Raw genomic sequence first — 57,671 nt, 5'->3', positions numbered from 1 at the left:
TTCAAAGTTGTTGACGTCGAGCACCTTGTTCCCTTTCCCCTCGTTAAAGAGGGATGTCAGTGCGTAGAAGTTCTAAATATCTAGATCTATAAGTGGACTGTTTCCAGCCCGCGGCGGCCACAATTGTGCGGCCGCCACCAGTTATGACTGTGGGGACAGGTAGACCCTATGCGGTGTCAACGTCGGAACGTTCATCCCGCGACAGGTTGATGCCCAGCGCCGCAGTGGCGTTATCGAGCTCATCATCGTCGGAGGTGGACAGTTCCATCGGAGTGCCGTCAGCACCCAGAACTTCAACGTTGAGGCATAGCGACTGCAATTCCTTGAGCAACACCTTGAAGGACTCAGGGATACCTGGGTCTGGGATGTTTTCGCCCTTAACAATTGCTTCGTAGACCTTCACACGACCAACCACGTCGTCCGACTTGATGGTCAGCAGTTCCTGGAGGGTGTAAGCAGCGCCGTATGCCTGCATTGCCCACACTTCCATTTCACCGAAGCGCTGGCCACCGAACTGTGCCTTACCACCCAGTGGCTGCTGGGTAATCATGGAGTATGGACCAGTGGAACGTGCGTGAATCTTCTCATCGACCAGGTGGTGCAGTTTCAGCAGGTAAATAACGCCAACGGAAACTGGGTACGGGAATGGTTCACCCGAACGGCCATCAAAGAGTTGCGCTTTACCTTCACCGTCGACCATTACTTCGCCGTCACGGTTTGGGCGTGTTGACGCAAGCAAACCGTTCAGCTCAGCATTGGAAGCCGAGTCGAAGACCGGAGTGGAAACCAAAGAGTCCGCCGGAACGTCATAAAGCTCCTGTGGCAGTTTCTTGGCCCAATCTGGGCTGCCTTCAATGGTCCAGCCGGTCTTTGCCAACCAGCCGAGGTGCACTTCCAGCACCTGACCAATGTTCATACGACGAGGCACACCGTGGGTGTTCAAGATGACGTCGACTGGGGTGCCATCTGGGAGGAATGGCATGTCTTCCTGCGGCAGGATCTTACCGACAACACCCTTGTTGCCGTGGCGGCCAGCGAGCTTATCGCCGTCCTGGATCTTGCGCTTCTGAGCAACGTAGACACGAATCATTTCGTTGACACCAGCGGCCAAGTCATCTTCGTCGTCGCGAGAGAACACGCGCACGCCGATGACCTTGCCGGACTCACCGTGTGGCACCTTCATGGAGGTGTCACGGACTTCGCGAGCCTTCTCACCGAAGATAGCGCGCAGCAGACGCTCTTCTGGGGTCAGCTCAGTTTCACCCTTCGGGGTGACCTTACCGACCAAAATGTCGCCATCGCGGACATCAGCACCGATGCGGACAATGCCGCGCTCGTCGAGGTCCTTCAGGACTTCCTCAGACACGTTCGGGATGTCGCGGGTGATTTCCTCTGGACCCAGCTTGGTGTCGCGAGCATCGATCTCGTACTCCTCGATGTGGATCGAGGTCAGAGTATCTTCCTCAACCACACGCTGGTTCAGGATGATGGCGTCCTCATAGTTGTGGCCTTCCCATGGCATGTACGCCACGATCAGGTTACGACCAAGGGCCATTTCACCATTGTCAGTTGCCGGACCATCCGCAAGAGCCTGGTTAAACTCCACACGCTGACCTGCGTCAACAAGCGGAACCTGGTTGTAGCAGGTGCCCTGGTTGGTGCGCTCGAACTTACGCAGCATGTAGGTGTCGCGGGAACCATCGTCGGCCATCACGGTGACGTAATCGGCGCACACGGTCTCCACCACGCCAGCGCGGCGAGCCAAGATGACATCACCGGCGTCATGCGCAGCACGTAGCTCCATGCCGGTACCAACCAGCGGAGCTTCCGAACGCAGCAGTGGCACAGCCTGACGCTGCATGTTCGCACCCATCAAGGCACGGTTCGCGTCATTGTGCTCCAGGAATGGAATCATGGCCGTAGCCACAGAGACCATCTGACGTGGGGACACGTCCATGTAGTCAATGGAAGTAGCCGGGACAACTTCAACGTCGCCACCGCGCATACGCACAGCCAGGTTCTCCTCGACGAAGCGGCCGTTCTCATCCAGCTCAGCGTTCGCCTGAACAACGACGTAGCGGTCCTCTTCATCAGCGGTCAGGTACGCGATTTCATCGGTGACCTGGCCGTCGACAACCTTGCGGTATGGGGTCTCAATGAAACCGAATGGGTTCACGCGGGCGTAGGTCGCCAGGGAACCAATCAGACCAATGTTCGGGCCTTCTGGGGTCTCAATTGGGCACATACGGCCGTAGTGCGAAGGGTGGACGTCTCGGACTTCCAGGCCGGCACGCTCACGTGACAGACCACCTGGGCCCAGCGCGGACAGACGGCGCTTGTGGGTCAGACCGGACAGGGAGTTGTTCTGGTCCATGAACTGCGACAGCTGCGAGGTACCGAAGAACTCGCGGATGGCGGCAGAAACCGGACGCACGTTAATCAGAGTGGTCGGCTGGATGGACTCGGCATCATTGGTGGTCATGCGCTCACGCACGACACGTTCCATACGGGACAGGCCGACACGAACCTGGTTCTGAATCAGCTCGCCGACGGTACGCAGACGACGGTTACCGAAGTGGTCAATGTCGTCAACCTCAATAGGCACCTCAATGCCCAGTGGGGAGGTCATCTTACGTTCGCCGGTGTGCAGGCGCACCAAGTATTCGATGGTGGTAGCAATGTCCTCTTCGGACAGCACCATTTCGCCTTCAGCGTCGCCGCCGAGGCCCAGCTTACGGTTGACCTTGTAACGGCCGACCTTCGCCAAGTCGTAGCGCTTCGCCTTGAAGAAGCTGTTCTCCAGCAGCGCGGTCGCGGACTCACGGGTTGGCTGCTCGCCTGGACGCTGCTTGCGGTAGATCTCCAGCAGTGCGGCGTCGGTGTTTTCAACACCGTCGTTTTCCAGAGTGGACATCATGATTTCGGAGAAACCAAAACGTTCCACGATCTCTTCGGTGGTCCAACCAAGAGCCTTCAGCAGGACGGTAACCGGCTGACGGCGCTTACGGTCGATACGGACACCAACGGTGTCGCGCTTATCGACGTCGAACTCAAGCCATGCACCACGGGAAGGGATGATCTTCACCGAGTGCAGGGTACGTTCGGAAGACTTGTCCAGGGTTGCGTCAAAGTAGACACCTGGGGAACGGACCAACTGCGAAACAACGACACGCTCGGTGCCGTTAACAATGAAGGTGCCGCGGTCGGTCATCATTGGGAAGTCGCCAATGAAGACGGTCTGGGACTTAATTTCACCGGTTTCGCGGTTAATGAACTCAGCGGTCACGTACAGCGGCGCCGAGTAGTTGATGTCCTTGTCTTTGCACTCGTCGATGGAGTTCTTGACTTCATCGAAGCGTGGTTCGGACAGGGTCAGCGACATCTTCTCGGAGTAGTCCTCAATTGGGGACAGTTCCGCAAGAATGTCTTCGAGGCCACTTGTTACCTTGACCCCCTCTCCAAGTTCCTGCTGTCGTTTTGCGCGCCATTCTGGCGTGCCAATAAGCCACGAGAATGACTCGAGCTGCAGATCAAGAAGTCCGGGAACTGGGATCGGTTCGCTAATTTTTGCGAACGAGTACCGCTTTGAAGCCCCGGGGATACCTGCCACTGTCGTAGTTGGGCGGGAGACTGCCAAGATGCGTCCTTCCAGCACCTCATGCGGGGATCAGTGCCGATGCCTGGCACCAATCTACCGCGTGGGTATTTGTGAGCGTTTTACCTGCTCGGAATCGTGTTGGTGCACATATGCGACTAGCTGGCTAACAAACTTCGTCAGCCCGCTACCCTACAGCCCTTAGGTAGCCCTAAAGGACCTTGTCAAGTCGGTTATTTTCGCTTGTAGCCGAAGCTACTGCAAGAAATAATTCCCCCGATTGTCAAGGTCTGTAGATGCGTATATACACCAGATTCCAGCGCAACGATATAGCCTATACCCGATTAGCGCGGTTGTCTAGTCGGTGGGGCTACTGTTTTCAAGTTGGTCTGGCGTTGGCGTGACGTCCGGTCGGCGTGGCGCTCACATTCGCCCGCTCGGCACGCCAGCTGGTGCAGCCTTAGGCCGTTGTAGCCTGCTTACGTCCCGGCCGGAACGCACCAATGAGGCCGATGAGGGCCAGAATAGCACCCAACGTCAGCAAAACAATACTCGAAATGCGGACAATTTTAGGATCCTTCACTTTGGCGGCCGCATCGAGAATCTTTCGACTGTCTTCATCCGATACTTGACCATTGAAGCGCAACAGTATGCCGCGTTCGTCGCCCTGTTCATTACCCCAGTACTCATGCAGATCCTCGTGCACACTGGCAACCAAACCGGTACGCGGTTCGACATACCAATCGCGGGTGACTGTGTGGAAAAGGAACTGACGTTCATCCTTGCCGTTGTGCTTAGCCGTGCGCTTGAAGACTTGGTTCGGGTAAGCCTGCGCCACATTCACCTTGTCAATGACCTGCTGGAAGCGGTACACCTTCGTGCCAGCAATCTCAGTTTCTTCAACGAAACGCGCAGTTTCCGCCCGCCGAATCACATCGTCGAACACCTGGTAGTCCTGCTTTTCCGTGCCCACCGGGAACTTAATCCACTGGCCCTCCATGTCTACCTCGGCAGGGTCCCCCGCGAGCTGGTCCGTCACGCGCGCTGGCCCGGTAGCCTGCGCAGTCACTCGGTCGATGGGCACCAACCAGACGCGTGCGGTAATCAAGTCCTTAATCTCATCTTCGGCGGAGCCGTCACCGTTCTCGCTGGTGCGACCGGTGGTGGTACCGACTCGGAGCGTCACCATCTTGTCATCATGCGGCGGCACCACCTGAGCGTGGAACTGCTTTTTCACCGGCTGCTTAATAGTTTCCTTGTGCTCCCCAACCAATGGAGTCGACTCGGCGTTCTCGTCATAAAGCGAAAGTGTGGTGGTTGGAATGTTCAACGGCATCCGGCCATCGGTGGGGATAAACCGCGGCGCGAAAAATCCTGCGGCGAGGAGAACACAGCCCAGCATGATGAGCAACACGGACACGACACGAGAACGAGGTAGCATGCCTTAACCATACCCAGCAGCCAGCAAGATATTGCATTTTTATGTGGAAGTTGGGGCTGTTTACGGCGCTGCGATTCGGGCGTTGATACTGTCGGGAACATGGATAACAGTGGCGCAGAATATCGCGGGATTCGGCTCGGCAATTCGGACCGAAACCGTGCGATTGAGGTGCTCGGCATGCACTTCGCTGAGGGCCGGTTGGATATTGACGAGTTCGAAGAGCGCACCGCCCACGCCGCAACTGCAACCACTTTCGCGGACCTCGAGCCACTCTTTGCCGACCTGCCTGGCGGAACGCCGACGACGGAAGCGGCTGCTGGGCCTACCGACTCCCCTGGTTCCGGCTCCTACCTCGGCGGTGCGGGCGCTTCGCCATCGGAACTCGCCATGCAAGCCGACTTGGAACAGCTGCGCCGCAAAGGCAAAGTCGTCAAGACCGTCGACTCTGTCGTGTGGACCCTCGCATTCATTACCTTCTTCGTGCTCATGTTTGCCGACGCGACCAGCATGTTTTGGGTTGCGCTGCCCGTTGCCGGCGCCCTTTCCGTGGGCATTCGGTTGGTCACCGGGCTTGATGACGATGACGAAGAGGCTTTCGATGAACTGGAAAAGGCCGAGCAAAAGGAGCGGCGGAAGCGTCTCAAGTTGGCGGTGGAGCGTCGCAAAGAGCTTGAGGGGTAAGCGGGCTTCGGGGGTCTGCGGTTCCCGTGGAGTTCCCGGCAGGACGCTGCCCGTCTTGCAAAAAGCCTTACTGACGGCCGCGAACGCGGCCGGCCTTTTTAGGTGGGACGTCAGGAGCTGCATTGACGTTATGCCCCCGCTGCCCTGCTTCCCTTTAGCGGGCGTACGGCTTTCAGAACGCTAATTCGCCTGACCAACCACGCCCTACCGTGGCAAAGCCCTTCGAGTTCTCAGCCTAAGCAGTCTCGAACTTCCTGCTCGAGCATCCAAGATCACTTTCGCACTGCCAACAATCACAGCTTTTGCCGAAACCCATCCGGGTGGCAGTGCGAAAGTGACAACAAGACGAAAACCACTGCTTTCACAGGCCAAAACCGCTGATAAGAACGCCAAGCCCCCTCGAACACCCCGCCCAAAGGCCGCAGATCACTTTCGCACAGCCAACACGAGGCCACTCGGAGAAATTAAAGAGTCTTGGCAGCGCGAAAGTGACACCCACACATGAAAAAACCACCTGGGGTCAGTGGGAACTGACCAACCAGGTGGTTTTTCGAAAGCTGCGGATTCTCGATTCCAAACGGAACCTCGGCCAGCGACTGCGCCACAAGCGACGGGGAAATAACCGTCAACAAGCGGCGGGATACAGCCTCAAATTGTCGCCCAACGGCCACGGCCCTTCCGGACCGCAACCACGCGGGCGCGCAATTACTTGAGGGAGACCTTTGCGCCAGCAGCTTCCAGCTTTTCCTTAGCAGCTTCAGCGTCTTCCTTGGAAGCGCCTTCCAGCAGTGCCTTAGGAGCAGCTTCAACGAGCTCCTTAGCTTCCTTCAGGCCCAGGCCGGAAACGATTTCGCGGACAACCTTAATAACGCCGATCTTCTTAGCGCCTGCGTCTTCCAGAACGACGTCGAACTCGTCCTTCTCTTCAGCAGCAGCAGCTTCGCCGCCAGCAGCGCCTGCAGCAGCAACTGCAACTGGAGCAGCAGCGGTAACTTCGAAGGTCTCTTCAAAAGCCTTGGTGAATTCGGACAGCTCGATCAGGGTCATTTCCTTGAAAACTTCGAGCAGCTCTTCGGTGGAAAGCTTAGCCATGTTGGCATCCTCTCAATGTGGTGCGAGCCCGCGGGCCCGCGAAAGTTTTTGGTGTAAGTGGTGTTAAGCGAAAGGCGCCTTAAGCGTCTTTCTTCTCCTGCAGAGCAGCAGAGAGACGTGCGACCTGAGAGGCCGGAGCAGCGAACAGACCAGCAGCGCCAGACAGGGAACCCTTGAAGGCACCAGCCAGCTTTGCCAGAGTGGTTTCGCGGTTGTCCATTTCGGCCAAGGCCTTAACCTGGTCAGCGTCGATGAACGCGCCGTCCATGTAGCCGCCCTTGACGACAAGTGCCTTGTGCTCGTCAGCAAACTTCTTCAGAGCCTTAGCAGCGTCAACAGCTTCGCCACGGACGAAAGCCACAGCGGTTGGGCCGGTCAGCAGATCGTCAAGACCCTCGACGCCCGACTCAGCAGCAGCTCGCTTAATCAGGGTGTTCTTGGCGACGGAGTAGCTGGTGTCAGCTCCCAGAGAACGACGCAGCTCGGTGATTTCCGTAACGGTCAGGCCACGGTACTCGGTGAGCAGTGCAGTGCTGGACTCAGCGAACTTTTCCTTCAGCTCGGCAATGATTTCTACCTTTGCTTCGGTTGCCATACTCTCGCCTCCTTTCATTGATGTCTTTGACGGTGGTAGTCGGTTACGAACCCCCACACGCAAAAACGCCCCGTGCAGAAAACACGGGGCGCTCGAAGCTCAACGAACCACATGTGCGGTCGGAGCTGGTCGCGTCTCGTCTCTCCTGCGTGGGTCGCCTAGCGAGTAGGACTTTCATCTGGTCGAAACCAGAAACCGACGGTCTTCGGTGAAACTTGAGAATCAAACTTCGACTAAGGACGTTACACTCACCCCATCATCGAACCAAATCCGCAGGTCAATGTGGCCCTTGGCACGCCAGTGCCCACGCGCCCGCCCCGCACATGCGCCTCGCCTCGCCGCCCACATGCGCCTGCCCCGCCGCTCACTCCTCATCGAAGTCACTGAGCTTGCTCGGCTCGACCGCCACCCGAGCCGCATTGAGCACCGCCAATACGTCAATAATCTCCTGCGCGACAGCCCCCATCAACGGCGTGAGCAGCCCAAACACCGCCAGCACCATGCCAATAATGCTCAGCGCCATCCCGCCAATCACCGACTGCAACGCAATCCGACGCATCCGCGCACCAATGTGCAACAAATCATCCAGCCGCTCCAGCGACGAATCCAGAATCACCGCATCCGCCGCCTCCGACGTCACATCCGAATCGGCCCCCATCGCCACACCGACCGTCGCCACCGCCATCGCCGGCGCATCATTGATGCCATCCCCCAGGAACATGGTTGGGCCACGTTGATTGTGCTTTTTGACGATAGCAAGCTTACCTTCTGGACTGACCCCGGCGTGGACCTCCTCAATCCCGACTTTCTCGGCCAGGTACCGCACCTCAGATTCCCGGTCCCCCGAAATAATCATGAGCTTGTCGGCCTCATGCTGCTTCGGCAAATGCGCAATGAAATCCGCTGCCGAAGCACGAGGCTCATCGCGCAGCCGAATCATCGCCGCGTAGTGATCGTCAATAAGCACAATGGACTCCATCCCGGAAGGGGTGTCGGGGATGAGGTCGCGGCTGGCGGCGTCGACGTCGTAGGCCGTGGCGCGGTTCGTGATGCGGACATGTTTCCCGCCGACGACGCCGGTAAGGCCCTGGCCTGGCTTTTCGGACACCTCGGTGACGTCTGGGAGGGTCAGGCCACGCTGCTTCGCACCCCGGCGGATGGCCTCGGCGAGCGGGTGACGGGAATAACGTTCGACGGATGCCGCGTAGGCGAGGACCTCATCTTCGGTGAAGCGTGGCGCCGTGTGGATGTCCGAAATCACGGGGCGGCCATACGTGAGCGTGCCCGTTTTGTCGAACATGACTGTGCGGACTTTCGAGGCGTTCTCGAGCATCCCCGGGTTCTTCACAATGATGCCGCGGCGGGCAGCCAAGGAAATCGCACCGATGATGGCCACCGGCACGCCAATGAGCAGCGGACATGGCGTGGCCACCACCACGACTGCGAGGAAACGGATCGGGTCGCCGGAAATGATCCAGCCAGCCGCACCGAGAGTGAGCGCGATGACGGTGTACCAGGCGCCCATGCGGTCGGCCATGCGACGCATCCCCGGACGGTTTTCCTCCGCTTCGCGCAGAACGCCGACGATTTGGGCGTAACGGGAGTCCTGTGCGGGGCGGGTGGCGACGACGGTGAGTGGGGTGTCGCCGTTGACCGCGCCGGACATGACCGCCGAACCCTTCGACTTGGAGACAACATATGGCTCGCCGGTCAGATAAGACTCGTCCATATTGCCGTGACCAGCAACAACATCACCGTCGACCGGGCACAGTTCGTGCGGCAGGACCGCGAGCAAGTCGCCGGGCACAATGTCAGCGACTGGGATCTCGTCCGTGCCATCCTGAATCGACTTGCCGCGAAGACGATGCGCGGTGGTCGGCGCGCGGCGGGCGAGGGCATCGAGGGTGCCGGAAGCACGTTTGGATGCGGCTTCCTCGAGGGCTTCACCGCCAGAGAGCATGAGGACGATAATCGCGGCGACTAGCCACTCGCCGAGGAGGACGGAAGTGATAATTGAGACGGCCGCGAGGGTGTCTGCGCCGCCGCGCGTGCGAATCGCGGACTTAGCGACCTCCCACATAAGCGGTAAGCCACCAGCGATGACGATGGCGACGAGCGGCCAGTCACGTGCCCAACTGTCAAAACCGAAACCGAACCACAACATGAGGTGCAGGGCGATTGCGGCGATGGCCGCGACCGTGATGATGCCATCGCGCGAACGAATGAACAGCAACCACGGATTACGTGTGGTTGTCGTGGGGGTTGTGGTTGCGGTGGGGGCGGTGGGCGCGCCGGGTTCGCCGGGCGAGGTGTGTGGGGAGGGAGATATTGACGAGGCCATAATTCCATTATGGCCATAGAAATAGCCTCTGACCAGCAAGTACAGGCTATCCTCACCGAATGTAAGACAGCCTAACCAACATCAGAGACTCCCGTGGAGTGCCTGACGTCGTGAATACCGCCCTCCAAAAGGTTTACTGACGGCCGCATTCGCGGCCGGCCTTTCTTTTGGGTTTGCGTAGTGGCTACCCGGCGTCACTCCCCCGCTTTCCGACATCAATTTTCGAGTAGCGCCGGGGCCGAGCCGTTCACGTCGCTGGTGGAGTCCCGAGATAGCTTCCGTGATCACTTTCGCACTGCCAACACTGACGAAAAGCTTCCAACTTCGGTCCTTTGGCAGTGCGAAAGTGACGCACGCGCAGAAGATCGTTTTTTGGGGCTCTGTTTTGAGTGACAAGCATCGCGAAAAGCTCTGTATAAGCGCAAAAGACTTGTCTGAACGTTCAAACTGAGCGCCAAAGCCCTGCTTGACCCCCAGATCACTTTCGCACTGCCAACCCTCACGATTCCTGACAAAAGTCCCGCGCATGGCAGTGCGAAAGTGACGACCAGACAAAAAGCACCCGAAAATCGGCTTATAAACGTCAATAAGCAAAAAGACCCTGCCAAAAGGCAGGGTCAAAGCGCGAGGGCACTCATACGGAAGCGCCCACATGGAGGCACCCACACAGAAGCACTCACACGGGAGCCCTCACAGCAGCATTAAGGGCCGAGCTAAGACAGCCCTCACAGCCGCATTAGGAGCCGCCCTAAGGCAGCCCTCAAAGCAGGTGCAAGCAGAACCTTACGCGGTCCAGTTCTTTTCGACAGACTCGTCGACAGGGATGCCAGGGCCGGAGGTCGAAGACAGGGTGATCTTCTTCAGGTACTTGCCCTTCGCGGAAGATGGCTTCAGACGGTTGATTTCGTCAATCAGCGCGCCGTAGTTTTCAGCCAGCTGCTCAGCGGAGAAGGACGCCTTACCAACCATTGCGTGCAGGTTCGAAGCCTTGTCCACGCGGAAGGAAATCTTACCGCCCTTAATTTCGTTGACGGCCTTCGCAACATCGGTGGTCACGGTACCGGTCTTAGGGTTTGGCATCAGGCCACGTGGACCCAGCACACGTGCGATACGACCAACCTTGGCCATCTGGTCAGGGGTTGCAATCGCAGCGTCGAAGTCGAGCCAGCCGCCCTGAATCTTCTCGATCAGCTCTGCGGTGCCCACGGCATCCGCGCCAGCTTCTTCAGCCTCGGTCGCCTTCGGACCTTCCGCGAACACGATGACGCGGACGGTCTTACCGGTGCCGTGTGGCAGGGAGACGGTACCGCGAACCAGCTGGTCAGCCTTACGTGGGTCAACGCCCAGGCGGATAGCAACGTCGACGGAAGCGTCGTAGTTCTTGGAGGAGGTTTCCTTGACCAACTTGGCAGCCTCGAGTGGGCTGTAGATGCGACCTTCGTCGATCAGTTCTGCAGCGGCCTTGTATGCCTTGGAGTTCTTGCTCATTGGATGTCCAATCTGTGGGTTTGGAGTTGTGGTTGTGCGGGCCGAAGCGGGCCCTACCACGGTGAAAGGTGCAGCCGACCGCAACAAGCGACCAACCGCGCGCCGAGATTACTTCTCGACGACGATGCCCATGGAGCGGGCGGTACCAGCGATAATCGCAGCGCCAGCTTCGATGTCGTTGGCGTTCAGGTCAGACTTCTTGGTCTCAGCGATTTCCTTGCACTGTTCCCAAGTAACGGTGCCGACCTTATCGGTGTGTGGCACGCCGGAGCCCTTCTGCAGGCCAGCAGCCTTGAGCAGCAGCTTCGCAGCAGGTGGGGTCTTCAGCTTGAAGTCGAAAGAGCGGTCTTCGTAGACACTAATTTCAACTGGCACGACGTTGCCGCGCTGCGATTCGGTTGCAGCGTTGTACGCCTTGCAGAATTCCATGATGTTGACGCCGTGGGCACCCAGTGCCGGGCCAACTGGAGGAGCTGGGTTAGCAGCGCCTGCCTGGATCTGCAGCTTGATGATTGCTGAAAGCTTCTTCTTCTTTGGAGGCATCAGTCTCTACTTCCTTGTTACCGGGCCGCGCGCCGAGCCGAGGCGACGCTTCCCGTCCGGATGCCGCGGTTGCAGCCACCGGGGATGGTTTAGATGGTCACTGCGGGTGGCGCGTGCGTTACGCAAAGCAAAACACCCAGACAGCAGAGTACGACTCTACCGGCTGGGTGTTAAGAAAAACAAACCGCTTATTGACGTTTACCTGCCGAGCAACGCGTAGTGGCTTTGCCTAGCGGATTGTCTAGCGGACCGCGTCGCCCACGTGGCTGACCACGCGGTGGTCAACCAACGGAAACTAGTCCAGCGAGGTGACTTCGTCGGCGGACAGTTCCACTGGGGTGTCGCGACCGAAGATGGACACCAAGGCGCTGATGCGACCGGTGGTTGGATCGATTTCGGAGATGGTCGCGGTGACCGATGCGAATGGGCCCTTGAGGATGGTGACCGACTGACCGACTTCGTAGTCCACGGTGACCTGTGGCTCTTCGGCGGTCGGTGGCAGTGCGACACCTGCGGTGGAGACGTCTGCTGCGTCGGTGCCTTCGGCTGCTGCTTCTTCTGGCAGCACCTTTGGCATCAGGAACTTGGCAACTTCGCCGACGCGCACTGGGGTTGGCTGCGCCGATGGGCCGGTGAACGCAGTCACGCCTGGGGTGTCACGCACCACGGACCAAGAAGCGTCGTTGAGCTCCATGCGGACGAGGACGTAGCCCGGCAGCAGCTTGCGCTTAACAATCTTCTTCTTGCCGTCGCGGTTTTCGCGGACTTCCTCGATTGGGACGACCACTTCGTGGATGAATTCATCGACGCCCATGGTCTGGGCGCGCATCTCCAGGTTGGTCTTCACCTTGTTCTCGTAACCCGAGTAGCTCTGGATGATGTACCACTTGCCGTCGCGCTTACGCAGCTCGCGGGTGAATTCACGCAGGCGCTTGCGGTACTCGGCGTCTGGGTCAACCTCTTCCGCAGGTGCTTCTGCCGCTGCGTCAGCTGGAGCGGCTGCGTCAGTTGCAGCGCCGGCGTCGGCTGGAGCGGCAGCCTCAGCGTCCGCAGCGCCTTCTGCAGCTTCCTGCGCCTGTGCTTCTTCTTCGGTCACAACCTGTTCGGCAGCAACTTCTGCGGCCACATCGCCGTCTTCAGGAGCGTCGGTGATTTCCGCGGTCTGTGGCTGCGGATTGTCGCCCTGTGCCTCTGGAGCATCGGAGAACTGTGGGTCGTTCATTCGGGATCCCTTCGTCGAAAAGCTCTAAAACAAAATTTATCCCGCCTACCTGCTTGAGGTGGCGGGATACAGTACGCAACTTTTTAGTCTGGCGACTAGCTTACCTTAACCGATAAGGATTTGGTCAATGCCCCAGCTGGCGGCCCAGTCGACGCCGAAAACCAGTGCCGTCACGAGGATGAGGAACAGCAGGACAATGATGGTGTACTGCACCATTTGCTTGCCGGTTGGCCAAATAACTTTGCGGATTTCCTGCCACACCTGCGCGAAGAACGACAGTGGGTTAGTTTTCTTGTCCGCGGCAGCCTTTTTGCGCTTCTCGACGGTTTTGGTGCTGGTGGCGGTCGTTTCACCGGTGACCTGGCGCTTGCCGGATGGGCGTGCGGCGCCGGAGAGCTTCTCGCTCGAACCAGTGTCTTTTTCGTCGGCCACTTCTCTCCTCAAGTCCACGTACAGGCGCTAGATGAAATTGCAGGGGCGACAGGACTTGAACCTGCAACCTGCGGTTTTGGAGACCGCTGCTCTGCCAATTGAGCTACGCCCCTATGCGCTGCGTTACAGCGACTTCTCACACTACCAGCCGTTGGGCCGGAATGGTGAAATTGGGTGTTCCGTGGCCGGAGGGCACCCACGGGTGGAAAACAAAAACAGCCGCATCGGGTGAACCGAATACGGCTGCCGTTTCCAGTAGCGATGGAGAGATTCGAACTCTCGACCTCACGATTATGAGTCGTGCGCTCTCACCAACTGAGCTACATCGCCGCACGTTCTCTGCTCGGCCGACAACCGTCGACCGGCGGCCGTGCCTAACAAACAACAGAGCCCCCTGACAGAATCGAACTGTCGACCTTTTCCTTACCATGGAAACGCTCTGCCGACTGAGCTAAGGGGGCCAGTTTCACTTCGTACAGCTTTTGTCTCGCTGCTCTCTGTGAAGCCTTGGAAAGATTAACCCGATTCATACGAACAACACAAATCCGCTGGTAGGAAGGGCAATTGAGCCAGTTCTATGCGCCTTATGTGCACTGAGATGCGCCCTGGTGCTCATGGAGGTCGGCAAGGTGGTGCGCTTTGCTGGGCTGGGCAGTGCGGTGGACGGTGGGCGGTGCGGTGGGCGGTGCGGTGGGCGGTGCGGTGGCTTGGCCGTTACCGGGGCTGGGGTATTTCGGCCGCGAACGCGGCTTATTGACGTTTATGCAGCCGTCGGGCGCTAGGTTGACGCGACATCGCTTCCGTCGTGGTGAAACTTTCGCTGTGGTGGGGCTTTCGTCGGGCCGTCACTTTCGCACTGCCATACACCTGACTTTTGACAGCGATCGTGAGTGTTGGCAGTGCGAAAGTGATCTTTGGCGATCCAGCAAGGGCATTTGGCGTTATTTGGTGCTCACCCAAGACGCATATGCGCTTTTACAACACCTTTGCTTGCGAAACCGGCAGATGATGTCTGGTTGTCACTTTCGCACTGCCATACACCTGATTTTTGGCAGCGTTCGCGCTTATTGGCAGTGCGAAAGTGATCTTGAGCGTTCTGCCAGCTGCATTCGCGCACCAAAAGCCGAACTCCCGCCAAAGTGGGACCAGGCAACGGGGGCGCAACGTCAACCCAGCGTGCCTCTGTCCCGCAATTAAAGGCCGGCCGCGTTCGCGGCCGTCAGTAAAGCTTTTTGTAAGACGGTCAGAGCGCCGTCAAGCACTCCACGGGAACCTCAGGCCCTAGCTCTCGGTCCCACGAGGAGTAAATCTCCTGAAATCAGTCGATTCACGGGACTGTTTCGCTCACGGATCACTTTCGCACTGCCAATAACCCGCGATTCCGCATTGTTCACGACTGTTGGCAGTGCGAAAGTGATCTTGAGCGATCCGGCAACGCTAATCGGCGCCATTTGACGATCCGGCAGGGTAGTTAGCGCCCGCCGAAGGCATAAATGCGCTTTTACAACACCTTTTGCTTGCGAAACCGGCAAACGTTGTCTGGTTGTCACTTTCGCACTGCCATACACCTGACTTTTGACAGCGATCGTGAGCATTGGCAGTGCGAAAGTGATCCCTTGTGCACCCGCGCAATCACATACGAGTGTCAGCACGAGCGAACCAGGGCATCAGAGCTGGCAGGAACTAGGCAAGAGCCCCCAGAAAGAGCGCGTAGCTAATACCCGTAGCTAATAAACGTCAACAAGCAAAAAGGGAAACAAAAAACCCGACACCATAATGGTGCCGGGTGATTTGTGCCAGATATTGGATTTGAACCAATGAAGGCTGAGCCGGCGGATTTACAGTCCGCTCCCTTTGGCCGCTCGGGCAATCTGGCTTACGCTTTGCAGCGCGGTTTAATACATTACCAACAACCGTGTAGCTATTGGCAAATCAGCAGGTCACGGTAGGAAATCAGGGGCAGGCCCTTAACCGACGCGGCGGGTGGTGTACTCCGTCAAGTTACGCAGCGCGTTCTTCGCCGCACCATCCGGCAGCACCGCCAACTCACTCTTCGCATCCTCCAGCAACTGACGCACCATACCCAGGCACAGCTCACGTCCCTCAGAACGAGCCAGCAGCTCCAAGGCCTCCTCAACCTCAGCGTCAGTCTCCAGCGGCCCCGTGAGCATCTCCCGCAGCCGCGCACCGACCTCATCCTGCTGGCGCATCGCCAACAGCACCGGCAAAGTGAACACACCTTCGCGCAAATCCGTGCCCGGCGTCTTCCCCGACTCATCCATGTCGGAGTAAATATCGATCATGTCGTCGACAATCTGGAACACCAACCCGACGCACATGCCGTAATTCGACAGCGCCTCCACGTACTCCGCTGGCGCGCCCGCATGGTACGCACCCAAACGGCCAGCAGTGGAAATCAGCACACCAGTTTTCTCACGAATGACCTGCATGTAATGGTCAACCGGGTCCGTGCCCTCCGGCGCGCCCAACGTCTCGCGCATCTGGCCGGTCACCAAATCACCAAAGGTCGTCGCGAAATGGTCCAGCGTGTAACTGCCCAGGCCAGACAGCATCGCTGAGCACACCGAGAAAATGTAGTCACCCGCCAAAATAGCGACCGAGTTATCCCACCGAGCGTTCGCCGACTCCACGCCGCGGCGCATGTCCGCCTCATCCATGACGTCATCGTGGTACAGCGTCGCTAGGTGCGTCAGCTCCACCACCACCGCCGACCGAATCACATCCTTGCTCTGCGGATTGTCGCCGAACTGCGCCGCGATCAAGGAGTACATCGGGCGGAAGCGCTTCCCGCCGGCCTTCGCCAGATGGCTGATTTTGTCGACCAGAAAGTCGGCGCCCTTGCTCAGCTCGGCCATCAGTTGGACTTCACTGGCCTGCATGCCAGCCAAAATTTCTGCTTCTAGAGCTTCGTCGCCAAGCTCAAAAGCCAACAATTGTCCGGCTTCCGGCGTTTTGTTGGCGGGCGAACCGTCACCAGATGGCATGCGTTTAACCTCGATCGTTCGTGTCGGTGGGCGAATTCCCGCGCACGTCGCACCGACCGCGACATACGCGCCACAAGCAATTCCTTTGACAAAGATACCGCAAATAACCGCCAACACCCCCACGCGGATCCCCACCGCCGCAGCCTGGGACAATATAGAGCCATGAGTGCACGACCTGTGTCCCCTAATCACGGCCCCGATTTTGACGTCATCGTTGTCGGTGCGGGCCCCGCTGGTAGCGCCGCCGCATTCCACGCCGCTACCGTCGGGTTCGCCACGCTGCTCGTCGATAAGCAGGACTTTCCGCGGGATAAAACGTGCGGAGACGGCCTGACACCGCGCGCTATCCGCGAACTGGCCGCCATGGGACTGCGCCGCACCGACTTGCCAGGCCACCCGCCGCAGTCGCAGGGCCTCAAACTGTCCGGCTTCGGCGGCGCCATCACCGCCCCATGGCCGCGGGGCCGCTTCCCCTCTGAGGGCACTGCTAGCCCCCGCACCGCTTTCGATGACACGGTGCGTCAAACTGCCATCACCGCCGGGGCCACATTCCGCGTCGCCGACATCGCCGAGGTCACCGCGGACGATGAGGGCGTCACCGTGCATTTCCGCAGCGCTGCGCCTATCCGTTGCCGCTGGTTGCTGGTCGCCGACGGGGTGCGCTCCCCCATCGGCAAAACCCTCGGCCGCACCTGGCACCGCGACCACGTCTATGGCACCGCCGCGCGCAGCTACTGCACTTCCCCGCACGCCGATGCCCCATGGATTTACTCCCGCCTTGAACTCCACGACGACACGGGGACTCCGCTGCCTGGCTACGGCTGGATTTTCCCGCTTGGCGACGGTCTGGTGAATCTCGGTGCCGGCACGCTGTCGACCGCGGATGCCCCCGCGAAGGTGAACACGAAGCAGCTGCTGCACCACTATTGGGCGCAGGTCAAGGACGAGTGGGAGCTTGGTGAGCCGCAGCAGGTGGCTTCGGCGCTGCTGCCGATGGGCGGGGCGGTGTCGAATGTTGCCGGCCGCCGGTGGGCCCTCATTGGCGATGCTGCGGCGCTGGTCAACCCGTTAAATGGCGAGGGCATTGACTACGGGATGGCCAGTGGCCGGCTGGTGGTTGAGCTGATTTCCGCCGGCAGCAATGACCTCACGCACGCGTGGCCTGCCCTGCTGCGCCGCGAGTATGGTGCCGCATTTTCATTGGCGCGGCGTTTTGGGGGCTTATTGACGAAACCAAGCCGCGTCCAACGCTTGGGCCCCATTGGTCTGGCGATGCCTTTCTCGCAAACCTTGATGGGCAATGCTGCTCGCCTGATGGGCAACTTGGTGTCGACGGGCGACCGGGATGCGCTCAGTGTGCTGTGGCGGCTCGCGGGGCGGTTGTCGCTCGCGCTGGATAAGCGCAAGCCGTGGGCATAGGTACGGGTGTGCGCATGCGCGCTGGGGCGTCGGCGCGAGCAGCCGCCAGAGCACGTGCATGCGCGGCCGGAGCTTCGGCACGCCGGGGCTTCGGCGCGCGGGGGCTTCGTGCGTGACTAGGCGGGCTTGATGCCGCTGTGCATCGCCGCGATGCCAAAGGTGAGGTTTTGCCAACCCACTTCCGACCAGCCAGCTTCGCTAATAACGTCAGCAAGCTCCTCTTGATTCGGCCATGCGCGGATGGACTCCGCCAAATAAACATAAGCATCCGGATTGGAGGAGGCGGCGCGGGCGATGGCAGGCAGCGCGGCCATAATGTACTCCATGTAAATGGTGCGCAGCAGCGGATTGACCGGGTGCGAAAACTCCGCGACCAGCAATCGACCGCCCGGCTTAGTCACGCGCAGCATCTCGCGGAGGGCCTGCGCAGGGTCAGCGATATTCCGCAGCCCCCAGGTGATAGTCACGCAATCGAAGGTCTCGTCGGCGAACGGCAAAAACATGCCGTCGCCACACACTTTCGGCACATCGCGGTCACGGCCAGCCGCCAGCATGCCTTGGGAAAAATCGCACGCCACACACCATGCGCCGCGGCTCGCCAAATCCACCGTCGAAATCGCGGTGCCGGCCGCCAAGTCAAGCACCTTTTCGCCAGCCTGGGGGGCTAGGCGCGCGGTGATGCGACGACGCCAATAGCCGTCGAGGCCACCGGTCATCAACGTGTTGGTGAGGTCGTATTTCTCGCCAACAGCATCAAACATGGATGCTACTTCGTGCGGTTTTTTATCTAAGGATGCTCGAGCCACACCGAACAGCGTACCCCAGCAGCTAGCGCCAGCTATCTCGGAATTCGCGCCACCCGGCTAAGCGGCGCTCCGGGCGAAAGGGCGCAACAGCTCCGCGCGCCAGCCCGGCTTGGCAATCTCAATGACCTCTTCATAGTGCGTCATCAACTGGTTGCACACTGCTTCCCAGGTCTTCGTACGAATCGACTCGCGGGCCGCGGCCGCCATCGCCGGGTAATTCTCCGGGTCAATAATGCGCTCGACTGCCGCCGGCAAGTCTTCTTTGAAGGTCGCTACTTCCAGCAGATCGCCGTCCACGCCAGGGCGGATGAGGTCACGCGGGCCGCCAGCCAGCGGACCAATCGACGGCACTCCAGAAGCCAGCGCCTCCTGAATGGCCTGGCAGAAAGTCTCATACTGACCGGCGTGCACAAACACATCGAGGCTGGCGTAGGCGCGGGCCAGTTCTTCACCGTGCAGGGCGCCGGTAAACACCGCATCCGGCATCAGCTCGGTGAGCGCTTCACGCTCTGGGCCGTCGCCGACAATAACCAGCTGAATGTCATCGCGGCCCGACAGCGACGCCAACCGGTCCACCGACTTTTCCGCCGCCAAGCGCCCCACGAAACCAACAATCTTCTTCTTGCCAGTCGGGTTCCACAGGGTGCGCAGCGCGTCGGAGCGTTTTGACGGATGGAAACGGACTGCGTCAACGCCCCGGCCCCACCGGTAAATATTCTTCACACCATGCGCTTCCAGGCTTTCAATCGTCTCTGTCGACGGCGCCAGGGTGCGGTGGCAGATGTTGTGGATGTAGCGGGTCCAGCGCCACGCCGCCTTCGACAGCAGCGACAGCCGGTAGTTGTTCGCGAAGCCGGCAACGTCGGTTTGGTAGACACCAACACACGGAATGTCCAAGGTGCGGGCGGAGAATGCCCCGGCCGCTGCGAGGACGAATGGGCTGGCCAGGTGCACTACGTCCGGCTGGAAGTCGTGGATAATTTTGGTCACCGTTGGTCGCGGCACACCGATCGGCAGGGAATTAATCAGCGGGACCTTGATGGTCGGCACACGTTCGATGCGGTACCCCAGGTAGTCGGGGATTTCTTCCTGCCCAGGTCGTGCGCCCGGGGCGATCACAATTGCTTCATGCCCGTTGGCGTGGAGATGCTCCAGCACTCGAAGGACGGAGTTGGTAACTCCATTGACATTGGGCAGAAACGACTCTGCGACGATGGCGACACGCATGCCGAACAGTATCTCCCTTCCAGGTCGCCAGGCAGTAACCCCTTGGTGTATTCGAAGTCAAAGGAAAACGAATTGTTGATTACATAAATTCACCGGAGTTCACTTTTATGCCATCAACGACCCATTTCCCACCGGCCACAACCTAGACCGGACCTAACCAGAAAAGCATTGCGTCCGAACGCAATTCACCGCAAAATCTGCCGGAAATAGTTATGCCGACAGCCTACAACCAAACCCGAGCCTGCGCCGTTAGCTCCGTCGCCGCCGCTCCGACCACGCGATAGCCAGCCATGCGCTTCCGAGGATGACCAACGTCAATAAGCCCGTAGAAACTGCCGGCCACAGCGCAAGTGTCCATTTCCGCCCTTTGACCCGCACCAACTCCGGATTCTCCTGGCTGTACTCCACCCATACGCGCTGACCGCGCTCCAAGCCGATGGGGTACAGCAGGCCGGCGCGCGGGCTAACCACCCGCCCGTCAGCTGTGACGAACTCCACAGACGTGCGCAGCAGCCGGGTATCAACAACGCGGGCCATCGATTCGCCGGTGTCGGCCTCAATGGCGCGGTCGTTCATCGCGGGCCCGGCGACCATGCCAACGCACACCAGCAGCATCAGCGCGGCGGCAGCGAGGATGAGCTGCTTCAGGCGGCGGTACATGGCGGGCATAGTGGGCGATGTGGTCATTGCCGTCTACTTTTGCCCAAGGGTGGTCGCCGCGGCAATCTCCGCATGCGCCGCGCGGAGAGGTTCGCGGTCCGTGCGCGCCTCAATGACACGGATGCCGTAGCCCGCCTCTGCATCATCATCGAGGGCAATAATTAGCTCCTGCAAGCCACTGACCTGCAGGTATCCAATCTCATATGCGCCGCAAAGCTGCTCGATGTCGACAGTGTGCGGCACCGCTTGGATGCGTTCGAAGTGGTCGCGCAGCTCCGGTCGGCCGCCTTCGAGGGTTTCGAAAATGCCGCCGCCGCAGTCGTTCGCGACGACAACGGTGAGGTTGTCGGGGCGTGGTTCGTCAGGGCCGATGGCCAGCGCGCCTGCGTCGTGCAGGAAAGTGAGGTCGCCCATGAAGGCGACGGTGCGCGGCGCGCGGAGCTGGTCGGGTTCTTGGCGGTCGCGGTGCAGGGCGATGCCGATGGCGGTGGCGATGGTGCCGTCGATACCGGCGGCGCCGCGGTTGGCATGCACATCCACCCCGTCGAAGGGCAGGCCGCAGTAGCTGGCGTCGCGGACGGGGTTGGAGGCACCGAGGATGAGTTGGTCGCCGACGCGTAGGTGGTCAGCGACCGCAGCGGCCACGTGCAGGCCAGTAAACCCGTTGTGCTGCAAGGCATTTCGGACGGCGTCGGCGGCGAGACGGTCGACACCAGCGCACAGATCCAGCCATGCTTTCGGCTGCTCCCCGACGACAGTGATGTCCGCGGTAACAGCGTGGGCAGTTCGCGCCACGTCGGTGTAGTCCGTGTGGCGAGTAACCACTGTGACCTGCACCTTTGGGTGTGCAAGCAGCTGCGCTACCCCGCGATGCAGCGTCGGCCGTCCCACGACGACAACCTGCTCGGGCCGCAGCTGATACACCCCCTCCTCCCCCACAAGCGGGTCCTGCCGCAACATTCCTGCCGCCGCCGGGTGCACCTGCCGTGACGGCGCATACGCCGTCGGTTCCGCAATCGTCGGAATGTCCGCCAGCGCTGGGTATTCTTCCGCACCGTCGCCAGCAATCACCAGCGTTGGGCGGGAAATATCAAGCACAAGGGGCTTTTTGACGTTTTGGAGGCGGCGAGAAATCTGTGTCCACGGCACTAGTTTGTCGGCAGCACGGATGCGGTCAGCGGCAGCAGTGGTGTCGCCGGTGGCGGCAGTGGTGTCGCCGGTGGCATTTTCGGGGAGTGGCGCTCGGCCAGCGGGGGCGGTGATTTCGGCGGCGCTGACTGGGTACAGCGGTTCTCTCAGGCACACATCAAGATGCCCGGGGCCGCCGGCGGCGTCACTGGTCATCGATGCGAGCAGTCGACAAATAGTCGACCGCATCTGGGCATTTGCCAACTGGGCTGAGGCCGAATCGACGGGGTCAAAAGTGTCGCTGTTGAAGGCGGCAGTATTAATGAGCTCGGATGCTGCGATGTTCTCAAAGAATCGCACCTGATCCATCGTTTGATTCGCCCCAGTTTTGTACAGCTCAAGCGGGCGATCGGCAGTGAGCGCCAACAGCGGAATGCTGGAGAGCTGCGCCTCGACCATCGCGGGCATCAGGTTCGCCACAGCGGTGCCCGAGGTGACGATAATTGGAGTTGGTCGGCCACTGGCAGCCGCTAAACCGAGTGCGAGGAAGCCGGCGGCCCTTTCGTCAAAACGCACATGCAACCGCAACAACTGACCGCCAAAACCATCGCTACCTGCGGCGACGGCGGCGGCGCGCGCGAGGGGTGCGGAGCGGGAGCCGGGGCAAATGACGATATCGCGGACGCCGCCGCGGACGAGTTCATCGATGATGACGGTGGCAGCGATGGAGGAAGGATTACTCACACGCTCCACGGTAGTTCAGCGGCAGTCGGCAGCGGCGGTGCGGCTAGTAGTTGAGCAGTAACGCGGCGGCGGTGCGGCTAGTAGTTGAGCAGTGGCCAGCAGGCGCGCACTCGGTCGAGCCACCAGTCGCGACGCGCAGCAGGGGCTGCTAGTGCGGCCAGTCGGGCAGGATCGGGCACGACGGGGGTGGCGGCGATACGGCCATCGACAATCGGGCGCGGCGCGGCAACGTCTTCTAGAAAAAGACTGCCGGTGCCCAGACCAGCTGCATTATGCTGCTCCGGAAGCGCGGCCGCGGTCGCCAGACCTGCAAACATGCCCACCGCGGACTCGAGCGCACTGGAAATTGTGACGGTCATATTGTGAGACGCGAACTGCTCCGCGAGTGCCAATACCGCGCGCGGCCCGCCGAGAGGTGCGGCCTTAACAACAGCGACATCGGCGGCGCGCAACCGCATAACAGCAGCGGGGTCGTCGGCGCGGCGAATCGATTCGTCGGCCGCGATACGTGGAGCTTTCTGTGTGACGGCCGGGGTGCTCGCGGAGTCGGCCGCGGTGGTTGCGGTGGCGGGGTGAGAGGTATTTCGCAAGCGTTTTCGCAGTTCAGCAAGCTCTTCTACTGTGCGGCACGGCTGCTCAATGTAGTCCAGCGCGCCGCCAGCTGCGATGGTACCCCCTGCGGCCTCCGCTAATGCAGTTGCCGCTGCTAGCGCGTCGGGCACCGACCATGCCCCGTTCGCGTCACACCGAATACGCAGCTCTGGATTTGCCGCGTGAACTGCTGCGATGCGCTCAATATCGTCAATAAGCTCGCTGCCCTGCTCTGCCACCTTGACCTTAACGGTGCGCACCCCTGGGTAATTGGTGAGGAACTTTTCGACGTCCTGCGGGGCGACCGATGCTGGGATTGTGCCGTTGACCTCGACGGATGGGCGGCGTGGCGATGGTGGGCCGAGGAACGCCATCTCGAGGGCGCAGTCGAGCCAGCGGGCAGTTTCCGGGGCGGCGTATTCGGGGAATGCGGCGAACTCGCCCCAGCCGGCAGGCCCCTCGAATAGGGCGACCTCGCGGACGGTGAGGCCGCGGAAGCTGGTGCGCAGCGGCAACTGGACGACGTGCAGGCGATCGGCGATGTCGTTGAGGGAGGGGCGTGGGGGCTGTGGGGCGTGTGGGGTGTTTGGGGGTTGTGGGGCGTGTGGGGTGTTTGGGGGTTGTGGGGCGCTTTGGGGTTGAGGGTCGGGGCTGGTTGGGGTGTTCACGACTCTCACGGTAGCGACGAGATGGGGTCGGATCACTTTCGCACTGCCATACGGGAGGAGCTAGAGGAAATGTGGGTGGGTTGGCAGTGCGAAAGTGATCTCGGCAGGTTTGCCAGTCGTTTCCCGAGGTTTGCGCTGGTTGCAGCAGCAGAAATCTGCAGGTTGTCACTTTTGCACTGCCATAAGCAAGGAAAAGGAAAGGTTCTAGGTGGCTTGGCAGTGCGAAAGTGATCACGGGTGGATTGGTGCGTGGGGCCAGACACGGTTGCGTAAGAGCCGACAGGCCGGAGGCTGAGGGCTGAGACGGTCATGTGGGGGTGCGGACGGGAGCAGGTTGGCAGGAGGTAGCGGGGTGAGGGCGGGAGCAGGTGGGCGGGAGGTTGCGGGGTGAGGGTGTGCTTCTGCTCTAGGCAGCTGTGTGCCACGTCCTCAAAAAGGAATTACTGCCGGCCGCGGATGCGGCCGACCATTACTTTTTGTATTTCGGGATATCTGATTGTGGTTTCAGTGCTGACTTCGAACGGCGGAACTCGATCGAAACCAGAGCCGCGTCTCGGCTTCAGCAAAGAACATCTCCCGGCACAACGGCACCGCTAATTCACAGCCGGAAACGCCAGCGCTCGAAGTCCCCGAAGCCCTACACCCCACCAATCGAAAACGATGACATAGGGAAGGAGGCATTTCACTTTTGCACTGCCATAAACAAGGAAGTGGATAGATTCCAGACGGCTTGACAGTGCGAAAGTGACGCAAAAGTGACGCAACAGTGAGAAGCAAGGTTGATGAGCTCGCAGGCAGAGTTGAACGCAGGCAAGACCGATGAGCTTCTAGGCAACGCGACGGGAATTCACAACACAATGTTTATCCACAATTACGGACCGCAAAGCTCCTCAGGCCCGGCGCCAATTGCAGAGACGTTGAAAGGATGCAGACATCCGACAACCGGGATGGGGGAACATGTCAGCAATCACCGCAACCGAAGCACAGTCAACCGATGGCGCTGTGCGGATCTACACCACTACTGAACTGCGGGAACACGGATACCATTCCCGGAAGCTTGCTAAGGCGCTGCGCGACCGGACACTGCTTCGTTTGATTCGCGGGTACTACGTGGACGGCAACGTTTCTCGTCGACAAGCACTCAAAGCACTGCACCAGATCCGCCCCGAGATAGTATTCACCGGCTTCACTGCCCTCTACCTGTACGGATTCCAACTTCCCTATGACCTCACCCACGACGATGCGGTCATGTTTGAAGAAGACGAGCTGTCTGCCCAACAGCTGGGAGGGACGGATGTGGGAGGAGCGAGTACGGGAGGGACAGTGAAGCGGCGGAGGCGGAAGCAGGTGCGGGGACCCCAAGCGTTGCGGCCCACATTCCCATGGCCGGCAGCAGCTCGGGCGCCACGAGGGTGCAACGCAACCGATGACTGGTTCCTCAAAGTTCGCACCAGCCGTGTTCTGCCCAGCCGAACGCTCGACGACGGCATTCGAGTTGTGCCTCCCGTCGCCGCCGTTGCCGACATCATCCGTCAAATACCGCAATTAACAAGTGAATTCGGCACCGCCTCCACATACTCAATCCCCGAGCTCAAAGACCGCCGCCGCAAACGACGCTTTTACCGAAACGGAAAACGAGACAAGCACCGCGAGTGGAAAGAAAGCACCAAACATCACACCATTCGCGACCGCCTCAAAGCACTTGTCGCCCAGCTCAAATGCTTCCTCATCGACCACTACAGTGGCCTCCGTGGAAACGAGAACCTAGAAAAAGACATCAGTCGATGTTCACCGCGGGGCATAAACGTCATCAAGCAAATGCTGGTGAAAACCGAAATCGGGACGTCATCCGGGCTAGAGCGCGAAGTGTTGCGGCCATTGCACCAGGAAGGCTACCGGCCGAGAACGAACTTCCGCGTTGGGCCCTACACATATGACCTGGCATTTCCAAAGGAGAAAGTGCTGGTAGAGGTCGATTCTTGGCAGTATCACCACCAAGAAAAGCCATTCATCGTCGACCGATGGAAATCAAACGCCGCCGCTCGCGCCGGCTGGCTGCTCCTCCGATTCACCTGCGAATGCATCGACCTGCATCTGCCCGAAGTCCTCGCGGAAATCCGAGCCGCCCTCAAAGAACGACGCACCCGCAGCATCCTGGCAACCGACCGCATCAACGCAGTCTGGCTGTGGCACGCCGCCGCGGGCTAACCAACCGCTACCCTTGCGATATGAACACAACACAAAAACCGCAGTACAGCACCGACAACCCATTCGACCCAACGCAATGGCGCGCCGTCGACGGGTTCGACGACCTCACCGACATCACCTACCACCGCCACGTCGGTGACCAGCGCAAAGACGGCATTGTGCGCATCGCTTTTGACCGGCCGGAAGTACGCAACGCATTCCGGCCACACACCGTCGACGAGCTGTATCGGGCGCTCGACCACGCGCGGCGAACCCCTGACGTCGGAGTCATCCTGCTGACCGGCAACGGCCCAAGCAGCAAAGACGGCGGTTGGGCGTTCTGCAGTGGCGGTGACCAGCGAATTCGTGGACGCTCCGGTTACCAGTACGCCACCAACCACGACAACGATGTGGCGGCGGCCGATGCAAGCGGAGTCGATGAAGCGCGCGCGAAAGTCGAAGGCGGACGACTGCACATCCTCGAGGTGCAGCGGCTGATTCGTACCATGCCGAAGGTCGTGATTGCCGTGGTCAACGGGTGGGCGGCCGGTGGTGGGCACTCGCTTCATGTGGTGTGTGACCTGACGATTGCGTCGCGGCAGGAAGCGCGGTTCAAGCAAACCGATGCCGATGTCGGCAGTTTCGATGCCGGATATGGGTCGGCGTACCTAGCCAAGCAAGTTGGGCAGAAGTTTGCGCGCGAGATTTTCTTCCTCGGCCGCAGCTACGATGCCGAAACGATGCAGCGGATGGGCGCGGTGAACATTGTCGCTGACCACGCGGAACTGGAGGCCGAAGCGATCCAGGCGGCGCGCGAGATTAATGGCAAATCCCCGACGGCGCAGCGCATGCTGAAGTTCGCCTTCAACCTGACCGACGACGGCCTGATGGGCCAGCAGGTTTTCGCAGGTGAAGCGACCCGGTTGGCGTACATGACTGACGAAGCAGTTGAAGGCAAGGAGTCGTTCCTAGAAAAGCGCGAACCGCGGTGGGAGGAGTTTCCGTTTTACTACTAATTAGCGTGGCCAAGTGACCAGGTTGCTAGGCGTGGCCAAGTGACCAGGTTGCTAGGTGGCTAGGGTTCGGCGGTGTGCGGGTCCCGGCGGTGGGCCGGTGAGTGGGTCCAGGTGGAAGCGAGGAGATGATCCGGTGCACGTGAGGACGGGATTCGAGCGGGGGTACCGGGGCTAATGGTTGCGAGCGGTCGGCGGTAAACGTCAAAAAGCGAAATGCCAGAAAGTGGCTGCCATCACAGGTAAACTCAGCGGCACCGAAAAGTTAACCTAAAGTGAACTGACACAACAAACAGCATCACCGCAGGTAGACAGATTTATTATTGAAATACCCTGTCCTATAACCAATTTCACAAATCTTCATTGTTAACCTTGCGTTAACCTATCGGCCGGGTTAAACTAGCCCTAGGTAAACAACGGGTTAACAAATTGTTCATGGATTGACCCACCACCTAGAGCCTTGAAAAGGAGGCACGTTTACTATGACCGCAACAATGCAACCCTCCCGTGCCGCCCAGTCACAGTCTGGCGCAGTACGCGCACTGACCGCAGCTCCACGCGCATTCCTCAACTTCTTCCAGGACCCAAACCCACGCAGCGTATTCTCCATGCTGTTCGGCCAGTGGGCGAAGAAGGAAATTTCCGACGACGAAATGGTATTCCGCCTCATCGAATACGGCCGCACCCCGGCAGACAACGATGATGTCGCATGGGTTTACAAGCACATGACCGGCAATAAGGCCACCAAGTCCGAAATCCGCGGCTACATGAAGCACCTGCGTCACCTCGGAATGACCGCGTAGCGCACGCCAACACATCCTCAAGCGAATCGCCCCGTCAGCACTGCACAAGCAGAACGCTGGCGGGGCCTTTCCGTGCGTGCGGGAGGTGGTCGGCGGCCTGCGGTACCGTGACAGTGTGATTCTCCAGCCGCTGCCTGTCCCACCCGGCCCCGCCGTGCTTGGCATCCTCCCCCACCTCGAGCGCGCACTCGCCGGCACCGCGGCTTGGCTCCCCCTGCCTACCGACGACCCACACCGCGCCGAGCTGCTGCGCGCCACCCAACGCCCCGGCGAAGCCATCGATTCAGTCGCGCTGGTCGTCCCCACCTCCGGCTCGACAGGCACGCCGAAAGGTTCGCAACTGTCGGCCGCACACCTCACGGCCTCCGCCGACGCCACCGCCGCGCGCATCGGCACTGGTCAATGGCTACTCGCGCTGCCGGCGAGCCACATTGCCGGGCTGCAAGTGCTGCTGCGGTCCATCCACGCCGGCACCACACCGGTTGTACTGCCGCCAGGTGGCAGCTTCGCCGACGCCGCGGAGAGGATGACCGGTGCCCGGCGCCTCACTTCGATTGTCCCCCTTCAGCTTTCCCAGTTGCTTGATGACGCATTGGGGGTTGACGCACTACGAACCTTCGACGCGGTGCTGTGCGGCGGGCAAGCCACGCCGCCGGCGCTCGTGAAGCGGGCGCGGCAGCTCGGGGTGAATGTGGTACTGACGTATGGTTCGAGCGAAACCGCAGGTGGCTGCGTGTACGACGGACGTCCGCTGGCTGGAGTGGACATTGCTATCGCAGGCGGCGGCCGGGGTGACGTCGGCGGTGGTGGCGGTGATGTCGGAGGTGGCGGCCGGGGTGACGTCGCCGGCCGGGGTGACGTCGGCCGAATCGAACTAACCGGCCCAATGGTCGCACACGGCTACCGCAACGTACCCGGCTCCGCGGACTTCCGCTTGGCGGGTTCCCCACCGGGGCCGCAGGCGGTCGGGGGCCAGGTCCAGAACACTTTTATCACTTCCGACCTGGGCCGAATTACCTCCGACGGGGTCTTGGAAGTTCTTGGCCGAGCCGACGATGTCATCAACTCTGGTGGCCTGAAGATTTTGCCGACCAGCATTGAAAGTGAGTTGGCGCAGCACCCAGGGGTTGCTGCGTGCGTGGTTGTTGCGGCGCCGCATCCCGAGCTTGGCGAACAGGCGGTCGCACTTGTGGTTCCCGGGCAGAGGGGACCCGAAAATGCGGCGGCAACCGCGGGTGTGGCCGGGCCAGAGCTGAAAGCCTGGCTGGCGGACCGAGTACACCGGCACCTGATTCCACGAGCATTTGTGCAGGTAGCGACGTTGCCCACGGTTGGTCCTGGAAAGGTTGACCGACAGAGCGCGCAGCGGATGGCTGTTGAAGCACTAGGCCTCAAGTAGCTCGACCCTTGAATTAAAAAAGGGCCGGCCGCGGATGCGGCCGTCAGTATTCCTTTTTGAAAGACGTGGCTTGTTGCCGCGCTAGGCTTCCGTTTTTCGGTCGATGTCACTTTCGCACTGCCATAGCGAACCAGATCCGCAACAAACGGTGAGTTTGGCAGTGCGAAAGGGATCTCGGCCCATCGAGTCTCTGAAATAAGCCCGCGACATGCGCGGGCTGCGCACGAAAACCCAGGAACGCTTTGTACCGCCGCGGGAAATCCGTCGGCCATCGTGGGAAAACGGGCAATGCTCCTGGACAACGGGCAATTCTTCTGGAAAACGGACAGCACCCCTAGAAAACTGACAATGCTCCTAGAAAACTGCCGAAAAATGGGAGGGTTCCGGCGGAAGGTCACTTTCGCACTGCCAAAGGTCAGCTTTTGGGTCCAGCCGCGTTGTAATGGCAGTGCAAAAGTGATCTCGCGACCGCGACCGAGCGAACGGGTTCCAAACCGCCGACATCCCTGCGGTGCAACCCTCCGGGCTACCCAAGCAACCTGCGTCAGGTCACCCCACGCGCGAAGCAATCCAACGAGCTACCCCGAGCAACCCCGAGCTACTCTTCCTCGTCGGCAGCGGCCTGCAGCACCGCCTTGTCGGCGTCGGTGTACACCTTTTTCATCTGCTCATCATTCCCGCCGCCAAGAATGTTCAGCATAATCAGCCCATTGAGCTGCGTCGATGGCACGATCGCGAAGTTCCGGGAGTACCCGAATACCTGCCGCACCTTAATCCCGTTGCGCAGTTCCACCGCATGCAGCCAAATGTCATCCGCCTTCGGGGTAACCGTCAAAAAGCTATCGCCGGCCGCAACCAATGCGTCAATAGCAACGATTGGGTACAGCACCCCGGACACACCCGTGGCGAAATGCAGAAACGACGGGCTGCAGTTATCCACGCTCGTCCATTTTGCGTACGGCAGGATGTCGCCGTCGCGCATCTCGATGCGGTGCGCGCGGTAGCACACGACGCTGTCTGGGCGATGCGCCTGGGTTTCCAGCAGTCGATCCAGCCACCAAATCGGGTAAATGATGTCGTCATCGGCGGTGGCGACGCGCTTGCCGGTGCCGACCACCTCGCGGAACATCGGCCAATATTTGGTGTGCGGACCGAACATGCCATCGGAGCACCGCACCTCAAGGCCGCGTTTCACCAGGCGTCGCAGCGACCGCGGCCATTTTCGGTTAAAGTCAGGCTCATCAAGCCACAGCACAATTGGAGCCTGCACGGTGCCGCGCGCCAGCGACTCAATTGCGTAAAACACTTTGTTCAGGCGAGTGCCGTGCGTCGTCAGCGAAATGACCACTTCGCCGTCCTGTGGGATCCGCGGGCTATGGATGCGCAGCGAATTGCTAACTTTCAGCGGCAACAAGCGGAACAGCGTAATGAAAAAGCTTGCCACCTGGCCTGCGATATACCACAGCTTCACGCTACGGTGGCCTTTCTATCGACAACGGGTTCCCCGCCACTTTACGGCATGCGTCAACCGAAAGCTTATTGACGTTATGGGGCCAACCGCCCATTCGGCGCAACAGGGCGGCTTCGCCTTCGCCACGGAAAAGGGGGACAATGGCACCATGTCTCGACTTCATTTCCGCGCACCAACCGGCTCCGCAGGCAACTGGCCCGGCGCCGGCGGCAGCACCGCCACGGCCGCTGACTGGCTAGAGGGCGCCCGGCCACACACCTGGGCCAACGCTTTCGCCCCCGTTGTCGCAGGTACCGGCGCTGCCGCAGCATCCGATGGCGCGTCGTGGTGGCAGGCGGTGCTCGCTGGGCTGGTCGCGTGGGCGCTGATTATCGGCGTGAACTACGCCAACGACTACTCCGATGGCATTCGCGGCACCGATGACGACCGCTCTGGCCCCCTGCGCTTGACCGGCTCCGGCCTCGCTGACCCGCAAACTGTGAAGTTCGCCGCATTTATCAGTTTCGGCGTCGCCGGGCTTGCTGGTGTGGTGCTGTCGCTGGTGTCAGCGCCGTGGCTGATTCTGGTTGGGGCACTGTGCATCGCCGGCGCGTGGTTCTACACCGGCGGTAAGAAACCGTATGGCTACATGGGCCTTGGTGAAGTGGCGGTGTTCATTTTCTTCGGCCTGGTCGCGGTGCTGGGCACGCAGTTCACGCAGCTTGGGCGCGTTGATTGGATTGGGTTTGGCTGTTCGGTCGCGGTTGGTGCGTTGTCCGCGGCGGTAAATCTGACGAATAACTTGCGCGATATTCCGACGGACCGGGTGGCAGGCAAGATTACGCTGGCAGTGTTGCTCGGTGACCCGCGGACCCGCATGTTGTATGTCGGGCTGGTCGCGCTGCCTTTTGTGGTGACTTTGTTCTTGGCTGCGCATTCGGTGTGGGCGCTGGCGGGGCTGACAGCGTCGGTGTTTGCGGTGGCTGCGGCGTTGCCCGTGGTGCGGGGCGCGCAGGGCGCGGCGCTCATTCCGGTGTTGGGGGCGACGGGTAAGGCGATGCTGGTGTGGGCCGTTGTGACGGCGCTGGCGTTGGGGCTTGGCTAATTGACGTTGACGTTGAAGTGAACGTCAAAAAGCTCCTTATTGTTCTTCGCGGTCGGCGAGCTGCTGGCGAATCGACTGCTTGTGACGCTTACGTTCCGCGGACCACTGCGCCATGCCGAGATTGACGCGTTTGCGCAGGTCAGACCATAGGAACATGGACAGCGGGAAGGCGACAATCAGCGCGAGCATCGCGGCGATGAGCAGCGGGACGGGCAGGTCGATGAGGAAGCTGACGCCCATGATGAATGCGGTCAGCGCGATGAACAGCAGTAGGCGCAGCAGGCCGTAAACCGCCATATCGCGGAATGGGTTGCTGGCCGGGCTGGCCGGGGCGGCCGGGGTGTCGCTGGTCGCGGCGGCCGGGGTGTCGCTGGCCGGGGTGGCCGAGGCGTCGCTGGTCGCGGCGTCGTTCGCGGCGGCCTTGTCGGAAATCACATCGTCATTGTCACTCACGGTTATTAGCCTACGTATTCTGGAACAAAAGGAGGAATCAAGTGGGACGCGTCGTTTTATTGTTGCTGGTGGTAGCCACGGTCGTTGCCGTTTGGTATGCGTTCGGGCCGCCGTCGCGCAAGGAGGTCGACCCCGTTGACCGCCGCGCGCTGGGCCCAGACGACGACGAGGACTTCCTGTGGCAGATTGAAAAGGAACGGTTCAAGCGGCGTCGGGCCGAACAGCAGGAGCTTCTTGACGGATACGGGCGACCTAAATCCGCCGACGGCGACCGTGGTGCCGGAGGCGCTCGCGGCGGTGGCGCTCGCGGTGGTGGCGGCGATGCCGCGGGTGGCGTCCATCGCGGAGGCGGTGGCGCGAGCGACGCTCGCGGCGGTGACCATGGTGCTGGAGGTAAAAGCTCGGAAGATGCCGGCGGTGCCTCCCGCGACGATGATTCTTTTGACGAAGGCTCTGGACAGGGGCCGAGCGACGATCCCGCTGCTCCGGACCAGACCAACTAGCTACTTGGCGATCAGTATCGCCGCGTCACTTTCGCACTGCCAATAGCTCGGGTGTCGCCCGAAAGTCTCTGTCTGGGCAGTGCGAAAGTGACAGCCCGCGCTCGGCGCTTCGCGAATCGGCCCGTGGTTGGCCGGATTCCTTACTAACCGCCCGCAAAAAGCACTACTGGCGGCCGCGAACGCGGCCGGCCCCTTTTTTAAAACCCCATCTAGCAGGTACAAGGCGAAAGCTTCCGCTATCGCGCACCGGCAATACGTCCTTCTCTTGGCCCCGCCCACGATGCACTCATCGCACCCGGCGACTTCCTATTGCCCCATGATCACTTTCGCACTGCCAAACCGGCGAATATGAAAACGCATCAGCCATCTTGGCAGTGCGAAAGTGACATCTGACGAAAAACGACACAATTTCGTACTGAAAATTCCTCGATAAGGACCAAAGCCCTTGTTGAGACCGAAAAGCTCCAGATTCTCTCGGCAAAGCAAGACTTCTCACACCGCAGATCACTTTGGCACTGCCAAGGAAGGGATAGTTTGGCAAAAGTCGTGTGAATGGCAGTGCCAAAGTGATCCGAATGGCGTATTGCGCTGCACACGCCAAAAGCTGCGCTAAGCCAAACGCGGCAAACACCAAACGAGGCACAGCACCAAGCGCGGCAAACACCAAACGAGGCACAGCACCATGCGCGGCGCTGCACTAGGCGAGCTAGAAGCGCTTGCCCCGTTTAAGCAGCTGCAGCAAATACTCGCCATAACCAGACGACTGGAAACACTCTCCCTGCTCACGCAACTGAGCATCGTCAATAAAGCCCATACGCCACGCAACTTCCTCCGGCGCACCAATCTTCAAGCCCTGCCGCTGCTCAATGGTCCGCACAAAATCTCCGGCAGCCATCAGATTGTCGAAAGTGCCCGTGTCCAGCCACGCAGTCCCCCGCGGCAGAATCTCCACTTGCAGCTTCCCGCGCCGCAAATATTCCAGGTTAATGTCGGTAATTTCCAGTTCACCACGCGGCGACGGCTCCAGTCCCCGCGCAATCTCGACGACAGAACTGTCATAGAAGTACAGCCCCGGCACCGCAAAATTCGACTTCGGCTCCGCCGGCTTCTCCTCCAAGCTCAGCGCCCGGCCATCCTCATCAAATTCGATGACACCGTAGGCCTCCGGATCCGCCACCCAGTATCCGAAAATGGCGCCGCCGTCGACGTCATGAAAGCGCCGTAGTTGCGTGCCCAAACCGGCGCCATAAAAAATGTTGTCGCCAAGCACCAACGCCACCGGCTCATCGCCGATATGGTCCGCCCCCAGAATAAACGCTTCTGCCAGCCCATTCGGCGCTGCCTGCACGGTGTAACTTAAGGTCAAACCGAACTGGGAACCGTCGCCAAGCAACCGCTGAAACTGCGGTAAATCCTGCTCAGTCGTAATAATCAAAATGTCCCGAATGCCCGCGAGCATCAGCGTCGTCAGCGGGTAGTAAATCATCGGTTTGTCGTAGACCGGCACCAATTGCTTGCTGACGCCTATTGTTATCGGACGCAGGCGGCTGCCAGTACCGCCCGCGAGAATGATGCCTTTCACTAGAGATTGCCTCTCACTAGATGGTGCCTCTTACTAGAGATTGCCTTCGCTACTCGCTAGCTTCCTGGTTCGACAGGACCCAAATGTCCTTCATTTCAGTTTCCAAGTCCACGCAATCATCCCAGGTTGGCAACCGTTCAGCGACATCTTCCAGCCCCGGTGCCGCCGCGTCCTTCGCTGACAAAATCGGCTCGACCCCCGGCAAATGCTCAGCAAACATTCCCTCGACATCAATTCCGAGTTCCGCATCGCGCACATTCACACCGAACTCCGCATCCGGGTCGTAGCCAGTCGAAGTGAGATAGGTGACCACCGAATCGTCGACAAGCGAAATGAAACCGTGCCCCACACCCACCGGAAGGTGCACCACCTGGCGCTGCTCCCCGCCCAGCTCCACCACAATGTGCTTGAGGTAGGCCGGCGAACCGACGCGCAGGTCAACTATGATATCGAGCACGCGGCCAGCAGGGCAGGTCACCATTTTGGCTTGCCCCGGCGGCACCTCTGCCAAGTGAATTCCGCGCAGCACACCCGCCGCCGACACCGACATATTCGCCTGCTCCGGAATGAACGGGTATCCGGCGGTTTCGGCGAAGGCGTCCGCCTTGAACCACTCCAGGAAGGCGCCGCGGTCGTCGCCATGAATCTGCGGGGTGAAGGTGAATACGCCGGGGATGGAGGTGGTTTCGTAGCTGCCGTGAGTCATGGTTCCAGCGTAGCCGGGCGCCACTCCGTTCGCGCACGCCCCGCCTACAGCTCGCGCTCAATCTCCGCGTAGCCGGCCTCCGCCGCGTCATACGCCTCCCGCCACCACGGCTCATTCTCCCGGTACCAGGCCACCGTCTGTGCCAGCCCCTCCTGAAAGTCCCACTGCGGCGCCCACCCCAGCGCCGTCATGCTCGCCGGGTCAATGGCATAGCGCCGGTCATGCCCCGGCCGGTCCGTGACATGCACAAACTCATCGCGTCTCCGCCCGAACGCCGCCAACAAATCACCCACGACCTCCACATTCGACCGCTCCCCGTCCGCACCAATCAGGTAGGTCTCCCCCAGCTCCCCGGCCTCCAGAATCCGCCACACCGCCGCGTTGTGGTCGTCGACATGGATCCAATCGCGCACATTCAACCCAGCGCCATACAGCCGTGGCGCCCGCCCCTCAATCAGTCCACAGATCTGCCGCGGAATGAACTTCTCCGGGTGCTGCCGTGGCCCATAATTATTCGAGCAGTTCGAAATCGTCGCGGCGAGCCCAAAACTGCGCACCCACGCCCGCACGAAATGGTCGGCCGCCGCCTTCGATGCCGAATATGGACTCGACGGCCGGTACGGCGTATCCGGCGTGAACCGCGCTGGGTCGTCGAGCGCTAAATCCCCGAACACCTCATCCGTGGAGATGTGGTGCAGCCGCTTGTCATGCGCCACGCACGCCTTCGCAATATTCAGCGTGCCATCCACATTCGTCGATACAAAAGGGTCGGCGTCGCGCAGGGAGTTATCGTTGTGCGACTCCGCTGCAAAGTGCACCACCGCGTCAGTGCGGGCAATGAGCTTATCGACGATTTGGGGGTCCCGGATATCTCCACGGATCGTCTCACAGAGCGGCTGGCCGCTTCCGTCAACAAGCGAAAGTGGGTTGGCAGCGTAAGTAAATGCGTCCAAAACAGTGACATCCGCCCCACGCTCAAGCGCAAAGCGGACGAAGTTGGACCCAATGAAGCCGGCGCCGCCGGTGACTAAAAGACGCATAGTCACCAGCGTAGTAGCACCGGCTCGTGTGTGGCGATTAGTTCAGGCCAGCGTAAGAGTGCAGGCCGGACACGACCATGTTGATGAAGAACAGGTTGAAAATCATGGCCACAAAACCAAGGATGTTAATCCACGCGGCCTTGGTGTTTCGCCAACCGGAAGTCGCACGCGCGTGCAGGTACAGGGCGTAAATGATCCACGTGACGAAGGAAATGGTCTCTTTCGGGTCCCAACCCCAGAAACGGCCCCATGCCGCTTCCGCCCAAATGGCACCGAAGACAATACCCAAACCGAATAGTGGCAGTGCCCAAATCGCGGTGCGGTACGCCAAACCATCGAGCTTCTGCGCCGACGGAAGCGGGGCGGCAAGCGCGCCGAGAACGCCCTTCTCCTTGCCCTTCGGCTGCGACATCCGCAGCAGGTACAGCAGGGACGCAACACCGGAGACCAGAGTAATGCCGCCGCCCGTTGCGACCGTGGAGACGTGAATTGGGAACCAGTAGGACTTCAGCGCGGGCACGACGGGTGCGGATTCGGCGTAGAGTTCCGTGCCGCCGTAAAACAGCAGCGCCATCACTGGTGCCAGCACGAATGGCCACAGTGCACGGTATTCGCGGTTGCGCAAAGTGATCGCGGCGATGACCATACCGAGCAGCAGGGTTACGGAGATGTACTCGTACAGGTTGCCCCATGGGAAACGGTTGGCCGACAGGCCGCGCAGCAGAACCGATGCGAAGTGCACCGCGATGCCGAGCCAAATGACCAGCTCGCCCATGTTGGCCCACTTGTCAGCTGCGGCCTGATGCTTAGCGATATCCGCGTCCGTGACTGCGTCGACTGACGTCGTTGCGGTGGCCGCGGAATCTACAGTAGAACCTGCAGCGGAATCTGCAGTCGCGTCGGCGGTGACGTCGGCAGTGACGTCAGCGGCGTCACCTGCTGCCGCACCCTTGGCCCCCACGGCGACGAGTTCGCGTTCCTTTGCCTGGATGGCAGCTTCCCGCTTGGCATCAAAGACCGCGCGGTGCTTGATGTAGTGCACGATCATCAGCAGCAGACCAACGGCGTAGACGGCGAAGGCAGTTCGGAACGAGAGATCCGAAAAGTTCGCGAGGTTCATATCGACGGGCATGGAATTCCTTAACTCTCAATTGCTTGGTAGGCGCGGACCAAGCTTCCACTGGAAAAGACGCTAGTAGGCACAGGGAAATAGATCTAGTCCCAAGCAGGTAGCGGACCTATTCGGGGGATATGACAGGTTGTCACTAAAACTGCGAATCCGTCACTATGATTCACGGTTCTCGTCAGCGCCAGCGCCAACCTCAGCATCCTCGTCAACGTCATCTTCATCCGGCAGACGCAACACCTTGCGCTTCAACCGGTCGAACTCCGGGCCCCAGCCCGCGCGGTCGGTGCGCGCCAAACCGGCCATCTCCACAAGTGTGTGCGTTGCTTCCGCACCAGCGGCACCGGTACCAGCGGCACCAGTCGCACCAGCAACAGGTGCGCCATCCGCGGCAACCGGCGTCAAGCGCACCCACACGCGGCGACGCTTAATCGCCAACGACAGCACCAGCCCGCCAAGCATCACCAGCGACGCCGCCAGCACCCAACCCTGCGTCGGGTCATGCGACACCTGGAAGTTCGCAAACTCCGCCGCACCGTCAAACGTCACCTTCGTGCCGTCATCCAAAGTCACCGATTCGCCCTGGAACAAGTTCACCCGGTCAATCTTCTGCAGCTGCCCGGAGTGCATCAGCGATGGGTCCAGACTGAAAATCGACTGGCCACGGCCGGTATCCAAACCAGCATCCCCGCGGTAGACGTCAATGGCCACAGCCGGATTCGTCATCGCTGGGTACGAGGACTGCAGCAGGGTGCCCTTCTCCCCGGTGAACTCCGCCGTCGGCGCGAACAGCCCCTGCACCGCAATCTGGTTCTCACGACGATCCACCAAATCTGGGTACATGCCAGCTGGCGGGTCAAACCGCAGCACACCGGAGGACAGGAAGAAGGTTGGGTCATCTGGACGGAACTGAATCTTCTCCGTCCGGCTTTCACCATTCGGCCAGGTCACCGTGAACTGTGGGGCATAACCATGGCCCTGCAGATAGACGCGGTCACCAGAAATGCGCAACGGATTATTCACCCGCAGCTGATACTTCTTCCACTCCGATACCGGCTTAAAAATGTCATCCCCCTCTGCGTAGTCCACGTCGGAGGTGAACATCTCTGCCTGCCCATTCGGCAGGTAATCCGCCTTAAAGCTATTCACATTCAGGCAGAATTCGTGCAAACCAGTGCCGTCCACAGTTGGCCCGGCACGGAAAGAGTCAAAGTTCGCGACCGCAGTATTGCAGAACTGCGACTGCTCCTCGCCCGCAACGACAATGACCTGACCTTCGTAGTACACCATCCGACCCCACGCAATGGTCACCAGCAGCAGCACCAGCCCCAGGTGGAACACCAAGTTGCCGAACTCGCGCAGATACCCCTTCTCCGCAGCAATCGACGTCTTCCCAGCCCGGTCCTCCCCCGGCTCATAGACCGCGACTTTCCATCCCTTCAGGTCGCGCTTCAATTCGTCAATAAGCTCCGATTCGGTGGCTGCCACCGTGCCAGTCGCATGCATCGGCAACCGGGACAGGTTCTTCGGCGCGCGGACCGGCGGCTGTTTCATCGCCTTATAGTGGTCCCAACTACGCGGCAAAATGCAGCCGACCAGCGAGAACAGCAGCAGCATGAGGATCGCAATGAACCACCAAGAGCTGAATACGTCAAACATCTGCATCGCGTCGAGGATTTCGCCCCACTTGCCGTTCGCCGCGAGGTAATCCTCAACGTTGCCCTCATTCAGCTGTCGCTGCGGCAGCAACGCCCCCGGAATCGCCGCAATCGCCAGCAGAAACAGCAACACCAGCGCCGTCCGCATACTCGTCAGCCAACGCCACGCCTTCCGCGGCAGCGACACCAAAAAGTTCACCGTAAAATCCTTGCTTATTGACGTTTATAACTGCGACTAAATCGGCGCAACAGCATCATTCAAAAATGCTTCCCGGACCCAATCCACAAACAACGCCCACGTGCCGGTAACCAGGGCAAAGCCCACCACAATGAGCATAATGCCACCGACAACCTGAATTGCCCGCGAATGCTTCCGCAGAAAATCCACACCGCTGGCCATTGCCTGCGACCCGAGTGCCACCAAAATGAATGGGATACCTAACCCCAAACAGTAAGCCACAATCAAGATGACACCGCGGGCCGCCGTCATGCCCTCCGTGCCAGCTGCTACCGAAATAATCGCGGACAATGTCGGGCCGAGGCATGGGGTCCAGCCAAGCGCGAACACCGCACCAAGTGCTGGGGCGCCGACCCAAGTTGTCCAACGCCGCGGGGCTGGGCGCGTGTCATTTTGCAGCGCCGGAACGAAACCCATGAACACCAGGCCCATGACAATGGTGATGACACCGCCGATACGCATCAGCAGGTCAGAGTTCAACGCCAACACACTGATCAGGCCAAACACTGTGGAGGTGGCCAGCACAAACACCACAGTGAACCCGAGAACAAACAGGGTCGCGGCGCCGCCGGCCCGCCACCTGCGGCCATCATCCGCACCGACCACGCCGGTGAGGTAAGAAATGTAGCCCGGCACCAACGGAATGACGCATGGGCTGGCGAAAGACACCAACCCAGCCAGCGCCGCGGCAGCCAACGCCAGCAGCAATGGGCCGGAGGCTGCCATGTCCGCGAAGGACTCACCAATGGAGGCAGCCTGGAGCGATGCACTCTGCAGCGATGCAGCTTGAATAACCACGAACTTCTACAGCCTTCTAACCTTCTGCGGCCACTTCTTCAACGGCCTCCAGCAGCTGCTTATCGGTCACTTCCTGAAGGAACACCACAGCCGGCCGGTGCTGCTTATCCAGCACGATCGTCGTCGGGATGACCGATGCTGGAATACCGCCCAGCCGCGCCGCCGTCTTAAACGGCGGGTCGTAAATCGACGGGTAGGTCAGCCCATTATCGGTGACGAAATCTTGCGGCTTCTGCCGGTGCGTATCGCGCACATTAATTCCCAGCAAGGTGCCGAGGTCACGTTCCTGCATGGTTTCCTGCACGCGTTGCAGGTCATCGGATTCACTGCGGCATGGCGCGCACCATTGGCCCCACGCATTGAGCACCACTACTTGGTCTTTGAAGTCAGAAAGGTTGATGGTTTTGTTCGGTTCCATCAGGTCTTCCCCGCTGAACTCCGCAACCGGTTTGCGCTCTTCGGGGGCGTATTTCACCACGGTTTCGCCACCTGGGGAGACGAAGGTGAAGGTACCGCCGACGGCGACCGCATTCTGTCGGGAATCTTCAGTTGCACAAGCCGTTGCGGTGAGCAGCATCGCAGCAGAGAGCGCGGTGGCGATGGCAGCGCGGCGAGCTCGGAAATTCAGCACAGGCATGGCCGCAGGTTACTTCCTTCCCGCCGGTTCGCAGTAATGCATATCAACCACGGTGTCCCCCAGGAAGGTGAACGACGTGATAGAGCTCAAGGCGCACTGTCGATTCCCCGGGTTGTGGGCCAACGGCAAGCCCTGCACCTGACGCCGATACGCCCAAATCGGAAGTTGGTGCGTGACCAGTACCGCTTCGTGTCCTTCTGCTTGTTGACGGGCACGTTCCACCGCACGCTGCATCCGCTCCGCGATAACCGAATATGGCTCACCCCAGGATGGTTCGGCTGGATTCGTCAGCCGATTCCAATACCGAGGATTCCACAGGTCAGAGGCCCAACCCTTCACATGGAGCCCCTGCAGCGTATTGCCAGCCTCAATGAGGTCTTCATCTGTTTGCAGCGGCAAATTCAGGTTCGAGGCAATCGGCTGGGCGGATTCCTGCGCCCGCTGAATCGGCGACGACGCCAGGTAGGTCACGTCGTGACCAGTGAGCGCCCATGCAGCAGCAGCGGCCATACCGCGGCCGCGGGCTGACAGGCGATAGCCCGGCAGGCGGCCGTACAAAATCTTGTCCGGATTGTGGACTTCGGCATGACGAACCATGTGCACAATGGTGCGCTTACTGTGACCAGTGTTCATATCTCTTTAAGCTTCCGTCGGAGAGGCGGCGGCTGCAGCCTTTGCAGCAACCTTAAGCGCAGAATCAATCCGGTCAAAGTCATCGTCGGTCATCACCGAAGAAACGAACCACGTTTCGAAGGCGCTTGGTGGTGCGTACACCCCATTGTCGAGTAGCGCGTGGAAGAATGCCGGGTAGCGGAAGGTGTCTGCGGCCTGCATATCCGCGAAATTGTGGCCCTCGCCCTCGGCGAAACGTGGCGACAGGAAGGTAGCGGCACGCTGAATGTGGTGCGCGACGCCAGCTGCCGTCAGATGCTCCGACATCAGGTTCGCCAGCCGGTCCGCGTTCGCTGCCACCGCGTCATATACGGCATCGTCCGCCGCGCGAAGCGACGCCAAACCGGAAGCCACGGACAGTGGGTTACCGGACAAGGTACCTGCTTGGTAGACCGGTCCCTTAGGTGCCAGATACTCCATAATGTCGCGGCGGCCACCAAATGCGGCTGCTGGCAGGCCACCAGAAACCACCTTGCCGAAGGTGGTGAGGTCACCGGCGACGTGGTCGACGCCGAACCAGCCGGAGCGGGACGTACGGAAACCAGTCATCACTTCATCCAGGATGAGCAGCGCGCCATGTTCATGCGCCACCTTCTTTAGTTCCGCGTTGAAATTGTTCTGCGGAGCAACAGTGCCCATATTGCCGGCAGCGGCCTCAGTGATAATGCAGGCGATGGCGTCTGGGTTGTCCGCGAAAGCTTCGCGAACTGCAGCAATGTCGTTGTATGGCAGCACGATGGTGTCCGCGGCAGCCGCGCCGGTAACACCTGGCGAGTCCGGCAGGCCGAAGGTAGCGACACCGGAACCTGCCGCCACCAGCAAGGAGTCAACGTGGCCGTGGTAGCAGCCCGCGAACTTGATGATTTTGCTGCGGCCAGTAAAACCGCGGGCTAGGCGCACTGCCGACATGGTTGCTTCGGTGCCGGAGTTCACGAGGCGGATTTCTTCGACGCTGGTGCGGGAAATGATCTCCTCCGCCAGGTCCACTTCACCAACGGTTGGGGTGCCAAAGGACACGCCGCGGGACGCGGCCTGCTGCACAGCCTCCACCACTGCTGGGTGTGCATGGCCCATCAGCATCGGGCCCCAGGAACAAATCAGGTCGACATACTCGTTGCCGTCGACATCAAACATCCGGGAACCCTTGGCGTGGGAGATGAACGGTGGGACACCACCAACGGAACCAAAGGCACGAACTGGCGAGTTCACACCACCCGGAATGACCTGCCCGGCGCGTTCAAACTGAGCAGCGGATTTTTCAATGGAATAAGGCTTCGATGCAGTCACACTGCCCATAGTAGGGAGTTCCCCCGCCGGGGGTTAATCCCCCGGGGTTAATTGTTCGGGTTAGTCGCTCAGGTTAGTTGTGCGGGTTAGTTGTTCATGCGGAAGTGGCGCAGCAGGCGCCGCGACCGCAGCTCAATCGTCACTGACGACAAAATCATCAGCAAGGTCGCCATCATTGGGTGCAGCAGCCCCGCGGCCGCCAGCACCATAATCAGAATGTTGTAGGTCCACGCGCCAATGAGGTTGACGCGCAAAATGCGATTGACCCGGCGGGCCAGCTGCACAATCTCCGGGATCAAACTGAGTTTGTCCTGCAGCAGCGCCACGTCGGCCTCTGGGTACTCCAGGTCGAGGTGGCCGTGCGCGTCCTTCCACTCTGGATCATTAGGATCGCGCAACAGCAAAATGCCCACGTCAGCAACTTTCAAGGCCTCGCGCGAATCCGACTTTCCGACCACACCGACCACTTCACCGGACAGGCGCATCGAGCGCACTGCCAGTTCTTTCCGGTCCGGCGCAATTCCCGCCAGCACGGCAGACATACCGACTCGGTCCGCGGACCGCCGGGCAATGAGGTAGTCGTCACGGCAGAGCATCACCGATTCGATGCCTTGGTCGTCCAGCTGATCAACGACAGTGCCGACGCCATCTTTCAGCTCATCCGAGACCTGAATGATGCCCCGGAGTTTGCCCTTCCAGTACACCGTCAATGGCACACCACCAGACAGCGCCGCGGACGTCATATCCTTCGGCAGGTCCATCAGGTCGTTGGGGCGGGAAATCCTGGCTGGCACCAGGATGTTTTCCGCTTCCCCATCTTCGTCAGTTACTGGCAGTTCAATCATGCCTTTGACGTCGCCGTTGCCGGTCATTTCCACATGGGTCACATCAATCCAGTGCGGAATTTCGCTGCCACCGGCACCGGTGTCTCGTGCTCGTCGGCACGCCCGCACCAGCGCCCGCGGAATCGGATGATTCGATTCCATGGCCAATGCGCCGGCTACGCGCAGCACCAGTTCTGGGTTCTCCCCTTCCACTGCGTGCACCGACAGCACTTGTTTATTGGCGTCGGTCAGTGCGCCGCTGCGGTTGAAGATCACCAGTGACATGTGCGCCAAGTTTTCAAATGTGTCTTCTCCTCGAACCAGCACGCCGTTGGTTGCCGCGTGCAGCAGCCCCAGTCGCAGTGCGGTTGGGGCGCTCGTTGCCAGCGCGACCGGTCCGATACCAGCCAGCACGGCAAGTGCCGCCGCCAAACCTGCGTGCGGTGACCCAGTTGCTAGCCACCATCCGGAAAACAGTGCGACGGCGGCGGCAAGTCCCCATGGCACCAAGATGGATGCCGACCTAGTTGCGACTTCACGGACGCGTGCTTCGTCGCGGGTGGCGTCATGCACCCAGTCCTGCATTTGTGCCAAGCGGGTGCGCGAACCGGTGGCAACCACCCGGATTTTCAGGGGCGCGCCGTGGTTGATGCCACCGGCAAACACCGGCGAATGCACCTTCACTTTTACGCGGGCTTTATTGCCTGATGCTGGCCCCGGCGAAATTTCCGCGGACCCGCCGATCACTTCCCCGTCGACCGGAATCATGCCGTTTTGCGGCACCATGATGTCATCATTGACCCGCAGTTCGCTGATCGGAATATCTTTCCGGCCAGCGCCCATGACGGCACCTTTTTCGCGCCGCATGACTGTCACCAGTTTGTCTGGTGAAATCTTCAGTTCCGCAAACACTTCGTCGCCAAGCGATTGGGTGCGGAAACTTAACTGCCGGCCGATAAGCAGCAGCAAAGTGACACCACAGGCAACGTCAAGGAACAGGGCGCCATCCTGCGGCAGGCTGTAGCTCCACACCAACCATTGTGGCGGCACGGTGTAGCCGATATGCCCGACTGGTGTCAGCAGCAGGGAAAACAGCGACCACAGGTAGGCGGACAAAATGGCGAGCGAACTTGCCGAGTCCAGCGCCGGCATACTGCGTGACATGCCAGAGAGCAGCGCACGGTGGAATGGCCACGCACCCCAGAACACCACTGGGGTGGCTAGCGCGAGGCTCCCCCATTGCCAGCCGTCAAAATGCAGTTGCGTCAGCAGCGCCATTGCCAACACCGGAATTGAAAACAGTGCGGTAATCAGCAATCGGGTGCGGGTCAGCAGCTCCGGGCGCGTAGCCAGCACTTCCGAGTCGCCGTAGCGTACGGCCTCACCAGCGTTGCGGTCGAGTTGTTCCCGCAGCGTCAACCGACGCTTTTTGACGACGCGACGCCGTCGTGGGTTTTCCTGCAGTCGTGATTCGTAGCGGTGCACCGAGCTTTGCTTCATGGTGGCGGTGAAGCCATGTCGGGCAAGCTCACGCACGATTTCGCGGGCAGAAACGTTCGCCCGCGCGGTGATCCACGCGCTTTGGGTGTGGTAGATGACATTCGACTGGACGCCATCCATGGCATTCAAAATGTTCTGCACATCTTGCGCTTCGATGGCATCATCCATGCCTTCAATGCTCAGGCCGAAGGACACTAACGGGAACTGGTGTGTTTCGGCACCGGAAACACCCAGCTGCACGGCCGCATCTTTCGCGGCTTTAATGGCGGTCGCAACCTGCGCTTCAGTTGCGCGTTGCTCCGCCTCAAATTGCTCGAGTTTATCGTCGCTCGCAGATTCCATTACCTAGTCCTCTGGCTGAAACCACAGCCGTGCTCGTCCAGTAAAAAGCAGCAGGGTGCCAACTACTGACAACACCACAATAAGCAGACTTGCGAACATACCAAGTCGGAGCAGAAAACCAAGCATGTTGGCCAGTACAAGCAGCATCACCAGGACCAAAACTACGGTGCGGGCGGTTCGATCCCCCTGGCGAACCGACATCAGAAAAGCGGCAATGCCGGTGCCAAGCACTAGGTTTGTCACACCCAGAATCTTCATATTTCGGGCAACCAAATCCGCCAATTCGACACTGGTAGCACGTCCGCTGACATCCGTGGTCACCATGTTCAGGCCGGTAACCAAGGTCAGCACGACGGTCACGGTCAATAGCCAAAATCCGATATGCACAATCTGTGGGGTGCTGGTTGGGCGCGGACCCAGTGGGCTCGCTTCCGTCCGCCTGGCCATCGACGGGAACATGCTTGGCATGAAAGGCGTCCTCAATCTTTCTTCAGATGTTCAATCGGACCGTGCTTGGCTTCGTAAGCCTTGATGAAGAATTCAACTGATTGCTTCAACGATAATAAGACCTGCGCCGTGATCGCCGCTACACCAGCGCAAATCGTCGCAATTCCGTCAATAAGCTCCAATGCCATTGGCCCCTGCGCAAACACCGACTCTGGGCTGCGGAGGAAGGAAAATAGCATGGAGATGCCCAACCAAAACGCACCAAACATGACGAAAAGTCGCGCCCAGTTACTGCCTTTACGCAGGCCCCGCCCGGCGAGGGCATAAATCAGGCAAAATAGCAGCCCCACAACCAGGAAAAAGCCTAGGCCAACAATCGTGGTGGCGTTGAGGAATGACTCCACCGGCAGGTCAATTTTCGCGGCCTCAGATTCCAGGTTGTCCCCGTAATAATCCCGGATCGCTTCCTGAAAAGCGTAGGGCGTAATGACGGAAGCAAGGAAATTCCCGACCTGGTGGAGCGCCGCGAACGCCGCAGCCACCCACACCACACGACTGGCCATCGTGACCTGCTCCGGTGCGTCGCCAATCTTCTTCGCCAGCTCCTGCTTCGACCGCTTCTTTGGCTTTCGGGACTTCGGGGTCGGGGCAGGCTCCTGCTGTACCGGGGGCATATTCTCCCGCATTACTTCAGCCTCCGCGCAGCTTCCACAGCCCAGTAGGTCAAAATCATGTCGGCGCCAGCACGGCGAATTCCCAGCAGCGCTTCCATAAAGGCACGGTCGCGCTCAATCCAACCGTTCGCGGCGGCCGCCGAAATCATCGCGTATTCACCAGAGACCTGGTAGGCGGCCACCGGCACTGGCGACATGTCAGCCACTTCGCGGACAATATCTAGGTATGGCATTGCAGGTTTGACCATCACCATGTCCGCACCTTCATCAATGTCCAGCTGGACCTCCAGCAGCGACTCCCGACGGTTCGCCGGATCCTGCTGGTAGGAGCAGCGGTCGCCCTCCAGCGACGAGCCCACCGCGTCCCGGAACGGGCCGTAAAACGCCGAGGCATACTTCGCGGAGTACGCCAAAATCGCCACATCCTGGAAACCGTTTGCGTCCAAGGCGGTGCGGATTGCCTCCACCTGGCCGTCCATCATTCCGGAAGGGCTAACAATGTCCGCACCCGCCGCGGCCTGCGCAATCGCCATCTTCTGGTAGCGCAGCAGCGTCGCATCATTATCAATCACCGAGTGGCCATGGTGGTCGTGGCCAGGCACACCGCAGTGGCCGTGATCGGTGAACTCATCCAGGCAGGTATCCGCGGCCACAATGACATCGGAACCGAATTCCTTTTGCAGCCGGCGCAGCGCCCGGTTGAGTACCCCGTTGTCATGCCAGGACTGCGAACCTTCGGCATCCTTATCGGAATCCAGCGGCACCCCAAATAGGTCCACTGCCCCAATGCCCAGCTCGGCAGCTTCTTCCACCGCGCGGACCAGCGAATCTTCGGTGTGCTGGTACACCCCTGGCATGGAGGAGATTTCGCGTGGCTGGTCGATGCCGTCAGCGACGAACATCGGGAGAATCAGCTGCCGCGGCGCCAGGTCCACTTCGGAGACGAGGCGGCGCATGTTATTCGAGGTGCGCAGTCGCCGCGGGCGGCGCAGCCCGGGGCCAATTGCGGCAGAAATATCGGTGGCAGAGAACTCAGCTTCGGTCATAGCCACAGCCTACCTACCCCACGGGAGTAGTTTTACGCCCCCTGCGCTTCCACCGCGGCAGTAGTCTTCCGGCTCCGGCGGCGACGCTTACGTGGCGGAGGTAGTTCACCTTTCGCCCGCAGTTCCGAGACATAGTCAGCCAATGCGTCGACCAGCTCTTCAATTCCGGCACGCTCCGGCATCACGTCAACGCGCAGCCCATACTCGCGGGCAGTGTCGGCAGTCATTGGGCCAATGCACGCAATGATGGTGCGCTGATGCGGCTTACCGGCAATGCCCACGAGGTTGCGGACCGTCGACGAGGAAGTGAAGCAGACTGCGTCGAAACCGCCGCCCTTAATCCGTTCGCGGATATCGGCTGATGGAGGCGCGGCCCGCACCGTGCGGTAGGCAGTAATGTCCTCAACATCCCAGCCCAGTTCAATCAATCCGTCGACCAGCACGTCAGTGGCAATGTCAGCCCGTGGCAGCAGCACCCGGTCTACTGGATCAATTTCCTCGCAGTACTCTGGGAACACATCCACTAGGCCCTGCGCGTTCTGCTCGTTGTAGCGTGGCAGCAGCTCCGGCACGATGCCCAGGTTCTTAATCGCCTGCGCGGTTTTGTGGCCCACTGCGGCAACGCGCAGCCCGGCGAAACCACGAGAGTCCAGACCATATTCGGTCATCTTGTCCCACACTGCCTGCACTGCGTTGACAGAAGTAAACACCACCCATTGGTAGCGACCGTCGACAATGCCCTTAATTGCGCGTTCCATCTGCGCTGGGCTGCGCGGTGGTTCCACCGAAATAGTTGGCACTTCCGCTGGGATAGCGCCATGTGCGGTCAGCCGCTTCGACATCGACGCAGCTTGGGACTTTGCCCGCGGCACCAGCACATTCCAACCGTAAAGCGCGCGGGACTCCCACCAAGCGAAGTCCTTCCGGCTCGACGCCGGCGCACCGATGGTGACAATGACATCACCGGACACGACGTCGCCGCCGGTTTCCACGTTCAGCTTCGCCAGCGCCTGCAAAGTCACATCGTGGCTGCGTTGGCGGCGGGTGGTGCCGTTCGTGGTGACAGTGACCGGCAGCTGCCCGTCAAGGTCACGTGCCAGCAGTTCTTTGGAAATCGCTGGGAAATCTTCCAGCGCCGCAGTCAGCACCAGCGGCAAAGGTGCCGTCGCCAAGCTATCCCAATCGGCTTCTCCCACAGCGACATTCGCCTCGGTGAAGGTGTCGCCTAGGGCGATACCGGCGAACGCTGGGATAGTTGGGGCCATTGGCATGCCTGGCACCACGTTGAATTCCGCCCCCGCGGCGGACACTGCCTGGATCTCGGCGATGGCGTGGGTTTCGGACAGTGGGTTGCCGGCAATCAGGCGGACAATGTCGTCGCCGGTGGCGGCAGCCGCAATCAGTTCTTTGGCCATCGCGGTCGCGTCGGTGAGCGGTTCGCGGATTTCTCCGGCGGTAGGGGCCGCTGGGCGTGGTGGCTTACGGCGAGCTCCCTTGGCTTTCGCTTCAGCGACGGCTTCTTCGTAGGCGGCGTCGGCGGCGTCAATCTTTTCCTGCGGTACTGGCAGTTCCAGACCGACGAAGTGGCGCACTTCCGGCAGAACGGCGTCGTCGGTGTAGGCGACGGCGGTGTTTTCCAGCACGGTGCGGGCACGCAGCGTCAAAAGGTCCGGGTTTCCTGGCCCGGCGCCGACGAAGTGAATCCGCCCGGCGGTTTGAGGACGCTTAATGGTCATAGTTTCCTGATTTTCTAGCTTAAGTGGAGCAAAAAGAATGAACGTGGTGCAGGGGCGGGCCTTGGCAGTGGCCGCCGCGGGGTCAGCGCAGAGTGTCACCCATAATGTCGTGGGCGCCACCGCTAAGCAGCTGCTTTGCGACGGATTGGCCCAGCGCTCTAGCTTCGTCAGCGTTGCGTACTGGTCTGCTTTGGGTCTCGAGCAGCTTCCGGCTGCCGTCCATGGCAAACACACCACCGGTTAAGGTCAGCTCGTCAGCCTGGTCGGTGCCGTCGGCCCCGAACTCGGAGTAGCCGGCGACCGGTGCGGTGCAGCCTGCCTGCAGTTCCGCCAAAATAGTGCGTTCTGCGATGGCACGATAATGCGATTTCGGGTCGTCGAGGGTGCGGAGCGCGGCCACAATATCGGTGTCAGCGCTGCGGCATTCCACGGCGAGTGCGCCTTGAGCTGGAGCTGGCAACATCACGTCGGTATCAAGGGTTTCGGCTGATGCGCCTAGCTTGCCGGTGCGTTCCAGGCCTGCATGAGCCAGCAGCACCGCGTCGAGTTCACCGTCGGTGACTTTGCTGATCCGGGTATCAATATTGCCGCGCAGCGGACGAATATCGAGGTCAGGACGCTGCGCCCGCAGCTGGGACACGCGCCGTGGCGCCGAGGTACCAACAACAGCGCCTTCTGGCAGGTCCTGCAGCGCGGAACCATTCTTGCTGACCAGCAGGTCACGTGGGTTGACCCGCGGCGGCACCGCCACCACCGTGAAACCTTCGGCCTTGACAGTCGGGAGGTCTTTGAAGGAGTGCACGGCAATATCGCAGCGGTCTTCAGCCATGGCGTCGCGCAGAGCCTGGGTGAAAACACCGACGCCGAGGCGTTCGACTGGGCTGACGCGGTCCTGGTCACCGATGGTTTTAATGATCACCAGTTCTGCTGGGTAGCCAGCGGCAATCAGTGCATCCCGGACGTGGCCGGCCTGGGTGGTCGCCAGTTCGGAGCCGCGGGTTCCGATGCGCAGTGTGGTCGTGCTCATTAGTGCTGCTCCTTCTTCATAGTGCCGACAATTGCATTGGTATCAATCAGAACTTCGCCGGGCCGTTGAGTTAATACCTCGGAGGCCACAGCAGTATCCGAATAAATTACTGACGGTGTGGTCAGCGGCAAGTCAAATAGTCGCTGCAGTGCTTCGGCGTAAGAAGAGGCACCCTGAGAGGTGGCCAGTTTCTTCACCTGCACAGTTGGTTGATGCAGGAGCTTATCGACGACACGGCGAACGGTCTGCTCAACCGCTTGGCGTTCCTTATCTGTCAGGCCCGGGGTTTTCGACTCCAACCTGAGCAGCTCCGTCGCCACGACTTCGCCAGCCCGTTCCCGCAGTGCCTTCACTGTTGGGGCGACCTGCTGGGCGCGCTGCTGCGCGAGGAAACCATCGAGCTCAAAATCGACGATGCGACGAGCTTGGTCTTCAACGCTCTCCCCGACGTTGGCCCCACCGAGAGTTTGAATGGTGGCAATGTCAGTCAGGTTAACGTCAACAAGCTCCCCTACCCCTTCGGCAACATCGCGCGGAAGGGACAAGTCGACAATGGTGACTTGGCGGTTGCTGCGCAGCGTTTGGGCGCGCTCGACATCATCAATATTGATAACCGGCAACATCGCGCCGGTTGCAGAAATAATGACATCCGCATCAGCCATCAGCTCTGGGATATTGGCCAGCGCCATGCCAACCGCAGGGATGCCTGCCTCAATGGAATGCTCCGCGAGGCGTTCGGCACGCTCAACTGTCCGGTTCGCCACGGTGATGTGACTGATACCGGCGCGGCCCAAATGAGCGGCCGCCAGCGACGACATCGAACCTGCGCCCAGAATCAACGCACGCAGACCCGACAGTGGCTGCTCCTCATGCGCACGTTCCGGCGCAAGCTGGGTGATAGCGTGGTTAATGGCCACCGACACCATGGAGCCGCCCGCTTCATCGATAGCGGTTTCGGTGTGGACTCGCTTGCCGGTGTGCAATGCGCGCTGCGCGAGCTCATGGAGGGTGCGGCCCACAGACTGGTGCTCATCGGCGGACTGGTATGCCGACCGGATCTGGCCCAAGATTTGCTGCTCACCAACGACCATGGAATCCAAACCGGAAGCCACCGTCAGCATGTGCTCTGCTGCGCCTTGGGCGTAGCGGACGTACAGATGCGGGGTGAGGTCATCAACATCGACGCCGGAAAACTCCGACATATTTCGGACGGTGTCCGCCAAACCGGCGTGGAAACCTTCAGTGACCACGTAGTACTCCACCCGGTTGCAGGTGGAAACAATCATCGCCTCGGTGATCGACTCCGATTCCAGCAGCTGCTGGACCATCTTCGGGCGGTCCGCCTCCGACACAGCAATTTGTTCAAGTACTGCCACCGGAGCAGATCGGTGGGACATGCCAACCAGTAGAACACTCACGGTTCCATCACCGTCTACGTTCCTCCTTTGTGTCAGCGGCTATCACCCGCTACACGCCCTTGTGGCACCCCAACGCAAAGCGTCAGATCCCTCATGTCCTACGCTAGAAGAGCACGACTTGCGTTCACTTCACAGCGAGTTGTTACGTTCGTCAACGGTAGCCGCTTAATTCGTGATTTCAAAAAGCGCGGCTAACTATTGAGCGCCTCGATGAGTTCATCATCATCGATTTCCCAGCAGGCAATTTCCTCATCGTTGACCAGCACCACCGGCACACGGTCCCCAAACTCAACCGCTAAACTGCCGTCACCTGCATCAACATCAAGAACTTCCAAGGCGGCGCCATACCTAGCCGCAATCGGCTCGATCTGCTTATACACCCGATCACAGGACCCACAGGTCTGTCGCACCATTAGCGTAACGGTGTGTTTTTCGCTCTGCTTCGGGGGTGCCTGCATTGGTATTGGCTCACTTTCGGATCGCTAGGGCTGACGGGTTGCCCGTTTCAGGAATACCATAGACCCCAGACAAGAATTGCTGGCAGAAATCAGTCGTGCCCTGAGACACGCATTCTGCCCTCACCAGCACCGATAGAGGAAAGACTTTCGTGACTCCACCAGGCGGCAGCGCCCCAACCCCCTTCGAAGTTCTCAGCGAACTGGCGCCCTCCCAAGGCAATATCCGCAACTTTTTGGAGCAGTATGCCTTTGCCCCGGTTTCGGAGGAAGCACAGCGCGAAGCAGGTGAAGCCTCCGCGCTTGCGGCACTGGCCCAGGCCTACGACCTGACTGACACCGAACTCGTTGCCGGCATGACGTCCGTAGCTGGCGCCCAGTTCGCCGCTGGAGGCCTGGAGCACCTGTCCGAGCCCGACCCGGATGTACCGCAAGACCCTACCGCCGCAGCATTCTTCGACGTAGACAACACATTCATTCAGGGCGCCTCCATCCTGCATTTCGCTGCAGGCCTGGCTAAACGCAAATTTTTCACCGCCAGCGAGGTTGCCGGTTTTGCTTGGAAACAGTTGAAGTTCCGAGTCACCGGCACTGAAAACATGGCTGATGTTGCTGAAGGTCGGCAGCAAGCCCTGTCGCTGATTGAAGGCCGCAACACTGAAGAGTTGGTCTCCCTCGGTGAGCAAATCTTCGATGAAACGATGGACTCGCGGATTTACGAAGGCGCAAAGGAACTGGCCCGGATGCACGTTGCCGCTGGGCAGCAAGTCTGGTTGGTGACGGCCACCCCGGTGCAGCTGGCGCAGGTCATTGCCCGGCGCTTGGGCCTTTCAGGGGCATTGGGCACGGTTGCGGAAGTTAAAGGCGATAAGTTCACCGGTCGCCTCATTGGCGATATTTTGCATGGCCCAGGTAAAAAGCAGGCAGTCGCGGCGCTGGCGGCAGCCCACGGTCTGGACCTCGCAAAATGCACCGCCTACTCCGACTCTGTCAATGACATCCCCATGTTGTCGATGGTGGGCACTGCCGTGGCAGTGAACCCAGATAAGCAACTGCGGGCATACGCCAAGGAACATGGCTGGGAGATCCGCGACTACCGCAACAAGTGGGCCGGTCCGATTAATGCCGGTATCACGGCGGCGCTCATCGCCGCTGGTGTTGGCTTGTACGTCGCAGTGAAGCGGTCGCGGTCCGAGCAGTAACCGCTACCCCGCCGCCATGGTGTGGCACCCCAGTGTCTGCGGCCGAGCCAACGCTGCGGTGACAATCTCCCGCGCCACCGCCACTTCAGCAGCAGCTGGGAAGGTGCCTAACAGGTCTAGGGTCTGCTCCAGCCCCGCTGTAGTGCGCACGATTCCGGCACCCGCTGTCATAATTCGCTGCAGCTCGCCGAGCTGCGCTTCGGTCAGCGTCGGCCGTGGTTGCCGCTGATCCGAGTTCCCTGCGCCGACGGTGCGCGCTAAGCCGTGCCCCACTTTTCCGGCAACGTCTTCCGCCACTCGGCGCCCAACCACAAGCCCTTCGAGCAGCGAGTTCGATGCCAACCGGTTCGCGCCGTGCAGCCCGGTGGCCGCACACTCCCCAATGGCGTATAGCCCGGGCAGTGCGGTGCGCCCCGACGCATCGGTTGTGATGCCTCCGCAGGTGTAGTGCGCCGCGGGAGCAATCGGCAGCAAGTCCGTCGCTGGGTCCAACCCGAACACTGCCACTGCCTCCGTGATCCCCGGGAAACGCTCCCGCACATCCGGTACCGAACGAGCATCCAGATATGCTTCCCCCGCCGCCAGCACCGCCCGGGAGACGATGTCCCGCGGCGCCAGGTCGTTGGTGGTCACTGCTTCGCCGTGCTTATTGACGATCCGGGCCCCCTCACCACGCATTGATTCGGATAGCAAAGTCCGCTGGCCGTAGGCGCCGACCCGATCAAGAACCGTGGGGTGGAACTGAATGAACTCCATATCTCGCACTGGCACACCAGCATCCAACGCCAAAGCCATGCCGGCACCGGTCGCGCCGTGTGGCGCGGTGGTTGCAGAAAAGAGCTGTCCGCAGCCGCCAGTAGCAATCGCGACGTTGGCAGCAGAAACAACACCCTGATCAGTAAGGACGGCCCCGTCCTGCACAGAGAAAGCGGTGGCTTTGATGGTTTCAATATGTGCAGTAGCAACGTTCAGGGCGCGCTGAATTTCGGTGCCAGTGCCATCGCCATTGGCGTGAATAATGCGGCGATGCGTATGCCCACCTTCCAAGGTGCGGCGGTAGCGGTCGTGTTTGGATGAGCGGTCAAACTTCGCGCCGTGGTCAGTGAGCCAGGCGACAGCTTCTGCCCCACCCGCGATAATGCTGTGGGTGGCGGCAATGTCATTGTGCTGCACGCCCGCTTTCACGGTGTCCGCGACGTGCTGCTCCACAGAGTCTGGCTGATTATCGATGCCTTCCGGAGCGTCAAAAAGCCCAGCGACGGCCAGACCACCTTGGGCATAGTTGGTGGCGGCCCCAAGATGCTGGGGCCCAGAGCGATCCACTACAGCGGTAGCTAACCCTAATTCCGCAGCTCGCAGGGCCGCGCTGAGGCCCGCGATGCCACCTCCGACGACGATGAGGTCGTAGTTCTTCATGTTCAGAAATTCTACGCCTGCCGGAAGCTAGTCCAGATGTTGCGGCAGCTGTGGAACCGGTGTGACCACGACGTCGTCCAGCTTCCAATCGAGGTGCTGAATGTCGTCATGCAGGGCGGTCAATTCCGACAAACTTGGGGTGATTCCGTCAACAGGCACCACAAAGGTTTCGCGGTGGAACTTGTGGCCTTGGTCGCGGACTCGGCTTTCCGATTCAACCACCCACGGCGTTTGTGCGACCAGCTGTTCGAGGCGGTCCAACAACTCCGGGACCTTGTCATCAAACGTGGTGACGCGGGCATCCATCAGGTCAGTGACCGCACCCTTGACGTTGACGTAACCGTCTTTGACCACCGAAAGCGCAATGAAACCAGCGACAGCGGCGTCCATCCACCAGAAACCCAACCCGATTCCGAGGACACCGATGACGGTACCGAGGCCCGTTTTCCAGTCTGCTTTATTCATGTCAGCGTCGAAGTACAGCACTTTGTCATGCAAGGTGCGGGCCAGTTTCATCTTTGCTCGGCCCAGGAAAAACGGTGGAATCACCGACAGCACCATCGCGGCAATCATCAGCCAACCAGACCACACGGGATAGCCGAAAAGCACAGTCAGGCCAATGGGTGGCTTTTCAGCTTTCAGCAGGCTGGATGCAGAGTTGTACAACAGCATCAGACCGAGTGTGAACAGCGTGAAACCGGAGATGAGGTGCGCGATGCCGTAGGAGCGGTAGAAGCCGTACGGGTAGGCGTCGACGGGTTTGCGGCGGGCAATCCGAGTGGCGATCAGGAAGACGATTGGTGGCACCGCAGCCAGTGCGTCTTCAATCCATGCGGCGCGCATAGCTTGGGATTGTCCCGCGGTCAGGCCGACCATGGTGACGATGAGCACTACAGACCCGATGGAAAGCCATTCGAGGCGCTGCGCCTTCTTCAGCGTTGCGAGGTATTCGTCGCTGCTTGGGGAGACGCTGGCTTGGTTAGTGGCGGTCATTTCAGTTCACCGCCTTGTTCGGCGAGGTAGCGTTCCAAGGACACTTGGAAGGCGTTTTCGCCCATCGGCACGCCCATCACACGGTTATCGCCGTAGGTTCGGGTGGGGGGAAAACTTGCTGGACCAGGAATTCTTTTTCGTCAGTCCACCAGCGACAATATGCAATTCGTCTTGGCTGATTTGTTCAGCCAGTTGTTCTTCGTTGCCGATTATCCATTCGACGTTCGCATCGATACTGTCGGCGTAGCCTTGGACAAGGTCCGCGTCGGTTCCAGTTACCGAACCGTCATCGTGCACGTCAATGTACGGGTGGTGCTCCGTCACGCCGACAATGAGAGTGCCGCCGCTGACGTCCTCCAATGTGCCGCTGACATCTTTGGGCAGTGCCGTGCAGCCACCGAGGGCCAGTGCAACGGCGGGAGCTAAAAACACTGCACGCTTCATCACCACTCCTGACATTTAGGGGAATAGTGTCAATCTTACGCGGCCAATTCCTGCCGAAGCGACGTTTTCCCCGCTTTCCAACTCTCTAGGATCCAGCCGCCGACCAGCTGCTCCATCGCAAAGTAGCTTTCCACACCTTCAAGCACACCGGCCGCCGCCCCAGGGTCAGACGCGGCCATCCGGCCTGCCAAGTCAGTAGCCGCCACTTCTTCATGCACCGCATCTGCCAGCACATGAATGTCGTAGAACCTGCGGGTATCGTCCCCAAGCCCCAACCTTTTCAGTCGCGCCGACACAGCCTTACTGCCCAGCGACGAGGTCCCCTCCAGCGCGCACAGGTTGCCCATCAACTGACCGCGATAGGCCCGACTGGTCGTATACGCATTCAGCATGTTCAGATCCGCCAAGGTAATCGCCGGAATGGCATCAATGTAGTGGCCATACTCCGGCGACAGCCCCACCGATGCCATCGTGTTCGCAAAAAGCTGCGCGTGGACATCTTTGCGTCGGCCCGAGCCGTACTCATCAAACTGAATTTCCAGCAACGCAAACTTGGCCTCTGTCTCCAGCCACGGAATGGCATAAGAGTGGGCGTCCGCTTCACGCAACAAGTACAGGGACCGGTGCACAAAATACTCCCGGAACTCCGCTAGCGTCCCCTGCGCTGACAACCTGCGCCCCAAACTTTCCTCGACTGAGGTCTTCTGCGGTAAACACCGCTCCTTGATGTATCCAGAGACCTCACTGGCATCAGTTATCTCCGGCACAGTCACCAATTCGCGCACGGTTGCGAGCAGCTGCTCGTCTAGCTCCAGCCGCAGCGCATGAATATCTGGGCGCAGCTCTGCCCCGTCAGCGATTCCCTGCACGCCATGGAAACGCAGCTCATGAATAGTGGCAAGTGCGATCTGCACATCGTCGTCAAAAAGCACATCTTTTGATGTCGGCGCGGCAGGGGCGGGAGTACCGTCGGTTAACGCGCTGAGTACTGCCGTGCTGAAGGGGCCCCGGGGTGTCGGCAGTGGCCATTTCGGTGCGACGCTGGGCATACTGGTTTGCATGGATTGTCCTCAAGATAACCGAACCGCTGTGCGGGTGTGCCAGGACGGTCCGTTGCTGATTCGTGGGCCGATAACTGTTGAGCTGCCGGATGGCGCCAAAATTGACATTGCGCGCGGCCCAGTGGCGCTGTGCCGTTGCGGTAAAACAGCCAATGCACCCTGGTGCGACGCGTCACATAAAAATGCCCGCCGGTAGCTGCAGTGGGTGCGGTTAGTGAGCCCACTTACGGTGCTGCGTTAGTTCATCAACCAGGTTTTGCGTAGTGACGGAAACATCCGCATCGTGCGCAATAACTGCCTTGCCATGTCGCTCCGCTTCTTCGACCAGCACTCGAGCGTTCGTGTTGTCTGGCTGATCGATGACATAGAGCCCATCGAATTCGATGGAACGCGTGGTGTCATAAGTGCGATCGGCACCGTCGCCGCCTGTTTCGGCGACCACAAACACTGTGAGTTTGTGCTGCGCCAACGCATCGCGTACCTGCTCCGCCACGTTCTTATCGGTATCGGCGCTGGTGAGGATGCCCACCACTCGACCATCCACTGGCCACTGCTTGCCGGTTTGGCGCAGCGCTGGGCTTGGCTGCTGTTCTTCGATCTGCTGTGGCTCTGGGGCCTGGACCCCAAGTTTGTGTGCCACGTATTCGGCGAGCTGCTGGTCAACGTGAGAAAGAACGTCGACGCCGCGCTGCTTAATCTCCTTCTCGTAGCACTTGCCTAGCTCGAAGGCGTAAGCATTCGCGGTATGCAG

50 protein-coding genes and 4 tRNA genes (2 of these 54 only partly in view) are annotated in these 57,671 nt (G+C 60.2%); 10 read left to right on the top strand and 44 right to left on the bottom strand.

The features are described from left to right. The 3 genes from A3EC_RS0100840 to pgfA form a co-directional block, all read right to left on the bottom strand. On the bottom strand, window positions 1-24 hold the start of the coding sequence (locus A3EC_RS0100840) for a DNA-directed RNA polymerase subunit beta' (RefSeq protein WP_018023258.1). It extends 4,008 nt beyond the left edge of the window; the window shows 24 of its 4,032 coding nt (coding positions 1-24); its start codon is at window positions 22-24; the stop codon falls past the left edge of the window. Between the two features lie 142 nt (window positions 25-166). After that, window positions 167-3,637, bottom strand: coding sequence for a DNA-directed RNA polymerase subunit beta (gene rpoB, locus A3EC_RS0100835; protein WP_083879955.1), 3,471 nt, complete (start codon window positions 3,635-3,637; stop codon window positions 167-169). A gap of 418 nt (window positions 3,638-4,055) precedes the next feature. After that, complete coding sequence (pgfA, locus tag A3EC_RS0100830; RefSeq protein ID WP_026162053.1) at window positions 4,056-5,036, bottom strand: cell envelope lipid trafficking protein PgfA; 981 nt, start codon at window positions 5,034-5,036, stop codon at window positions 4,056-4,058. Between the two features lie 99 nt (window positions 5,037-5,135). Between pgfA and A3EC_RS0100825 the strand changes: the two genes are divergently transcribed. Beyond that, window positions 5,136-5,717, top strand: coding sequence for a DUF1707 SHOCT-like domain-containing protein (locus A3EC_RS0100825; RefSeq protein ID WP_018023255.1), 582 nt, complete (start codon window positions 5,136-5,138; stop codon window positions 5,715-5,717). A gap of 705 nt (window positions 5,718-6,422) precedes the next feature. Here the strand turns inward: A3EC_RS0100825 and rplL are convergent. From rplL to A3EC_RS0100760, 12 genes are all read right to left on the bottom strand, one after another. After that, window positions 6,423-6,809 carry a 50S ribosomal protein L7/L12 gene (rplL, locus tag A3EC_RS0100815; RefSeq protein ID WP_018023253.1) on the bottom strand — a complete coding sequence of 129 codons (387 nt, stop codon included), beginning with the start codon at window positions 6,807-6,809 and terminating at the stop codon, window positions 6,423-6,425. Window positions 6,810-6,888: 79 nt separating this feature from the next. Then, window positions 6,889-7,404, bottom strand: a complete 516-nt coding sequence (rplJ, locus tag A3EC_RS0100810) for a 50S ribosomal protein L10 (protein ID WP_018023252.1) — start codon at window positions 7,402-7,404, stop codon at window positions 6,889-6,891. 364 nt (window positions 7,405-7,768) lie between these two features. Then, window positions 7,769-9,637: a heavy metal translocating P-type ATPase gene (locus tag A3EC_RS0100805; protein WP_018023251.1), complete on the bottom strand. Its 1,869-nt coding sequence runs from the start codon at window positions 9,635-9,637 to the stop codon at window positions 7,769-7,771. Window positions 9,638-10,528: 891 nt separating this feature from the next. Continuing rightward, entirely contained in the window at window positions 10,529-11,233 is a 705-nt protein-coding gene (gene rplA, locus A3EC_RS0100800) for a 50S ribosomal protein L1 (RefSeq protein WP_018023250.1), read from the bottom strand. A 108-nt stretch (window positions 11,234-11,341) separates the two neighbouring features. Continuing rightward, window positions 11,342-11,776 carry a 50S ribosomal protein L11 gene (gene rplK / locus A3EC_RS0100795; RefSeq protein ID WP_018023249.1) on the bottom strand — a complete coding sequence of 145 codons (435 nt, stop codon included), beginning with the start codon at window positions 11,774-11,776 and terminating at the stop codon, window positions 11,342-11,344. A 295-nt stretch (window positions 11,777-12,071) separates the two neighbouring features. Next, window positions 12,072-12,998 (bottom strand): transcription termination/antitermination protein NusG, encoded by a 927-nt coding sequence (nusG, locus tag A3EC_RS0100790; protein ID WP_018023248.1) that lies wholly within the window; start codon window positions 12,996-12,998, stop codon window positions 12,072-12,074. A 105-nt stretch (window positions 12,999-13,103) separates the two neighbouring features. Then, on the bottom strand, window positions 13,104-13,430 hold the full coding sequence (secE, locus tag A3EC_RS0100785; protein WP_018023247.1) for a preprotein translocase subunit SecE: 327 nt from the start codon (window positions 13,428-13,430) through the stop codon (window positions 13,104-13,106). A gap of 40 nt (window positions 13,431-13,470) precedes the next feature. Further along, a tRNA-Trp gene (locus A3EC_RS0100780) sits at window positions 13,471-13,543 on the bottom strand. Window positions 13,544-13,686: 143 nt separating this feature from the next. After that, window positions 13,687-13,760, bottom strand: a tRNA-Met gene (locus A3EC_RS0100775). 58 nt (window positions 13,761-13,818) lie between these two features. Then, window positions 13,819-13,891, bottom strand: a tRNA-Thr gene (locus tag A3EC_RS0100770). A 1,333-nt stretch (window positions 13,892-15,224) separates the two neighbouring features. Beyond that, window positions 15,225-15,306: transfer RNA gene (locus A3EC_RS0100765), tRNA-Tyr, on the bottom strand. A gap of 91 nt (window positions 15,307-15,397) precedes the next feature. Further along, window positions 15,398-16,435 carry a polyprenyl synthetase family protein gene (locus tag A3EC_RS0100760; RefSeq protein ID WP_018023246.1) on the bottom strand — a complete coding sequence of 346 codons (1,038 nt, stop codon included), beginning with the start codon at window positions 16,433-16,435 and terminating at the stop codon, window positions 15,398-15,400. Window positions 16,436-16,597: 162 nt separating this feature from the next. Between A3EC_RS0100760 and A3EC_RS0100755 the strand changes: the two genes are divergently transcribed. Then, entirely contained in the window at window positions 16,598-17,854 is a 1,257-nt protein-coding gene (locus A3EC_RS0100755; protein ID WP_018023245.1) for a geranylgeranyl reductase family protein, read from the top strand. Between the two features lie 116 nt (window positions 17,855-17,970). Here A3EC_RS0100755 and A3EC_RS0100750 read toward each other — a convergent pair whose 3' ends face one another. The 5 genes from A3EC_RS0100750 to A3EC_RS0100730 all read right to left on the bottom strand — a co-directional run bounded on the left by A3EC_RS0100750 (window position 17,971) and on the right by A3EC_RS0100730 (window position 23,678). Then, the gene (locus A3EC_RS0100750; protein ID WP_026162050.1) at window positions 17,971-18,660 is read right to left on the bottom strand and encodes a demethylmenaquinone methyltransferase; all 690 of its coding nucleotides are present in this window, start codon (window positions 18,658-18,660) and stop codon (window positions 17,971-17,973) included. Window positions 18,661-18,717: 57 nt separating this feature from the next. After that, the gene (locus A3EC_RS10830; protein WP_018023243.1) at window positions 18,718-19,887 is read right to left on the bottom strand and encodes a glycosyltransferase family 4 protein; all 1,170 of its coding nucleotides are present in this window, start codon (window positions 19,885-19,887) and stop codon (window positions 18,718-18,720) included. A gap of 249 nt (window positions 19,888-20,136) precedes the next feature. Further along, a complete protein-coding gene (locus A3EC_RS0100740; RefSeq protein WP_026162049.1) occupies window positions 20,137-20,574 on the bottom strand; it encodes a DUF3592 domain-containing protein in 438 nt (145 codons plus the stop codon). Between the two features lie 6 nt (window positions 20,575-20,580). Beyond that, the gene (gene menD, locus A3EC_RS10825; protein ID WP_018023241.1) at window positions 20,581-22,419 is read right to left on the bottom strand and encodes a 2-succinyl-5-enolpyruvyl-6-hydroxy-3-cyclohexene-1-carboxylic-acid synthase; all 1,839 of its coding nucleotides are present in this window, start codon (window positions 22,417-22,419) and stop codon (window positions 20,581-20,583) included. Window positions 22,420-22,496: 77 nt separating this feature from the next. Further along, complete coding sequence (locus A3EC_RS0100730; protein WP_083879909.1) at window positions 22,497-23,678, bottom strand: o-succinylbenzoate synthase; 1,182 nt, start codon at window positions 23,676-23,678, stop codon at window positions 22,497-22,499. Between the two features lie 957 nt (window positions 23,679-24,635). Here A3EC_RS0100730 and A3EC_RS12255 point away from each other — a divergent pair. The 4 genes from A3EC_RS12255 to A3EC_RS0100700 all read left to right on the top strand — a co-directional run bounded on the left by A3EC_RS12255 (window position 24,636) and on the right by A3EC_RS0100700 (window position 29,080). Then, window positions 24,636-25,886, top strand: a complete 1,251-nt coding sequence (locus A3EC_RS12255) for a DUF559 domain-containing protein (RefSeq protein ID WP_018023237.1) — start codon at window positions 24,636-24,638, stop codon at window positions 25,884-25,886. 20 nt (window positions 25,887-25,906) lie between these two features. Next, on the top strand, window positions 25,907-26,881 hold the full coding sequence (locus A3EC_RS0100710; RefSeq protein WP_026162047.1) for a 1,4-dihydroxy-2-naphthoyl-CoA synthase: 975 nt from the start codon (window positions 25,907-25,909) through the stop codon (window positions 26,879-26,881). Between the two features lie 479 nt (window positions 26,882-27,360). After that, complete coding sequence (locus A3EC_RS0100705) at window positions 27,361-27,681, top strand: hypothetical protein (RefSeq protein WP_018023235.1); 321 nt, start codon at window positions 27,361-27,363, stop codon at window positions 27,679-27,681. A 115-nt stretch (window positions 27,682-27,796) separates the two neighbouring features. Then, window positions 27,797-29,080: an AMP-binding protein gene (locus A3EC_RS0100700; RefSeq protein WP_040427960.1), complete on the top strand. Its 1,284-nt coding sequence runs from the start codon at window positions 27,797-27,799 to the stop codon at window positions 29,078-29,080. A gap of 598 nt (window positions 29,081-29,678) precedes the next feature. Here A3EC_RS0100700 and A3EC_RS0100695 read toward each other — a convergent pair. Then, window positions 29,679-30,545: a hypothetical protein gene (locus tag A3EC_RS0100695; RefSeq protein ID WP_026162045.1), complete on the bottom strand. Its 867-nt coding sequence runs from the start codon at window positions 30,543-30,545 to the stop codon at window positions 29,679-29,681. A gap of 82 nt (window positions 30,546-30,627) precedes the next feature. Between A3EC_RS0100695 and A3EC_RS0100690 the strand changes: the two genes are divergently transcribed. Continuing rightward, window positions 30,628-31,635 carry a 1,4-dihydroxy-2-naphthoate polyprenyltransferase gene (locus A3EC_RS0100690; RefSeq protein ID WP_018023232.1) on the top strand — a complete coding sequence of 336 codons (1,008 nt, stop codon included), beginning with the start codon at window positions 30,628-30,630 and terminating at the stop codon, window positions 31,633-31,635. 36 nt (window positions 31,636-31,671) lie between these two features. On the opposite strand, the gene A3EC_RS13135 is transcribed toward A3EC_RS0100690, so the two are convergent. Next, window positions 31,672-32,088, bottom strand: coding sequence for a DUF4229 domain-containing protein (locus A3EC_RS13135; protein WP_018023231.1), 417 nt, complete (start codon window positions 32,086-32,088; stop codon window positions 31,672-31,674). Window positions 32,089-32,129: 41 nt separating this feature from the next. Between A3EC_RS13135 and A3EC_RS13130 the strand changes: the two genes are divergently transcribed. Beyond that, complete coding sequence (locus tag A3EC_RS13130) at window positions 32,130-32,591, top strand: photosystem II reaction center protein PsbN (RefSeq protein ID WP_018023230.1); 462 nt, start codon at window positions 32,130-32,132, stop codon at window positions 32,589-32,591. Window positions 32,592-33,297: 706 nt separating this feature from the next. Here the strand turns inward: A3EC_RS13130 and rfbA are convergent. From rfbA to A3EC_RS0100590, 17 genes are all read right to left on the bottom strand, one after another. Continuing rightward, window positions 33,298-34,173 (bottom strand): glucose-1-phosphate thymidylyltransferase RfbA, encoded by an 876-nt coding sequence (gene rfbA, locus A3EC_RS0100670; protein ID WP_026162043.1) that lies wholly within the window; start codon window positions 34,171-34,173, stop codon window positions 33,298-33,300. A gap of 49 nt (window positions 34,174-34,222) precedes the next feature. Then, on the bottom strand, window positions 34,223-34,879 hold the full coding sequence (locus A3EC_RS0100665; RefSeq protein WP_018023227.1) for a dTDP-4-dehydrorhamnose 3,5-epimerase family protein: 657 nt from the start codon (window positions 34,877-34,879) through the stop codon (window positions 34,223-34,225). A 44-nt stretch (window positions 34,880-34,923) separates the two neighbouring features. After that, window positions 34,924-35,919 carry a dTDP-glucose 4,6-dehydratase gene (gene rfbB / locus A3EC_RS0100660; RefSeq protein WP_018023226.1) on the bottom strand — a complete coding sequence of 332 codons (996 nt, stop codon included), beginning with the start codon at window positions 35,917-35,919 and terminating at the stop codon, window positions 34,924-34,926. A gap of 37 nt (window positions 35,920-35,956) precedes the next feature. After that, window positions 35,957-37,051: a c-type cytochrome biogenesis protein CcsB gene (ccsB, locus tag A3EC_RS0100655; RefSeq protein WP_026162042.1), complete on the bottom strand. Its 1,095-nt coding sequence runs from the start codon at window positions 37,049-37,051 to the stop codon at window positions 35,957-35,959. Window positions 37,052-37,204: 153 nt separating this feature from the next. Next, the gene (locus tag A3EC_RS0100650) at window positions 37,205-38,851 is read right to left on the bottom strand and encodes a cytochrome c biogenesis protein ResB (protein WP_051060995.1); all 1,647 of its coding nucleotides are present in this window, start codon (window positions 38,849-38,851) and stop codon (window positions 37,205-37,207) included. A gap of 87 nt (window positions 38,852-38,938) precedes the next feature. After that, on the bottom strand, window positions 38,939-39,667 hold the full coding sequence (locus tag A3EC_RS0100645; protein WP_051060994.1) for a cytochrome c biogenesis CcdA family protein: 729 nt from the start codon (window positions 39,665-39,667) through the stop codon (window positions 38,939-38,941). 88 nt (window positions 39,668-39,755) lie between these two features. Beyond that, window positions 39,756-40,376 (bottom strand): TlpA disulfide reductase family protein, encoded by a 621-nt coding sequence (locus A3EC_RS0100640; RefSeq protein ID WP_018023222.1) that lies wholly within the window; start codon window positions 40,374-40,376, stop codon window positions 39,756-39,758. A 9-nt stretch (window positions 40,377-40,385) separates the two neighbouring features. Beyond that, window positions 40,386-41,009 carry a histidine phosphatase family protein gene (locus A3EC_RS0100635; RefSeq protein WP_018023221.1) on the bottom strand — a complete coding sequence of 208 codons (624 nt, stop codon included), beginning with the start codon at window positions 41,007-41,009 and terminating at the stop codon, window positions 40,386-40,388. 6 nt (window positions 41,010-41,015) lie between these two features. Continuing rightward, window positions 41,016-42,344 carry a glutamate-1-semialdehyde 2,1-aminomutase gene (gene hemL / locus A3EC_RS0100630; protein ID WP_018023220.1) on the bottom strand — a complete coding sequence of 443 codons (1,329 nt, stop codon included), beginning with the start codon at window positions 42,342-42,344 and terminating at the stop codon, window positions 41,016-41,018. Between the two features lie 77 nt (window positions 42,345-42,421). Then, window positions 42,422-45,001, bottom strand: a complete 2,580-nt coding sequence (locus tag A3EC_RS10810) for a heavy metal translocating P-type ATPase (RefSeq protein ID WP_018023219.1) — start codon at window positions 44,999-45,001, stop codon at window positions 42,422-42,424. Between the two features lie 3 nt (window positions 45,002-45,004). Further along, the gene (locus tag A3EC_RS0100620) at window positions 45,005-45,469 is read right to left on the bottom strand and encodes a hypothetical protein (protein ID WP_018023218.1); all 465 of its coding nucleotides are present in this window, start codon (window positions 45,467-45,469) and stop codon (window positions 45,005-45,007) included. An 11-nt stretch (window positions 45,470-45,480) separates the two neighbouring features. Next, complete coding sequence (locus tag A3EC_RS12245; protein ID WP_156812787.1) at window positions 45,481-46,122, bottom strand: hypothetical protein; 642 nt, start codon at window positions 46,120-46,122, stop codon at window positions 45,481-45,483. 11 nt (window positions 46,123-46,133) lie between these two features. Further along, window positions 46,134-47,168 carry a porphobilinogen synthase gene (gene hemB / locus A3EC_RS0100610; RefSeq protein WP_018023216.1) on the bottom strand — a complete coding sequence of 345 codons (1,035 nt, stop codon included), beginning with the start codon at window positions 47,166-47,168 and terminating at the stop codon, window positions 46,134-46,136. Window positions 47,169-47,200: 32 nt separating this feature from the next. Further along, window positions 47,201-48,904: a bifunctional uroporphyrinogen-III C-methyltransferase/uroporphyrinogen-III synthase gene (locus tag A3EC_RS0100605; protein ID WP_018023215.1), complete on the bottom strand. Its 1,704-nt coding sequence runs from the start codon at window positions 48,902-48,904 to the stop codon at window positions 47,201-47,203. 82 nt (window positions 48,905-48,986) lie between these two features. Next, entirely contained in the window at window positions 48,987-49,931 is a 945-nt protein-coding gene (gene hemC / locus A3EC_RS0100600; protein WP_018023214.1) for a hydroxymethylbilane synthase, read from the bottom strand. Further along, window positions 49,931-51,349, bottom strand: coding sequence for a glutamyl-tRNA reductase (locus A3EC_RS0100595; RefSeq protein WP_026162038.1), 1,419 nt, complete (start codon window positions 51,347-51,349; stop codon window positions 49,931-49,933). Before A3EC_RS0100595 ends, hemC begins: the two co-directional genes overlap by 1 nt. A gap of 191 nt (window positions 51,350-51,540) precedes the next feature. Beyond that, a complete protein-coding gene (locus tag A3EC_RS0100590) occupies window positions 51,541-51,762 on the bottom strand; it encodes a glutaredoxin family protein (RefSeq protein ID WP_051060961.1) in 222 nt (73 codons plus the stop codon). A 194-nt stretch (window positions 51,763-51,956) separates the two neighbouring features. On the opposite strand from A3EC_RS0100590, the gene A3EC_RS0100585 reads away from it, so the two are divergent. Next, a complete protein-coding gene (locus A3EC_RS0100585) occupies window positions 51,957-53,006 on the top strand; it encodes an HAD family hydrolase (RefSeq protein ID WP_018023211.1) in 1,050 nt (349 codons plus the stop codon). A 3-nt stretch (window positions 53,007-53,009) separates the two neighbouring features. On the opposite strand, the gene A3EC_RS10795 is transcribed toward A3EC_RS0100585, so the two are convergent. From A3EC_RS10795 to A3EC_RS0100565, 4 genes are all read right to left on the bottom strand, one after another. Next, the gene (locus A3EC_RS10795) at window positions 53,010-54,422 is read right to left on the bottom strand and encodes an L-aspartate oxidase (RefSeq protein ID WP_018023210.1); all 1,413 of its coding nucleotides are present in this window, start codon (window positions 54,420-54,422) and stop codon (window positions 53,010-53,012) included. Between the two features lie 27 nt (window positions 54,423-54,449). Next, complete coding sequence (locus A3EC_RS0100575; RefSeq protein ID WP_018023209.1) at window positions 54,450-55,415, bottom strand: cation diffusion facilitator family transporter; 966 nt, start codon at window positions 55,413-55,415, stop codon at window positions 54,450-54,452. Window positions 55,416-55,499: 84 nt separating this feature from the next. Beyond that, window positions 55,500-55,859, bottom strand: a complete 360-nt coding sequence (locus tag A3EC_RS10790; protein WP_018023208.1) for a transporter substrate-binding domain-containing protein — start codon at window positions 55,857-55,859, stop codon at window positions 55,500-55,502. A 35-nt stretch (window positions 55,860-55,894) separates the two neighbouring features. Then, the gene (locus tag A3EC_RS0100565; RefSeq protein ID WP_026162036.1) at window positions 55,895-56,920 is read right to left on the bottom strand and encodes an iron-containing redox enzyme family protein; all 1,026 of its coding nucleotides are present in this window, start codon (window positions 56,918-56,920) and stop codon (window positions 55,895-55,897) included. Between A3EC_RS0100565 and A3EC_RS12645 the strand changes: the two genes are divergently transcribed. After that, on the top strand, window positions 56,919-57,116 hold the full coding sequence (locus A3EC_RS12645; RefSeq protein WP_083879908.1) for a CDGSH iron-sulfur domain-containing protein: 198 nt from the start codon (window positions 56,919-56,921) through the stop codon (window positions 57,114-57,116). The two genes, A3EC_RS0100565 and A3EC_RS12645, sit on opposite strands and share 2 nt — an antisense overlap. Before the next feature lie 15 nt (window positions 57,117-57,131). On the opposite strand, the gene A3EC_RS10785 is transcribed toward A3EC_RS12645, so the two are convergent. After that, window positions 57,132-57,671, bottom strand: partial view of a catalase gene (locus A3EC_RS10785; protein ID WP_018023206.1) — the final stretch only. 1,437 nt of this gene lie beyond the right edge of the window; the window shows 540 of its 1,977 coding nt (coding positions 1,438-1,977); its start codon lies off the right edge, out of view; its stop codon occupies window positions 57,132-57,134.

This window comes from Corynebacterium ulceribovis DSM 45146 (assembly GCF_000372445.1).
Lineage (GTDB): Bacteria > Actinomycetota > Actinomycetes > Mycobacteriales > Mycobacteriaceae > Corynebacterium > Corynebacterium ulceribovis.
Note: the sequence above shows the minus strand (reverse complement) of the source record. Positions and strands in the feature narration are given on the sequence as shown.

What these genes read in the sequence shown, in the direction of transcription:
- A3EC_RS0100565 (WP_026162036.1), bottom strand. Translation starts at nt 56,920, where the DNA reads ATGCAAACCAGTATGCCCAGCGTCGCACCGAAATGGCCACTGCCGACA.
- A3EC_RS10810 (WP_018023219.1), bottom strand. Translation starts at nt 45,001, where the DNA reads ATGGAATCTGCGAGCGACGATAAACTCGAGCAATTTGAGGCGGAGCAA.
- rplL (WP_018023253.1), bottom strand. Translation starts at nt 6,809, where the DNA reads ATGGCTAAGCTTTCCACCGAAGAGCTGCTCGAAGTTTTCAAGGAAATG.
- pgfA (WP_026162053.1), bottom strand. Translation starts at nt 5,036, where the DNA reads ATGCTACCTCGTTCTCGTGTCGTGTCCGTGTTGCTCATCATGCTGGGC.
- A3EC_RS0100755 (WP_018023245.1), top strand. Translation starts at nt 16,598, where the DNA reads ATGAGTGCACGACCTGTGTCCCCTAATCACGGCCCCGATTTTGACGTC.
- hemC (WP_018023214.1), bottom strand. Translation starts at nt 49,931, where the DNA reads ATGAGCACGACCACACTGCGCATCGGAACCCGCGGCTCCGAACTGGCG.
- A3EC_RS0100690 (WP_018023232.1), top strand. Translation starts at nt 30,628, where the DNA reads ATGGGGCCAACCGCCCATTCGGCGCAACAGGGCGGCTTCGCCTTCGCC.
- A3EC_RS0100650 (WP_051060995.1), bottom strand. Translation starts at nt 38,851, where the DNA reads ATGCGGACGGCGCTGGTGTTGCTGTTTCTGCTGGCGATTGCGGCGATT.
- rplK (WP_018023249.1), bottom strand. Translation starts at nt 11,776, where the DNA reads ATGCCTCCAAAGAAGAAGAAGCTTTCAGCAATCATCAAGCTGCAGATC.
- A3EC_RS0100640 (WP_018023222.1), bottom strand. Translation starts at nt 40,376, where the DNA reads ATGCCTGTGCTGAATTTCCGAGCTCGCCGCGCTGCCATCGCCACCGCG.
- hemL (WP_018023220.1), bottom strand. Translation starts at nt 42,344, where the DNA reads ATGGGCAGTGTGACTGCATCGAAGCCTTATTCCATTGAAAAATCCGCT.
- rplJ (WP_018023252.1), bottom strand. Translation starts at nt 7,404, where the DNA reads ATGGCAACCGAAGCAAAGGTAGAAATCATTGCCGAGCTGAAGGAAAAG.
- A3EC_RS10830 (WP_018023243.1), bottom strand. Translation starts at nt 19,887, where the DNA reads ATGCGTGTCGCCATCGTCGCAGAGTCGTTTCTGCCCAATGTCAATGGA.
- A3EC_RS10790 (WP_018023208.1), bottom strand. Translation starts at nt 55,859, where the DNA reads ATGAAGCGTGCAGTGTTTTTAGCTCCCGCCGTTGCACTGGCCCTCGGT.
- A3EC_RS10795 (WP_018023210.1), bottom strand. Translation starts at nt 54,422, where the DNA reads ATGAAGAACTACGACCTCATCGTCGTCGGAGGTGGCATCGCGGGCCTC.
- A3EC_RS0100575 (WP_018023209.1), bottom strand. Translation starts at nt 55,415, where the DNA reads ATGACCGCCACTAACCAAGCCAGCGTCTCCCCAAGCAGCGACGAATAC.
- A3EC_RS0100620 (WP_018023218.1), bottom strand. Translation starts at nt 45,469, where the DNA reads ATGCCAAGCATGTTCCCGTCGATGGCCAGGCGGACGGAAGCGAGCCCA.
- rfbB (WP_018023226.1), bottom strand. Translation starts at nt 35,919, where the DNA reads ATGCGTCTTTTAGTCACCGGCGGCGCCGGCTTCATTGGGTCCAACTTC.
- ccsB (WP_026162042.1), bottom strand. Translation starts at nt 37,051, where the DNA reads ATGCCCGTCGATATGAACCTCGCGAACTTTTCGGATCTCTCGTTCCGA.
- A3EC_RS0100645 (WP_051060994.1), bottom strand. Translation starts at nt 39,667, where the DNA reads ATGGCAGCCTCCGGCCCATTGCTGCTGGCGTTGGCTGCCGCGGCGCTG.
- A3EC_RS0100705 (WP_018023235.1), top strand. Translation starts at nt 27,361, where the DNA reads ATGACCGCAACAATGCAACCCTCCCGTGCCGCCCAGTCACAGTCTGGC.
- A3EC_RS0100665 (WP_018023227.1), bottom strand. Translation starts at nt 34,879, where the DNA reads ATGACTCACGGCAGCTACGAAACCACCTCCATCCCCGGCGTATTCACC.
- A3EC_RS0100740 (WP_026162049.1), bottom strand. Translation starts at nt 20,574, where the DNA reads ATGACCACATCGCCCACTATGCCCGCCATGTACCGCCGCCTGAAGCAG.
- A3EC_RS0100605 (WP_018023215.1), bottom strand. Translation starts at nt 48,904, where the DNA reads ATGACCATTAAGCGTCCTCAAACCGCCGGGCGGATTCACTTCGTCGGC.
- hemB (WP_018023216.1), bottom strand. Translation starts at nt 47,168, where the DNA reads ATGACCGAAGCTGAGTTCTCTGCCACCGATATTTCTGCCGCAATTGGC.
- A3EC_RS0100710 (WP_026162047.1), top strand. Translation starts at nt 25,907, where the DNA reads ATGAACACAACACAAAAACCGCAGTACAGCACCGACAACCCATTCGAC.
- A3EC_RS12245 (WP_156812787.1), bottom strand. Translation starts at nt 46,122, where the DNA reads ATGCCCCCGGTACAGCAGGAGCCTGCCCCGACCCCGAAGTCCCGAAAG.
- A3EC_RS12645 (WP_083879908.1), top strand. Translation starts at nt 56,919, where the DNA reads ATGGATTGTCCTCAAGATAACCGAACCGCTGTGCGGGTGTGCCAGGAC.
- A3EC_RS0100635 (WP_018023221.1), bottom strand. Translation starts at nt 41,009, where the DNA reads ATGAACACTGGTCACAGTAAGCGCACCATTGTGCACATGGTTCGTCAT.
- rplA (WP_018023250.1), bottom strand. Translation starts at nt 11,233, where the DNA reads ATGAGCAAGAACTCCAAGGCATACAAGGCCGCTGCAGAACTGATCGAC.
- nusG (WP_018023248.1), bottom strand. Translation starts at nt 12,998, where the DNA reads ATGAACGACCCACAGTTCTCCGATGCTCCAGAGGCACAGGGCGACAAT.
- A3EC_RS0100825 (WP_018023255.1), top strand. Translation starts at nt 5,136, where the DNA reads ATGGATAACAGTGGCGCAGAATATCGCGGGATTCGGCTCGGCAATTCG.
- A3EC_RS0100590 (WP_051060961.1), bottom strand. Translation starts at nt 51,762, where the DNA reads ATGGTGCGACAGACCTGTGGGTCCTGTGATCGGGTGTATAAGCAGATC.
- A3EC_RS0100760 (WP_018023246.1), bottom strand. Translation starts at nt 16,435, where the DNA reads ATGCCATCTGGTGACGGTTCGCCCGCCAACAAAACGCCGGAAGCCGGA.
- A3EC_RS12255 (WP_018023237.1), top strand. Translation starts at nt 24,636, where the DNA reads ATGTCAGCAATCACCGCAACCGAAGCACAGTCAACCGATGGCGCTGTG.